This is a genomic window from Planctomycetaceae bacterium, assembly GCA_021371795.1.
In the GTDB taxonomy this organism is placed as follows: Bacteria; Planctomycetota; Phycisphaerae; order Sedimentisphaerales; family UBA12454; genus UBA12454.
In genome coordinates this window covers 1-41,653 of sequence record JAJFVK010000026.1, presented here as the reverse complement: position 1 = coordinate 41,653, position 41,653 = coordinate 1, and the positions used below count along the sequence as shown (strand labels likewise).

39 protein-coding genes, 2 tRNA genes and 1 pseudogene are annotated in these 41,653 nt (G+C 44.2%); 12 read left to right on the top strand and 30 right to left on the bottom strand.

Annotated elements, in window-relative coordinates:
- Nucleotides 1-311: 311 nt before the first annotated feature.
- The 4 genes from LLF92_12525 to LLF92_12510 all read right to left on the bottom strand — a co-directional run bounded on the left by LLF92_12525 (nucleotide 312) and on the right by LLF92_12510 (nucleotide 4,946).
- The gene (locus tag LLF92_12525; protein ID MCE5341929.1) at nucleotides 312-1,565 is read right to left on the bottom strand and encodes an aspartate kinase; all 1,254 of its coding nucleotides are present in this window, start codon (nucleotides 1,563-1,565) and stop codon (nucleotides 312-314) included.
- A gap of 25 nt (nucleotides 1,566-1,590) precedes the next feature.
- Nucleotides 1,591-2,775, bottom strand: a complete 1,185-nt coding sequence (locus LLF92_12520) for a cofactor-independent phosphoglycerate mutase (protein MCE5341928.1) — start codon at nucleotides 2,773-2,775, stop codon at nucleotides 1,591-1,593.
- The gene (locus LLF92_12515) at nucleotides 2,772-4,088 is read right to left on the bottom strand and encodes a homoserine dehydrogenase (protein ID MCE5341927.1); all 1,317 of its coding nucleotides are present in this window, start codon (nucleotides 4,086-4,088) and stop codon (nucleotides 2,772-2,774) included. Before LLF92_12515 ends, LLF92_12520 begins: the two co-directional genes overlap by 4 nt.
- Before the next feature lie 63 nt (nucleotides 4,089-4,151).
- Nucleotides 4,152-4,946: an RNA pseudouridine synthase gene (locus LLF92_12510; protein MCE5341926.1), complete on the bottom strand. Its 795-nt coding sequence runs from the start codon at nucleotides 4,944-4,946 to the stop codon at nucleotides 4,152-4,154.
- Nucleotides 4,947-5,130: 184 nt separating this feature from the next.
- Between LLF92_12510 and LLF92_12505 the strand changes: the two genes are divergently transcribed.
- Nucleotides 5,131-6,588 carry a DegQ family serine endoprotease gene (locus LLF92_12505; GenBank protein MCE5341925.1) on the top strand — a complete coding sequence of 486 codons (1,458 nt, stop codon included), beginning with the start codon at nucleotides 5,131-5,133 and terminating at the stop codon, nucleotides 6,586-6,588.
- A 232-nt stretch (nucleotides 6,589-6,820) separates the two neighbouring features.
- On the opposite strand, the gene LLF92_12500 is transcribed toward LLF92_12505, so the two are convergent.
- The 4 genes from LLF92_12500 to LLF92_12485 are packed head-to-tail and all read right to left on the bottom strand — an operon-like array spanning nucleotide 6,821 to nucleotide 10,642.
- Nucleotides 6,821-7,474, bottom strand: coding sequence for a hypothetical protein (locus tag LLF92_12500; protein ID MCE5341924.1), 654 nt, complete (start codon nucleotides 7,472-7,474; stop codon nucleotides 6,821-6,823).
- 33 nt (nucleotides 7,475-7,507) lie between these two features.
- Complete coding sequence (gene floA, locus LLF92_12495) at nucleotides 7,508-8,542, bottom strand: flotillin-like protein FloA (protein MCE5341923.1); 1,035 nt, start codon at nucleotides 8,540-8,542, stop codon at nucleotides 7,508-7,510.
- A gap of 52 nt (nucleotides 8,543-8,594) precedes the next feature.
- On the bottom strand, nucleotides 8,595-9,083 hold the full coding sequence (locus LLF92_12490) for a hypothetical protein (protein MCE5341922.1): 489 nt from the start codon (nucleotides 9,081-9,083) through the stop codon (nucleotides 8,595-8,597).
- A gap of 11 nt (nucleotides 9,084-9,094) precedes the next feature.
- Entirely contained in the window at nucleotides 9,095-10,642 is a 1,548-nt protein-coding gene (locus tag LLF92_12485; protein MCE5341921.1) for a hypothetical protein, read from the bottom strand.
- 156 nt (nucleotides 10,643-10,798) lie between these two features.
- Here LLF92_12485 and LLF92_12480 point away from each other — a divergent pair, with 156 nt between their 5' ends.
- A complete protein-coding gene (locus LLF92_12480; protein MCE5341920.1) occupies nucleotides 10,799-13,039 on the top strand; it encodes an alpha-N-acetylglucosaminidase in 2,241 nt (746 codons plus the stop codon).
- Between the two features lie 7 nt (nucleotides 13,040-13,046).
- On the opposite strand, the gene LLF92_12475 is transcribed toward LLF92_12480, so the two are convergent.
- The 6 genes from LLF92_12475 to LLF92_12450 all read right to left on the bottom strand — a co-directional run bounded on the left by LLF92_12475 (nucleotide 13,047) and on the right by LLF92_12450 (nucleotide 16,918).
- Complete coding sequence (locus LLF92_12475) at nucleotides 13,047-13,448, bottom strand: HEPN domain-containing protein (protein ID MCE5341919.1); 402 nt, start codon at nucleotides 13,446-13,448, stop codon at nucleotides 13,047-13,049.
- Nucleotides 13,445-13,765 carry a nucleotidyltransferase domain-containing protein gene (locus tag LLF92_12470; protein ID MCE5341918.1) on the bottom strand — a complete coding sequence of 107 codons (321 nt, stop codon included), beginning with the start codon at nucleotides 13,763-13,765 and terminating at the stop codon, nucleotides 13,445-13,447. Before LLF92_12470 ends, LLF92_12475 begins: the two co-directional genes overlap by 4 nt.
- A 46-nt stretch (nucleotides 13,766-13,811) precedes the next feature.
- Nucleotides 13,812-14,921 carry an aminotransferase class I/II-fold pyridoxal phosphate-dependent enzyme gene (locus LLF92_12465; protein MCE5341917.1) on the bottom strand — a complete coding sequence of 370 codons (1,110 nt, stop codon included), beginning with the start codon at nucleotides 14,919-14,921 and terminating at the stop codon, nucleotides 13,812-13,814.
- Nucleotides 14,922-15,001: 80 nt separating this feature from the next.
- The gene (locus tag LLF92_12460; protein ID MCE5341916.1) at nucleotides 15,002-15,322 is read right to left on the bottom strand and encodes a small basic protein; all 321 of its coding nucleotides are present in this window, start codon (nucleotides 15,320-15,322) and stop codon (nucleotides 15,002-15,004) included.
- A 45-nt stretch (nucleotides 15,323-15,367) separates the two neighbouring features.
- Nucleotides 15,368-16,270 (bottom strand): hypothetical protein, encoded by a 903-nt coding sequence (locus LLF92_12455; protein MCE5341915.1) that lies wholly within the window; start codon nucleotides 16,268-16,270, stop codon nucleotides 15,368-15,370.
- Between the two features lie 60 nt (nucleotides 16,271-16,330).
- Nucleotides 16,331-16,918 (bottom strand): MarC family protein, encoded by a 588-nt coding sequence (locus tag LLF92_12450; GenBank protein MCE5341914.1) that lies wholly within the window; start codon nucleotides 16,916-16,918, stop codon nucleotides 16,331-16,333.
- A 407-nt stretch (nucleotides 16,919-17,325) separates the two neighbouring features.
- Here LLF92_12450 and rpmF point away from each other — a divergent pair, with 407 nt between their 5' ends.
- From rpmF to fabF, 7 genes are all read left to right on the top strand, one after another.
- Nucleotides 17,326-17,517: a 50S ribosomal protein L32 gene (gene rpmF / locus LLF92_12445; GenBank protein ID MCE5341913.1), complete on the top strand. Its 192-nt coding sequence runs from the start codon at nucleotides 17,326-17,328 to the stop codon at nucleotides 17,515-17,517.
- 2 nt (nucleotides 17,518-17,519) lie between these two features.
- Nucleotides 17,520-18,554: a phosphate acyltransferase PlsX gene (gene plsX, locus LLF92_12440; GenBank protein ID MCE5341912.1), complete on the top strand. Its 1,035-nt coding sequence runs from the start codon at nucleotides 17,520-17,522 to the stop codon at nucleotides 18,552-18,554.
- A 4-nt stretch (nucleotides 18,555-18,558) separates the two neighbouring features.
- Nucleotides 18,559-19,545 carry a ketoacyl-ACP synthase III gene (locus LLF92_12435; GenBank protein MCE5341911.1) on the top strand — a complete coding sequence of 329 codons (987 nt, stop codon included), beginning with the start codon at nucleotides 18,559-18,561 and terminating at the stop codon, nucleotides 19,543-19,545.
- Between the two features lie 17 nt (nucleotides 19,546-19,562).
- On the top strand, nucleotides 19,563-20,498 hold the full coding sequence (gene fabD / locus LLF92_12430) for an ACP S-malonyltransferase (GenBank protein ID MCE5341910.1): 936 nt from the start codon (nucleotides 19,563-19,565) through the stop codon (nucleotides 20,496-20,498).
- 3 nt (nucleotides 20,499-20,501) lie between these two features.
- The gene (fabG, locus tag LLF92_12425) at nucleotides 20,502-21,242 is read left to right on the top strand and encodes a 3-oxoacyl-[acyl-carrier-protein] reductase (protein MCE5341909.1); all 741 of its coding nucleotides are present in this window, start codon (nucleotides 20,502-20,504) and stop codon (nucleotides 21,240-21,242) included.
- A 147-nt stretch (nucleotides 21,243-21,389) separates the two neighbouring features.
- Nucleotides 21,390-21,653 (top strand): acyl carrier protein, encoded by a 264-nt coding sequence (gene acpP, locus LLF92_12420; protein ID MCE5341908.1) that lies wholly within the window; start codon nucleotides 21,390-21,392, stop codon nucleotides 21,651-21,653.
- Between the two features lie 11 nt (nucleotides 21,654-21,664).
- On the top strand, nucleotides 21,665-22,912 hold the full coding sequence (gene fabF / locus LLF92_12415; GenBank protein ID MCE5341907.1) for a beta-ketoacyl-ACP synthase II: 1,248 nt from the start codon (nucleotides 21,665-21,667) through the stop codon (nucleotides 22,910-22,912).
- Between the two features lie 86 nt (nucleotides 22,913-22,998).
- On the opposite strand, the gene LLF92_12410 is transcribed toward fabF, so the two are convergent.
- The 5 genes from LLF92_12410 to LLF92_12390 form a co-directional block, all read right to left on the bottom strand.
- Nucleotides 22,999-23,481 (bottom strand): transcription elongation factor GreA, encoded by a 483-nt coding sequence (locus LLF92_12410; GenBank protein MCE5341906.1) that lies wholly within the window; start codon nucleotides 23,479-23,481, stop codon nucleotides 22,999-23,001.
- 380 nt (nucleotides 23,482-23,861) lie between these two features.
- Nucleotides 23,862-26,390 (bottom strand): hypothetical protein, encoded by a 2,529-nt coding sequence (locus LLF92_12405; GenBank protein MCE5341905.1) that lies wholly within the window; start codon nucleotides 26,388-26,390, stop codon nucleotides 23,862-23,864.
- Between the two features lie 324 nt (nucleotides 26,391-26,714).
- Nucleotides 26,715-27,389 (bottom strand): OmpA family protein, encoded by a 675-nt coding sequence (locus tag LLF92_12400; GenBank protein ID MCE5341904.1) that lies wholly within the window; start codon nucleotides 27,387-27,389, stop codon nucleotides 26,715-26,717.
- A gap of 40 nt (nucleotides 27,390-27,429) precedes the next feature.
- Nucleotides 27,430-28,587, bottom strand: a complete 1,158-nt coding sequence (locus LLF92_12395) for a prepilin peptidase (protein ID MCE5341903.1) — start codon at nucleotides 28,585-28,587, stop codon at nucleotides 27,430-27,432.
- A gap of 68 nt (nucleotides 28,588-28,655) precedes the next feature.
- A complete protein-coding gene (locus tag LLF92_12390) occupies nucleotides 28,656-29,873 on the bottom strand; it encodes an argininosuccinate synthase (protein ID MCE5341902.1) in 1,218 nt (405 codons plus the stop codon).
- A 277-nt stretch (nucleotides 29,874-30,150) separates the two neighbouring features.
- Between LLF92_12390 and LLF92_12385 the strand changes: the two genes are divergently transcribed.
- Genes LLF92_12385 through LLF92_12375 form a run of 3 tightly spaced genes read left to right on the top strand, consistent with a single transcriptional unit; the run spans nucleotide 30,151 to nucleotide 34,336 of the window.
- A complete protein-coding gene (locus LLF92_12385; GenBank protein ID MCE5341901.1) occupies nucleotides 30,151-33,552 on the top strand; it encodes a PAS domain S-box protein in 3,402 nt (1,133 codons plus the stop codon).
- Nucleotides 33,534-33,908: a response regulator gene (locus LLF92_12380; protein ID MCE5341900.1), complete on the top strand. Its 375-nt coding sequence runs from the start codon at nucleotides 33,534-33,536 to the stop codon at nucleotides 33,906-33,908. The genes LLF92_12385 and LLF92_12380 overlap by 19 nt, the downstream gene beginning before the upstream one ends.
- Nucleotides 33,909-33,928: 20 nt before the next feature.
- A complete protein-coding gene (locus LLF92_12375; protein ID MCE5341899.1) occupies nucleotides 33,929-34,336 on the top strand; it encodes a response regulator transcription factor in 408 nt (135 codons plus the stop codon).
- A gap of 9 nt (nucleotides 34,337-34,345) precedes the next feature.
- On the opposite strand, the gene LLF92_12370 is transcribed toward LLF92_12375, so the two are convergent.
- The 11 genes and pseudogenes from LLF92_12370 to LLF92_12320 form a co-directional block, all read right to left on the bottom strand.
- A complete protein-coding gene (locus LLF92_12370) occupies nucleotides 34,346-34,927 on the bottom strand; it encodes a nitroreductase family protein (GenBank protein MCE5341898.1) in 582 nt (193 codons plus the stop codon).
- Nucleotides 34,928-34,944: 17 nt separating this feature from the next.
- Nucleotides 34,945-35,307, bottom strand: a complete 363-nt coding sequence (locus LLF92_12365; GenBank protein MCE5341897.1) for a four helix bundle protein — start codon at nucleotides 35,305-35,307, stop codon at nucleotides 34,945-34,947.
- Nucleotides 35,308-35,459: 152 nt separating this feature from the next.
- Nucleotides 35,460-35,533, bottom strand: a tRNA-Val gene (locus LLF92_12360).
- A gap of 48 nt (nucleotides 35,534-35,581) precedes the next feature.
- Nucleotides 35,582-36,061 carry a GNAT family N-acetyltransferase gene (locus LLF92_12355; GenBank protein MCE5341896.1) on the bottom strand — a complete coding sequence of 160 codons (480 nt, stop codon included), beginning with the start codon at nucleotides 36,059-36,061 and terminating at the stop codon, nucleotides 35,582-35,584.
- 80 nt (nucleotides 36,062-36,141) lie between these two features.
- Nucleotides 36,142-37,146, bottom strand: coding sequence for an ATP-grasp domain-containing protein (locus LLF92_12350; GenBank protein ID MCE5341895.1), 1,005 nt, complete (start codon nucleotides 37,144-37,146; stop codon nucleotides 36,142-36,144).
- Complete coding sequence (locus LLF92_12345; GenBank protein MCE5341894.1) at nucleotides 37,139-38,137, bottom strand: ATP-grasp domain-containing protein; 999 nt, start codon at nucleotides 38,135-38,137, stop codon at nucleotides 37,139-37,141. Before LLF92_12345 ends, LLF92_12350 begins: the two co-directional genes overlap by 8 nt.
- Nucleotides 38,138-38,141: 4 nt before the next feature.
- On the bottom strand, nucleotides 38,142-39,482 hold the full coding sequence (locus LLF92_12340) for a KamA family radical SAM protein (protein MCE5341893.1): 1,341 nt from the start codon (nucleotides 39,480-39,482) through the stop codon (nucleotides 38,142-38,144).
- Nucleotides 39,483-39,658: 176 nt separating this feature from the next.
- Nucleotides 39,659-40,489 (bottom strand): alpha/beta hydrolase fold domain-containing protein, encoded by an 831-nt coding sequence (locus LLF92_12335; protein MCE5341892.1) that lies wholly within the window; start codon nucleotides 40,487-40,489, stop codon nucleotides 39,659-39,661.
- 79 nt (nucleotides 40,490-40,568) lie between these two features.
- Nucleotides 40,569-40,641: transfer RNA gene (locus LLF92_12330), tRNA-Phe, on the bottom strand.
- 557 nt (nucleotides 40,642-41,198) lie between these two features.
- Nucleotides 41,199-41,303: a hypothetical protein gene (locus LLF92_12325; GenBank protein MCE5341891.1), complete on the bottom strand. Its 105-nt coding sequence runs from the start codon at nucleotides 41,301-41,303 to the stop codon at nucleotides 41,199-41,201.
- Nucleotides 41,304-41,323: 20 nt separating this feature from the next.
- Nucleotides 41,324-41,500 (bottom strand): annotated as a pseudogene (locus LLF92_12320) (glycerol kinase).
- Nucleotides 41,501-41,653 lie beyond the last annotated feature (153 nt).

Genomic DNA, 41,653 nt, shown 5'->3' with positions numbered 1-41,653 from the left:
TTTGCCGAGCGGTGCAGAAGTAAAGTGCCATTATTTTGACAGAAAAAACCGTAATTTTGTGATAAAAGTTTCAAAAATTTACCTAAAAAAGTTTAACTGAAAATTATGCCTCTAAAATGCGATTTTTAGAGGTGGCCTTAAGATTTAAGATTGAAGAATGAAGATTTAAGGAACGCCTTCGGCGTGATATTTACAATAATCTTCCCCCTCTGATTTTTGCGTTCAAGGAGCAAAAATCCTAAAGACTCGGTGGTCTGCGACAATCTACAATATTCAATATTCATTTTATTAGTGTCTTTGTGCCTATTTTTTTATTTTACGTAACTGCGTTTATCGACGGGTTTATCGAGTTCGAACGCTTTGCAAACGGCAATCAGAGCATTGTCGCCCTGAACTTTGTCAACGAGGCAGCTTATTCTGATTTCGCTTGTGGTAATCGAATCGATATTAATTTTTTCTTTCGCAAGCGTGCTGAACATCATATTTGCAACGCCGTAATGTGTTCGCATACCGACGCCGATAATTGAAACTTCAGCGATATCATCGCGAAAGAAAACGCCTTCGCAGCCGACTTTCTCTTTGATTCCCTCAACGGCCTTTTTAGCGTCGCTGAAATCATTCTTGCTGACTGTGAATGAAATGTTCGCCTTCTGCTTGCTGACTTCGGTCTGAATAATATCGTTTACGCAGACTTTCGCTGACGCAAGATGCGCGAAAACCTTTGCCGCGTTGCCTGGTTTGTTGTTGACGCCGATTAAGCTGACTTTAGCGAGATTCTTTTCAATCGTCGCTCCGGATACAAGTATTCCTTCCATTTGCGGGACCTCATGAGTAATTAAAGTACCTTTTTTATCTGACATACTGCTTCTGACATGTATGATTACATTATATTTTTTGCCGAATTCAATCGACCTGCCGTGCATAACGCCTGCGCCGAGGCTTGCCATTTCGAGAACTTCATCGTAGCTGATCTGCTCGAGCTTTACCGCTTCTTTGAAGATTCGCGGGTCTGTGGTGTAAACGCCGTCAACGTCAGTATAAATATCGCATATATCAGCCTTCATCGCCGCTGCCAGCGCGACAGCGCTTGTGTCTGAACCGCCTCGGCCGAGTGTTGTGACGTCTTCGTTTTCGTCAATGCCCTGAAAGCCGGCAACTATAACAACATTGCCTTCATCGAGAGCTTTCTTCAGTCGTTTTGTATCGATACTTTTAATTCTGGCCTTTGTATGTACGCTGTCTGTGAGCATACGAATCTGCGCGCCGGTGAAACTAATAGCTTTTTGTCCCATCGCTTCGATAGCCATTGCAATCAGCGAAACTGTCTGCTGCTCGCCTGTGCTCAAAAGCTGATCCATCTCACGCTTTGGCGGATTTGGATTTACTTCCATCGCATCCCTAATCAGCTCGTCGGTCTGCTTGCCGCGGGCGGAAGCGACCATAATGACGTTTCTGCCCTGTTTGACTTCATTGATAGCCCTTTGCGCAGCTTTTTTTATGCGTTCTGCGTTGGCGACCGAAGTGCCGCCGAATTTCTGTACTACAAGTTCTTTTTTCTTAGCCATAAAATATTATGTTCCTAAAGTTGTATTAGCTCTTTAAAAAGTATTCCATCAATTCATAACCTTTTTCTATTTTCAAACCCGACTGGGCTGCAAAATTCTCTGTAAACGGTTTGCTGAGCAGGGGTCTTACGCCAGTTCCTGCCATCGCAAAAGGCACCGGCCCGCCAGTATGCGCCTGACCTTTGCAGGGCGTCGGATGGTCTGGCATAACCAGCATCCGCCAGCTATCGTATTTTTGCAGGGCATTATATACCGGAGCGACTACATACTTGTCAATACGCTCGACAGCTAATTTTTTCAGCTCCGCATTTCCCGCGTGGCCGGCTTCGTCCGGGCCTTCGATATGTATAAATACGAAATCATATTTTTCCAACGCGTCAATCGCCGCCTGTGCTTTGCCGTTGTAATTCGTATCCGCGAAACCTGTTGCGCCTTCAACCTTAACCAAATCAAAACCAATCAGCTTCGAAATGCCGCGGACGAGGTCAACGGCAGTAATCGTTGTGCCTCTTAAACCGAATCGGCTCTGGAAACTATCCATCGAAGCTTTTTTGCCCTGACCCCAGAGCCAAATAGAACTGACCTGATTTTCGCCGAGGTCTTTGCGAATTTTATTTATTTCATGTTCGGCCAAAATCTCTTTCGACTTCGCCATCAACTCGGTCAGTATCTCCGCGTTTTTGCCGCGAGGCAGATTTTTCTCCGCAGACTGGCCGATGATGTCGTGCGGCGGTTCTGTGTAAACGTCAAAATCCATTCCCTTGATTACGCAAAGATGACGGTAGCTTACGCCGGGGTAAAATTTTATTTTATCACTGCCGAGGGCTTTGTTCATGTCTTCGATAATTCTTGCGCCTTCGGGGCTCGAAATATGTCCTGCGCTGTGGTCAGCCATTTTGTTATCGGCGATTGTGACGAGATTGCACCTGAAGACCCAATCGGTCGGCTCAAGCTGAATGTTCATCGCGACGGCTTCGAGCGGCGCTCTGCCGGTGTAATATCTGTTCGGGTCGTAGCCGAGCAGGCTCATCATAGCGACGTCACTTCCGGGCGGCATTTTTTCGGGAACTGTCTGGACAAGTCCCAATTTGCCTGTCTTGCTGATGTTGTCGATGTTGGGAATGTCGGCCGCTTCGAAAACGGTTTTGCCGCCGAATTGTTCTATCGGTTCATCTGCTGCGCCATCTGGTATTATCAATACATACTTCATTCACTATCCTGTGGAATATCTACAATCCTTATGCAGACCGGTTCGCTTTTAACTATTTCAAGTTCTTTGAAATCAGCCAAAGCGGCGGTAACTTTTTTCTGCTGTGTCTGATGCGTAATTATAATCGCAGAAACAACGTTGTTCGAATGCTGCTCTTCGTGCTGGAGTACGCCCGAAAGGCTTATTTCGCGCTTTGCAAGAATAGACGTAATTTGCGCGAAAACGCCGGGCTTATCTGAAACGCGAAGCCTGATATAAAACCTGCTCATCAGTTCGTTGATGTTTGCGATTGTATTTTTATCTCTCGGCTCAAGCGTAAGATGCTCGAAAAGTTTTTTGGAGTTGCCCATCGCCACTTCGATAATGTCGGCGACAATCGCCGAGGCGGTCGGCATCATTCCGGCTCCGCGGCCATAGAACATCGTCTGGCCGACTGCGTGGCCGAAAATACTGACAGCGTTGAACGGGCCGTCAACACGTGCAAGCGCGCTTTCCGACGAAATGAACGACGGATGAACCCGCAGAGAAATTTTGCCTTCTGGTGTTCTTTGGCCGATAGCCAGCAGTTTGAGCGTATAGCCCATTTCCTTGCCATAGCGAATATCTGCGATATCGACGTTTTCAATGCCTTCGACGAAAATATCTTCCGGCAAAATCTCGCTGCCGAAACTGATTGACGAAAGAATCGCAAGTTTGTGCGCTGAATCTCCGCCGCTGATGTCGAGCGTCGGGTCTGCCTCGGCGTAACCTTTTTCCTGCGCCTGTTTGAGAGCGGCGCGGAAGGTTTCGTTCTTGTTCGTCATATTCGTGAGGATATAATTGCACGTTCCATTCACGATGCCATAAATAGCTTTGATTCTGTTTGCGGCAAGGCCGGTTCGTATCGCGGAGATAATCGGGATTCCGCCTGCGCAGCTCGCTTCGAATGCGATGCACTTGTCGGCTTTGTGAGCGGCTGTGTAAAGTTCGCTGCCGTGTTCTGCCAGCAGCGCTTTGTTTGCGGTAATGACATCTTTGCCGGCGGCGAGCATTTTTAACTGAATGTCTTTTGCGATTTTTGTTCCGCCTACAAGCTCAATAGCGATTTGAATCTCTTTATCGTTGAGTATGCTGTTTATGTCGCTTGTCAGAATTCCTGCAGGAAGTTTGACAGGGCGTTCTTTTGTGGTGTCCACGTCGACGATTTTGGCAAGCTCAAGTTTGATGCCGGTTCTTGCTTTGATGTAATCGGAATCTTCAAGCAGAATCTTTGCGACTCCGCTGCCGACGGTTCCAAATCCTATTAATCCAATTTTTATTGTTTTATCAGCCATAAAGTCTCTCAAGTTATGTTGGGATAAAAGGTTATCAAAAAAATGCCCGATAATCAAGCAAAATCAAATATCGAGTGTCAAGGGCTTTGAGGCCAGAATCTGCTCGAAATGCTCCTCGTTCAGGAATGAGGAATTTTTCTTTGAGCTATATTTTTTGAGCATTTTTATCGTTGCCTTGAGTTTTTTCTCTACCGGCGCGATAAAGTGATGGTTTTCTATCTCCAGCTCATACGCGCAAAGCGTTAATCTTTCGATTAGCGGTTTTTCCTCGGCGAATTTGCCGAGCTTGTATTTAGATTTGAAACTCGAAAGCATAATCGGCTCATTGCCGCTGTATAACGGGTCAATGGCTAATGGGAAACCTGCGTATTGAAAATGCACGCGAATCTGATGCGTTCTGCCTGTCAGCGGGCGGGCGGCGACGAGGGATACTCTGCCAAAATCAGCCAAAAGCTGCCAGCGGGTCTGCGATTCTTTGCCTTTTTTCATATCAACCGACATTTTTAGTACGTCTTTTTTGTCCTGCATAAGCGGGGCGTCAATTTCGCCGGTGGTTCCATCAGGTATGCCGGTTACCAGTGCCAGATAAATTTTTCTGACTTGGGATTCTTCGAAAAGCTGACAGTAACGCCGATGCGAATCAGCGTTTCTTGCCAGTACCATTATTCCGCTGGTGTCTTTGTCGAGCCGGTGGACGACAAGCGTGTCTTCAAAGCCGGGCTTTCGCTGAATCAATTCTATAATGCTGTCGTTTCCGCCGCGGTCGTGGGTAACGCTTACGCCGGCGGGCTTATCAATCGCCAATATGTCGTTGTCCTGATATATTATTTCCATCCCTAAATATATATCATATTTCATTTAAAATGCAAGTCGTTGGTAAGTAAATATTTATGCTAAATTCTCCTTTTAGGGTAAAAACAGGTATAGAACTATTGGGGAAAAATACGATTATAACTAATGACTGAACAATTGTTTTTGAATTACGTATCTGATTCTTGTTATATATTTTTAGAGTATGAGTATTTTTGAAAGGACTAACTGGATGAAACGTGAAAAGACTTTATTGGTGTTTCTATCAATTTTAACCATTTCTATTTTGTCGCCATTATGTCAGGCGGCTCCTGACAAAAAAGCGGATATTGAAACTTTGCGTAATACCGGCGAAGCATTTGCCGACATAGCGGAAAAGGTCAGTCCGGCCGTTGTGTTCATTAGTACAGAGCAGACATACACACAAAAGCTTCAATATTTTAATCCATTCGAAGATGATGAGTTTTTCCAGAGATTTTTCGGACCGCAGATGCGTCAGCGTCAGCAGCCGCAACAACAGCAGCCGAAAGAGCGCAAGCAGGTTCGCAGGGGACAGGGTTCTGGTTTTATCATCTCTGCCGACGGTTATATTCTTACCAATAATCACGTTGTAAAAGACGCCAATACAATTACAGTAAAACTTTCAGATGATAGAGAACTGAAAGCAAAAGTTGTAGGCACAGACCCTGAAACAGATATTGCGGTTATTAAAGTTGACGCTAAAGACCTGCCTTTTGCCGAACTTGGCGATTCAGATAAACTTCGTGTCGGCCAGTGGGTGCTGGCAATCGGCAATCCTTTTGGTTTGAGCCATACCGTAACGTCAGGCATTGTTTCAGCCAAGGGCAGGACGAATCTTGGTCTGCCAGATGTTCAGTTTCAGGATTTTATTCAGACTGACGCCGCCATTAACTTCGGCAATTCAGGCGGCCCGCTGATTAATATCGATGGAAAAGTTGTCGGCATAAACTCCGCGATATACAGCTCAAGCGGCGGATATATGGGAATCGGTTTTGCTGTGCCAATCAATATCGCCAAATATGTTTACGAGCAGATTGCCAAAGATGGAAAAGTTACACGAGGCTACATCGGAATTTTCGGCAAAGATGTAACGCCTGAAATGGCGGAGCTGCTTGGCGCAAAAGATGTAAAGAAAGGCGTTCTCGTTGATAGTCTGGTAAAAGACAGTCCTGCTGAAAAAGCCGAACTGCAAAAGGGCGATATCATTATCAAAAAAGACGGCAGGGAAATTGAAACCTGGGACGGTTTCAGAAATGAAGTGGCAAAACTTGCACCGGGAACAAAATTAAAATTAGCTGTGATCAGAGACGGCAAAGAAAAAGAATTTACGATTGAACTTGCGGCACGGCCGGGCAAAGAAATCGCAAAAGAAGAAGCACAGGAGGCCTCTGAAAAACTTGGCATAACGGTTCAGAATCTTACAGACGAGCTTGCTCAAAAATTTGACTATAAAGGCGAAACAGGCGTTATCGTTACCGAAGTTGGAGAAGGTTCGCCTGCTGAAGAATCGCAAATTGTGGCAGGCACGTTAATTATCGAAGTCAATCGCCAGAAAGTTAAAGACGTTGACGAGTTTTGGGCGGCTGTCAAGAAAGGCGGAAATTCACTCCTGTTCTATGTTCGTCAGGGTGATGTTTCCAGATATATCGTAGTGAAACTTGATGAGTAAATAAACTAAAGTATCTCGTATCTCGTGAAGTGTATCTCGAAAATCGCTTCACGAGATATTTTTTTTATAGGTTTGGGTAGGGGTATCGGTAAGGTTTTGTTGTCGTTATTTGGTGTTCGTGTTATGTCAACGAAACACCAAACCCACAACCGAGAACGCAACGTTACCGTTACCGCTGCCTACGACAACTTATTTTTGGTTGCAGCTATCCTGTGTCTGGGAAAATTCTTGATTAATTTTCTCTCAATGCCAGCGGCTTGCCGAGAATTTCCTGATACAAAATCGCGGTTCGCAAATCCTGCGGCGAAGATAAACTAATCAGCGTCTCTCTTTGTACTTCGGCGGCGTGTTCTGTATGCTTGTGTTTTTTTGCCTGCGGAACAGACTGCATTGCTGCCGACATGACATAAGCCGGCTGAACATATTCCGGCTGACGCGGCGGGGCAGCAACGTGCATTTTCTTTGGCTTTTGCGGAATGTATGCCGGCGGCTCTATGCGAACAGGCGGCGGCTCGAACATGTGCTCGCGAATCGGTTCTTCTTCCAGCGGCGGCGGTTCATCTGCCATAGGAATCTGCGGCTTGGGACGACCTGGTTCAGGAATGCCGTACCTTGCCCTGATTGCGGCCGCTCTCTCATCCCTTATCTGCTCAATGGTTTTGAACGCGTTTTTATCATAGGTATGAGTTGCATGATAAGCAGGTTTATGTTTCGGCAGTTCTTCATACGCCGTTGAATCGTCCGAAGAATCGCTATGTTGCTCTGAATAATCTTTTATCGCTGAAAAGACTTTCTTCAGGATGGCAAAGCCGAATATTACCGCCAGTATGATAAGCTGTTCCCAGCCTTCACTTTTTGCAAGAACATATTGTATTTCAATATTCATAAACTAACGACTACCAACTAACAACTATTTAAGTTATTCTTCTTTCTTCTGCGGCTTTGCAATGTTTTCTCTCATCGAGGTATCGGCCACGATATTTTTCATTTTGTAATAATCCATAATGCCGAGGTTGCCTTTTCTGAACGCTTCGGCCATTGCCAGCGGAACTTCAGCCTCTGCCAGAACAACCTTTGCACGGTTTTCCTGAACCAGCGCCCTCATTTCCTGTTCGCGTGCGACAGCCATAGCTCTGCGTTTTTCGGCTTCTGCGCGTGCTCTCGCAAGGTCTGCTTCCGCCTGTGCGGCCTGCAGTTTTGCACCGATGTTTTCGCCGACGTCGATGTCCGCGATATCAATCGAGAGAATTTCAAACGCTGTTCCGGCATCGAGACTTTTTGCCAGAACCTGCTTTGAAATATTGTCAGGATTTTCGAGTACGCTTTTGTGGGAGATTGCGCTGCCGATAGTTGTAACGATGCCTTCGCCGACACGAGCGATAATTGTCGGCTCGGTTGCACCGCCGATAAGCCGCTGAAGATTCGTACGAACCGTTACTCTCGCTTTCGCTTTTAACTGAATGCCATCCTGTGAAACCGCGTCAACTGTTTCGCGGCCTTTTGCAGGGTCTGGGCAATCGATAACTTTCGGATTAACCGAAGTCTGAACCGCGTCGAGAATATCTCGGCCGGCAAGGTCGATTGCTGTTGCGATCTTGAAAGTTAAATTTAAATTTGCCCTGTCAGCGGCGATTAAAGCCCGCACAACATTTGGCACTCTTCCGCCGGCAAGATAATGGCTTTCAAGGTCCCTCTGACTCAAATCAAGGCCTGCCTGAACCGCGGTGATTCTGCTTTGTACGATTGTTCGTGAATCGACTTTACGAAGCGTCATACCGACAAGCTCGCCGAACGAAACCGGTGCACCTGATAATTTGGCCTGCAGCCACAATTTGCCATAAGCCAGTATTATCAAAAGAAAGATAAAAGCAAATACAAGAAGAACAATAAAGCCCAGGCCTTTTAGGCTGATGGGCACTCCTCCTGCCAATAAAGCATAACTTAAAATATTCATTCTAAAATCCCTTCCTAAGAAAATTAAATATCAAATATCAAAATTAATTTTTTTATACTTCTCTTACTGTAAGTTGTGTTCCTTCAACTTTTATAACTTTTACGTTTTTGCCTTTCTCAACATATCCGCTTTCAGCGACACATTCAAACCTTTTCCCATCGAATTCACACATTCCTACCGGCCGCAGCGGACTTGCAGCCGTCGCGTTTTGGCCTAACAGGTGTTGCAACTGCTCGGAATCGGGAATACCTTCGCCGGTCTTTTTGCCTTTCGGCGCATCGAGCATCAACGATTTTCCTGCGCTTGTATGCGGCAGAATTTTATAAAAGATAAAAAACACCGCCGGTACGAGAATCGCCGATACAACCACGCCGAGCCAGCCTGCGTTTGTACTTATTTTAAAGAAGATTGAAATACCGCCGGCCAAAAAGCAGACCGCCAACATAAATATCAAGCCAAAACTCGGAATAAAAAACTCTACCGCGAACAGTATTCCGCAAATGATGATGAGTATTAAAGCTATTACTATCCACCAAATCATTTAAAATCCTTTTATATAATTTCCCGGACAACTATTTTGCTGCCCTGAATCTGAACAATCTTAACAGGTTTATCTTTTTGTATATAATCGCCTTCGGCGACAACATCGGCCATTGCATCGTCGAATTTTGCTTTGCCGGCAGGGCGGAGTATCGTAATCGCAACACCTGTCATTCCGATTTCGAGATTGGTTTCTTTTTCCGGCAGTGTCGTTACTTCCGCTTTCATTTTAACGCCGGGCTGCGCGGGAGCAAGTACCAGATTTTTCAAAAAAATGGTCTTTGGCAGAAATTTTGATAAAATGTATGCCACGACCGCGAAACCAAAAAAGCCGAGCATAAATCCGCCCGCGCCGCTTGAGAGCAAATTCCATTGCGAATTATTCAAATCAGGTTTCGGCCAGGGCAGTTCGTCCGGTCTGTTCGGCACGAGAATAGCGAAAATGCTGACGAGCATAAACAAAATGCCAAGTACGCCCGCGACGCCGAAGCCGGGCAGGATGAAAATTTCAATCGCCAGCAGAATAAGGCCGACCGCGAAAACAGCGACTTCCCACCACGTCGCCATACCGGTCAGAAATCTGCTGCCGAAAATAATCGCAAAGCAAACAATCGCAAGCAGTCCCGGCAGACCAACGCCCGGAGATTTCAACTCCATATAAACCGCCAGCATTCCGACCATAAGCAAAATCGCGCTGAAAGATGGATGATTTAACATTCTTACAAGCTGCTCCGACCAGTTCGGCTCAAGACGAATCATCGGCTCGGTAAATTTTACGCTGTCGCGTTCGGCCAGAAACGCCAAAGCCTCGTTGGCATCTTTTACAATCGCCCTCGCAACGCCGTATTCAAGAGCCTTTCGCGCGGTGAGCGTGAGAATCTCCTGCTCGCTGTCGATGAGTTCCTTTTTGTTTATATCATAAACATTGATGTTTTTCGGCAGATTTTCATCTTTGAAAAATTCATAATTGCCTGTTTCGAGATTTTTTACACGCCAGACTTTAATATGTCTGCTGACCATCGCTTCGAGCAGCGGTTCGGGATAATTATTCGCCTGCGCAGCCCGCTCGAAAACCGCGCGAACAAAACTCTCGGTCTTTTCGCGTTCGACATCGGGCATACCTTCGCCGCCCATTTGAATCGGTGCACAATCGCCGATAGTCGTGTTGCCACGCATAATTATGTCCTGGCAGGAAACGCTAATCATCGCGCCTGCGCTAATTGCCTCGGTATTGACATAAGCGACGGTTCGTGCTTTTTTGGATAGTTCGAGAATGAGGAATTTTGAAATATCGTCGGCGCTCTTGACTAGTCCGCCGTAGGTTTCGATTTCGAGGATAATATAGTTCGCGCCCATTTCGACAGCGGAGTTTGCCCTGCGTTTAATTGATGAATAAAGACCGTCATCGATAAGACCCGTGCAGGTGATAATTGCTGCTTTTACCTGATTTGAATCGGATGCAAGATTCGGGTCAAACAGCGAAACAGTATCCAAGTCCGCCTTGATAATAGAGGTGATAAAAACCACACACAACAAAATGAAAAGTAATTTTGTTCGCATTGGAGCAATTTTAACTTGTATTAGCTGACGGTACAAGAAAAATCCACATTGTTTTTTTAATGAATTGACAGCAGATTTAATTTAATTAAACTAACAGTCTCACGGTGCTGTTAAATGGATATATGATTTGTAACCTCTGGAAAAAGGTGGACTTAAATGAACAGGAAGCTGGCAATCTTTTTATTTGCTTTATCTTTTGTTTTCATAGGCAATTCTTTGGCATCTTCACAATCAGACAGCAATTCAGCCGTTTATGATTTGGTGCAACGTTTAGTACCCCAATGGAAAAACGCGATAAAGTTCGAGACGATTGCTGCTGACAGCGGCAAAGACGTGTTTGAACTGCAAAGCGTGGACGATAAATTGATTATCCGCGGCAACAACGTCTTGTCGCAGGCTGTCGGTTTAAACTGGTTCCTCAAATATTACTGCAACACATCAGTTTCATGGTACGCCCCAAGTCCTGTGCAGGTGCCGGACAGTATGCCGAAAGTGCCGGAAAAAGTTCGCCAGAACTGTAATTGCGAGTACAGGTTTTTCCTCAATTATTGCACTTTTGGCTACACGATGCCGTGGTGGGGCTGGGAGAAATGGGAACGGCTGATTGACTGGATGGCACTGAATGGCGTTAATATGCCGCTGGCTGTTACGGGTCAGGAAGCTATTTGGCAGAGAGTCTGGAAACAATTCGGGCTGACTGACGAGCAGATCAGAAGTTATTTCACAGGGCCTGCGCATTTACCGTGGCATCAAATGGCCAATATCGATAAATGGGGCGGGCCGCTGCCGCAAAGTTATATCGACAGGCAGTTTGAACTTCAGAAAAAGATATTGAAACGTCAACGCCAGCTTGGGATGAAACCTTTGTTAACCGCGTTTGCAGGCCATGTACCGGCTGCGCTGAAAGAATTAAATCCACAGGTGAAAATCACAAAGTTAGCTCCGTGGTGCGAATTTAGTGAAGAATATAATACTTATTTCCTTGACCAGACGGAACCGCTTTTTACGAAGATACAAAAAGTTTATCTCGAAGAGCAGACCAAAGCGTTCGGCACCGACCATTTTTACGGTGCAGACCCGTTTAATGAAATGGTTCCGCCAAGCTGGGAGCCGGAGTATCTGGCTTCTGTCGCGAAAACTATTTACAGTTCAATGACACAGGTTGACAAAGATGCGACGTGGGTGCAAATGGCCTGGCTGTTCTATTACCAGCGTAAAGACTGGACGCCGCCGCGCATCGAAGCGATGGTTAAAGCCGTGCCGCAGGATAAAATGATTCTGCTGGATTATTACTGCGAAAATCAGGAACTCTGGAAAACGACAAATGCTTTCTATGGTCAGCCCTATATCTGGTGCTATCTCGGCAATTTCGGCGGTTCAACTTCGATTGTCGGCAATGTCGACGAGGTCAGCCGATGGATGGCAAATGTTTTTACTGATGCAAACGCTGCAAATATCAAAGGTGTTGGCTCGACGCTCGAGGCGCTTAATCCAAATGTGGTGATGTGGGATTTTGTTTTGGAAAGACCCTGGCACGCGACGCCGCCGGATACGAATACATGGATAACTAAATTTGCCGACAGACGTTGCGGAGAAACTGACGCAAAATTGCAGCAGGCATGGCAAATCTTCAAGGACAAGGTTTATGTCTCTTATAGTACTTCACACGCCAGTACCATACTGCCCGCGCGTCCGGTTTTGAAAGGGTACGGAGGTCCGTTTACAAACGCGAAAATATATTATGACAATAAGGATTTGCTGAAAGTCTGGCAGTTAATGCTGGAAACGTCTGAAACCGGCCGAGACAGTTACAGGCACGACCTTGTCAGTGTTGTCTGTCAGGCTATGGGCAATTATGCGTTTTGTGTCAGGGACGCAATGACCGCCGCGTATGAAGCGGGCGAAAAAGAACTGTTTGAGCAAAAGGCCAACGAATTTTTGGGTATTATAAGGGATGTCGATTCGATAGCCGCGACCAGACCTGAAATGCTTCTGGGGGCATGGATTGCAGATGCCAAAAGTTTTGGCAAAAATAAATCAGAGCAGAAATATTATGAGCAAAACGCAAGAAATATTTTAACGACATGGGGTCAAAAAGGGCGTCTGCTGAACGATTATGCAAATCGTCATTGGGCCGGTTTGTTAGGCGATTATTATTACGGTCGATGGAACCTGCTCATAACCGAAGTCAGAACCGCAATGCAGGCAGGCAAAAAATTAGATGAGAAGAAATTCGCCGAAAGGATAGCAGATTTCGAATGGAACTGGACACAGGCGAACAATCATTTTGCCGACAAACCTTCAGGCGATAGTTTTGTGATTGCCAAAAAGATGTACGACAAATATGCCGACAGAATTAACAATTGTCCGGATGCGAATAATACGCAAAAACAATAATGAGGATTTAAATGCTGGAATTTCCAGAGAGGTATTTTTGTATTTGGCTGACAAATTGTCTTGTTTTGTCAAGCCAGTCTTTGACTTCTTCCGGGTTGAAAACGGCATTGTCAACATAATCGCCAGTTTGCCGGCTTTGAAACAAAAGGTCAAAGTGTTTGCCTGCCTCTTTCGATAACAGTCCTGTTTTAATGTAATCTTTGTGCAGAATGGCTCTCAAATGGCTGTGTTTGCTCGTGGATTTTTCATGACAAATCAGTACTGCGGAAACAGCATAAAAACAAGCATAATATAATCTATTGACATAGGTGTTTGTGTAACCTGAATTGAACAGCAATTCGGCTTCCTCAAGAGTCTGGAACGCTCTTTCGAGTCTGTATTTTGCCAGTTCTTTCAGTTCTTTTGTCAAACGGCAATTCCTTCTCTGTCTATGTTTTTATGGAATGGTGTTGCTCGCGACAGGGGACTATTCCATATATCTCTGCTTTGAACAACGAAACTTATCATTGCATCGGTGTCGAGTTCGATTGGGTAAATTTCGTCGAGAATTCTTTCGTTCAGGGATACGTCTGATTTTTGGTTCACAAGAATCAAAAGGTCATAATCGGATAATTCTTCAGCCTGACCTCTTGCACGAGAACCAAATAATATAATATCAGCGTCCGGTACTATTTTTTGTACCGCTGTTTTGCATTTATTCAGAACTGATTTATCGAAACTGACCATAATAATGATTATATCTCAAAATTTATCATAATCAACGATAATAGCATTAAACCAGTTTGCTTAAAATTTCCGTGCCTCTTATTAATTTGTCGTTGGTGGTCGTGAAGCACAGCCTGAAATGTGTGTCTTTTTGGCTGAATACGTTGCCGGGAATAATCAGAACGTTGTTCTTGATTGCCTTTTCGACAAATGCCGTGCTGTTTCCGCCGGGCGCTTTTACGAAAGAGTAAAATGCGCCTGCCGGTTTGACCAGCTCGAATTTGTCTTTCATACCTTTATAATAGATATCGCGTTTGGTTTTGTAGCCGCCGATTAAATCGCTGATATCATAGTCCAGAGCGGCAATTGCTGCCTGCTGGAATGGCGATGGTGCGCAGACGAAAGTGTATTGCTGAATCTTTGTCATCTCCTCGATTATCGGTTTCAAATGCGAAGGAGTCGCGACATACGCAAGCCGCCAGCCGGTCATCGCATAGCTCTTGCTGAAGCCTTTCATAAGAATGGTGTTCGGATAAATCGAAGCCATACTGGTGTATTTGCCGTCGTAGCAGAATCTGTCGTAAATTTCGTCCGACAGAACAAGCGTATCTCTTTTTGCAGCTATTTCCGCAAATGCTTTGAGTTCTTCGGCACTGTAAACTGCGCCTGTCGGATTGTTTGGCGAGTTGATAATAATAAGTTTGGTTTTGTCGGAGATTTTGTCCGCGATTTTTTCCGGATGCAGTTTGAAATCCGGATATGTGTCAATGAATACGCATTTTCCGCCGAGCAGGTGAACCAGATGTTTGTACATCACGAAATATGGGTCGGGGATAATGACCTCATCGCCGGGATTGATAAGAGCCATAATCGCCAGAAGCAATCCTCCGCTGACGCCGCTTGCGAAAAGAATAGCGGGGTCTTTCCAGCCGGTGTCTTTTGTTACCGATGTCGCGACTTTATCGCACAGGGCAGGGTCGCCGGCCGTTTGTGTGTATTTGTTTTTGCCGTGTCGGATGGCGTCGATAGCAACTTCCTTGAGCGCTTCGGGCACATCGAAGTCCGGCTGGCCAATCGAAAAATTGATAGGGTCTTTCATTGTCGCGGCAAGATTGAAAACTTTTCTTATACCGCTGGCGTCAATAAGTCTGGTTCTGTCTGCGAGATAATTTTTCATAAAAATGTCCGTACAAAAAATAACCAATAATCATTTTGGTTATTGGTTATAGTTAAAAATCTCAAATCTGAAATTTTAGATTATTTTTTGCCTGCCGGTTTGGCTGCCGGAGCCGCTTTACCTGCCGGAGCTGCGCCTTTAGCTGCTGGTGCGCCTGCTTTACCTGCTGCTGCCGGTGCTGCGCCTGCCGCTGGTGCTGCTTCAGCGGCTGCTGCTGCGCCCTTGGGCTCTTTCTTCTTCACAGCCATTTTTCTATTCGCTACTTTCGTGAGGCCAAACACGCTTTTGCCTTCTTCCCATCTTTCTTCTTCTTTCAGACGTTTAAGTCTTTCTGCACGTGTAAGAACATTGCGATGCCTTACTAAAGCACCCTTAAGTTTCAGTGAACGATCAATTGACATTTTCTTTCCTTTAAAATATTAAATATCAAATTTTAAATATTAAATCTATTTAACTTTCATTCCGTATACGTCCTGGAACGGCTTGGGGCCAAAAGACTCAAGTCCCGAACCTGGCGGCGATTTATAATTCGCACCAACGGACATAATTTTCTTTTTCATTTCATAGCCATCAGTGCCGGCTTTGTTGATACTGTCATAGCGATTCTGCGTTACCAAAAGATAACTGCGGTTCTGGTCCGATTTAATAATTTCGGTCGCTATTCCATATTGAGCAAAATACGCTTTAACCGGCTCCAGATGCGACTGCACATTATAGCTTGCAATCACAATCGCGTTATCGCCCATCGGCTCGACTAATTTTGGCGTTTTCGCTTCAGCAACGGCAGGGGCGGTATTAACCACCACCGGAACCGTCGGCTTAATATCGTCAAGCCTGATTGCCGCCGGCGGCTGCTTTTCTTCAGGTTTGGCAGATGTACTCATCCGGCCCAATCTGAAAAAGACCAAAAAAATCGCCGCTAAAGCCAATACACTCAATCCCGCTATCTGCCACGAAAGACATAACTCAATCCTGTCGGGATATATCCGCACAGGCTTCTGTCTGCCGGTCCAAACGGCTTCTTGTCTGGCGGGTTTTGTTATAGTTTCCGCTTTAACAGGTTCTTTAGCAACTTCTTTAACGGCTTCAGTTACTACAGGCTCAAGCTGAACAGGCTTGATTTCAACAGGTTCAATTTTCACAGGTTCTTCCGCAACCTTTTGTTGTTCAACGACTTGCGCGGGCGGCTGAACGGTCGGTTTTACTCCGATTCGATCCAGTGCCTTTTGCTGTGCATCCTTAAACCTGTTCCTGTTTATAACTTCGTAAAGCGCAGCTTGTCTGGGATTTCTTGCCATAAACAGCGAAAGATAACCTATTTTTGTCCATCTTTCAATAGGAAAATTCAATAATCCAATACCTTATTTTGAGATATAAGGATAAGATTGGTTGTGTTTGCGTGTTGAAGTTTAACGGCCGAAGGTATTTATCCCTGTGAATACGATTTGTGCCGCCAGTGCTGAAAGTACCAGACCTGTCAGTTTCGTAAGAACTGAAATTCCTTTTGAGCCGAGAATTTTTTCCAGTTGTGATGCCCCCAAAAGGATAAAACCTACGAGCATAATGGCACAGAATAAAGCTGAACTGGCGACAATTTTTGCAGTACCGCTGATTTCCGTACCCATAACAAGCAATGTTCCAATTGTTCCCGGCCCGATTGTAAGCGGTATGGCCAGAGGCACAACGGATATGTCTTCCGCTTCAGATGCGGCCGGCGGTTGATGGGTTTGAACAAGCGATACCGCAGACAGAAACAGCAGGGCGCCTGCTCCAATTTGAAATGACTGGAGAGTGATACCGAGGAGCTTGAATATGATATTCCCGAAATAAAACAGTATGAAAGCTATAACCAATATTGCCAGAATTGTGCGTATGACTATAGTTCTGCGGGCATGTGCCGATAGTGTCCGTGTCATCGATAACACCATCGACATTACGAAAAATGGTGTTAGCAGAAAGAACATTTTAATTAGGGTATTTATAAATAAATTCACCATTTTAATTCCTGAATTGTAAAATAATACATAATCTCAAATAAGTAACGAAAAGCATAATGGCACCATAATAAGGGAACTTGCAGAATAAAAAAGTAAAAAAGTGGTATTGGTGATATGTGTTTTTTTAAAAAAATAAAGCAAAAAAATATCTTTATTGGCTGTATATCTGTAAAAAATTGTCCTTGACAATGGAGGCAAACTAAACTTTAATATGCGAAAATTCTGAGCAATGTGGCACTAACAGGCCTGTAAATGGCGAGAACACGCCCGAATCCCGTTTGAGCGGGATTGTTTTTTTTAATAACCTTTATGGTAGTAAAATAAAAGCTTAGGATATAAAGCTAAAAACTGTGGAATTGCCTGCGGGCAAAACTGTATAAATAAACCTTTAACCGGAGAATTTATAGATGTTACCGGCAAAAAAAACCAGTAAAACACGGACACATTCAAGAAGAAGTCATCAGGCTTTAAAAGCTGTGAACTTATCAGTATGCAAAAAGTGCAGCAGTCCCAAACTGCCGCACGCAGCCTGCTCGAATTGCGGTTATGTGAACTCAAAAATCACACTTAAACTTGCAAAATCCGAGGAGAATGCCTAACAATGCGAATCGCAATTGACGCCATGGGCGGCGATTTTGCACCGGATGAAATTCTGGCCGGTGTTATAGAATCGATACAGTATATCGAGAAAGGTGATAGTCTAATCCTGCTCGGACCTGCTGAAGTTATCGAATCAAAAATTGGCCCCAAAGACCTCAAGAAATACGCGGATGTAATCCGAATCGTCAACGCACCTGAAATTATCGGGATGGACGAATCTCCAGTTGAAGCTCTGCGAAAGAAACGCAACAGTTCTATCGCTATTATGAACAAAATGGCGGCAGAGGGTGAAGTGGACGCGGTTATTTCAGCCGGCAATACCGGCGCGTGCGTTGCGGCAAGTCAGTTACGAATGCGAAACATTGAAGGCGTGAACAGGCCGGGCATTGCGGTTGTTTTTCCGACTTTCGAAGGGCCGGTAACGATGTGCGATGTTGGCGCGAATATTTCCTGCAAGCCGATGAATTTTTATCAGTACGCGATTATGGCTTCGATGTACTCCAGGCACGTTCTCGGAATCGAGAATCCTCGCGTGGGCATTATGAGTATAGGTGAAGAAGAGGCTAAAGGCAGCGAAGTAGTCAAAAAGGCAAGAGAGTTAATCAGAAGCGATTCAAAAATCAATTTTATCGGCAACATCGAAGGTCGTGATATTTTCAAAGGCAAATGCGATGTTGCGATATGCGATGGTTTTGTCGGTAATGTCGTTTTGAAGCTTACCGAAGGTTTGGTTGACGGCCTCTTTAAGGTTATCAAGCACGAGTTGATGAATCAATCTATGATTCTTGCTCTGAAGTTCAGGCCTGTGATGATGAAGATGTATCAGAAGTACGATTATCACGAATACGGCGGCGCACCGCTGCTGGGCGTGAATGGTACAGTGATGATTTGTCACGGTTCGAGCAAGGCAAGAACTATAAAGAATGCGATTAACGCGGTACGTAAATTCCACAAAATGCAAATCAATGACAAAATAAAAGAATACCTGGCAACAACAAATGTTAAGGGCGTCGATGAACATTATCAAAACATCTGATTCCATGTTTAGGGCTGTGATTGCCGGCACTGGTTCGTTCATACCTGAAAAACAGCTCACGAATGATGATCTGACAAAAATGGTCGAAACCAACGATGAGTGGATTACAACCAGAACAGGAATCAAAGTCCGTCATATAGCAAATGAAAATCAATCGACAGCACTGCTGGCAACGGAAGCTGCGAAAAGAGCCATCGAAAGCGCGAAGATAGCACCTGAAGATATCGAGATGATTGTTAACGCGACGATTACACCTGAAATGGTGTTTCCGTCGACGGCCTGTTTTGTGCAGGATATGCTCGGAGCGAAAAACGCCTGGGCGTTCGATATTTCGGCTGCGTGCAGCGGTTTCGTTTATGGCTTGAGCATCGCGCAGCAGTTTGTTACTTCGGGCAAATACGATAACGTACTTGTTATCGGTGCCGAGACACTTAGTAAAATTACAGATTACAAAGACAGAAAAAGCTGTATTCTCTTCGGCGATGGGGCAGGCGCTGCGATTATTAAAAAAGGTGATGCGGCCGGTTCAAAAGGCATATTTTACAGTACTTGCGGTGCCGATGGTTCGGGCTGGAAGTCATTATACTGCTCGGCGTACGGAAGCAGAAACCCCGTAAGCAAGCCTTTGGAAGACCCAAATTCTGTCTATATGAAAATAAACGGCAGAGAAGTTTATCAAATGGCAGTTCGCAAAATTATCGAAACTGTTGAAACCTGTCTGAAAGACTGCAATCTGTCGGTCAGCGATATAGATATGTTTATACCACACCAGATGAACGCAAGAATTATCGAGTCTGTCGCAAAGAGACTTGAACTTGCGGATGAAAAAGTTTTTATAAATATAGATAAGTACGGAAACACCTCGGCAGCATCGATCCCTATCGCTCTTGATGAAAGCGTTCGGCAGGGCAGAATCAAAAAAGGCGATATTGTTCTGCTTGTCGCGTTCGGCGGTGGATTGACTTGGGGCGCTAACGTTATTGAATTTTGATTTTGTCAGGGAAGAAGATGTCAGAAAAAATTGCATACATATTTCCGGGTCAGGGCGCACAGTTGGTAGGCATGGGCAAGGACTTTTATGCTGCCGAACCGATAGCTAAGGAATTTTTCGACAAAGCGGACGCAATCACAGGCTCTGCTCTTTCGCAAATTTGTTTTGAAGGGCCGGAAGACAAACTTAACTCAACGACGATTTCCCAGCCGGCGATTTTCGCAATGTCTGTCGCAGTTCTGGAAGTTCTTAAATCGAAAGGTCTGCTCAAACCGGCGAACGTAACCGCGGGGCTAAGTCTCGGCGAGTACACAGCGTTGTATGCAGCAGGCTTAATCAGTTTTGAAGACGGCCTGAAACTTGTGCAGAAACGCGGACAGGCAATGCAGGCCGCGGCTGACGCAACAAAGGGTTCGATGGTAAGCATCATCGGCCTTGAAGCTGACGTTGTCGGAAAGCTTTGTGCGGAAGCATCGCAGGGCGAGCTTTTGAGCTGTGCGAATTTTAACTGCTCGGGACAGATTGTTATTACCGGAGCGGTTGACGCGTGCAAACGTGCGCTTGGACTCGCTGAAAAATACGGAGCAATGAAGGCGATTGAGCTGAAAGTTGCCGGTGCGTTTCATTCTGAAATGATGAAGCCTGCCGCTGAAGAACTCAAACAGGCGATTGCTCAATGCAAAATCAACGACCCGAAAGATATATCTGTAATCGCGAATGTGAACGCGGAATATTATTGGAATAAAGATGAGATTGCACAGGGACTTGTAAAGCAGTTGACAGGCGCGGTGCTTTGGCAGAAGTGTATGGAAAAACTTCTGGCCGATGGCGTAACGAAATTTTACGAAATCGGACCGAACAAAGTGCTTACAGGATTGATGAGAAGAATCAGCAGGAGAACGGATATTGTAAATGTAAATGATGTTGAAAGTATGAAGAAATTAACGGAGTAAATAATGGCTGAAGAAAAAAGATTAGCGGTTGTAACAGGTGCCGCACGTGGAATAGGCAGGGCGATTGTGATGGAACTGCTCAAGCAGGGCAGAATTGTTGCCGGTCTGGATTTAAACGCAGAACAGCTTAAAGAACTTGAAAAAGTTTGCAGCGAAGCCGGTTACAGCGTAATTACCAAATGCGTTGATATTACGAAAACAGACAAGCTCAACGAAGTTATGGAAGAGCTTTCAAAAGAGTACAATGGTATCGGTATCCTTGTAAATAACGCAGGTATTACAAGAGATAGATTAATGATGCAGATGAGCGATGACGAATATGATATTCTGATGAACGTAAACCTGCGTGCTGCGTTTATGGCGACAAGGGCGGCATTAAGGCCGATGATTCGCAATAAATTCGGCAGAATTATCAGCATCAGTTCGATCGCGGGCATTATGGGCCAGGCCGGCAGCGCGAATTATGCTGCAAGCAAGGCAGGCCTTATCGGTATGACAAAATCGGTCGTCCGTGAAGTCGCAAAGAAGGGCATTACCGCCAATTGCGTAGCTCCGGGCTTCATTTTGACTGATATGACTGCTATTTTGCCGGATATGGTTAAGGAAGCGGCTATGGCCATCATCCCGGCTAAAAAATTGGGTACGCCGGAAGATGTTGCCAAAGCGGTAGCTTTTCTTGCAAGTGACGACAGCGGCTATGTTAATGGACAGGTTTTGCAGGTCGATGGCGGAATGGCGATGTAATGGGATTAAAATACCTGCTGGTATTAAATAAAAAAATGATTGCAAGAAACAGCGTTGGCAGTTATATTACCGCCCTAATAATCAGACGGTATAAAAGATATAGGAATTGTTAATTTAGGATATTTTTTTTAATCAAGGAGTTGAAAAGTGAGTATTGACGTCCAAAGTATAGAAAAAAAGGTTATCAAGATAGTAGCAGAACAGATGGGTGCGGAAGAGTCCACGATTACACGTGAGACTTCGTTCATCAACGACCTTAACGCCGACTCACTGGATACTGTTGAGCTTGTTATGGAGTTTGAAGATGAGTTCGATACGAGCATTCCAGACGAAGAAGCTGAGAAGATTCAGACTGTAGGCGCTGCTATCGATTACATCGTCAGCGTATTAAAACAAAAAGAACAAGCATAGTTCAGGCAGACATGATGAACAAACGGCGAGTAGTAATTACGGGCCTGGGCTGTGTTACACCTATTGGTGTCTCTGTCGAAACTTTTTTCGATGCGGCAGTCAAGGGTAAAAACGGAGTAGCGGCAATCACCAGCTTTGATGTTTCACAGTTTTCAACGCGATTTGGCGGCGAAGCGAAAGATTTCGACATCACCCAGTTTGTCGAACATCGTGAAGGCAAGCGGATGGACAGGTTCTGTCAGCTTGCGGTGGCATCTGCTATCCAGGCTGTTAAAGATTGTGGAATTGATTTTTCCAAAGCAGACCTCGATCGTTGCGGCTGTATTTACGGCAGCGGCATCGGCGGAATTCAGGAAATTGAAACACAGCACATTAGATTGCTGAACAAAGGTCCGAGAATGGTTTCACCGTTTACGGTTCCCAAACTTATGGGCAACGCCGCGTGCGGTACTATTTCAATGATGTACGGTCTTAAGGCTGCGAATTTTTGTGTTGTTACTGCGTGCGCTTCGGCATCACATTCAATCGGCGAAGCGTTTTATAACATTCTCGATGGCAGAAGTGACCTTGTTATTACAGGCGGCTCTGAAGCTGCGGTGTCTCCTGTCGGTCTTAGTTCGTTCTGTGCGTTGAAATCATTAAGTACACGCAATGATTCACCGGAAACTGCGTCAAGGCCGTTTGATGTCGGTCGTGATGGTTTTGTCATAGCTGAAGGAGCGGGGGCGGTTGTTCTCGAAGAATATGAACACGCCAAAAAACGCGGAGCAAAAATTTACGCCGAGCTGCTCGGCTACGGCGCCACAGCCGACGCTCATCATATTACAGCACCATCGCCGGAAGGTGAAGGCGCGGTAAGGGCTATTGAGCTGGCGATAAAGCAGGCCGGTATTCCAAAGGAAAAATTTGATTACATCAACGCGCACGGCACAAGCACTGAACTTAACGATATTGCCGAGACAACGGCGATAAAGAAAGTTTTTGGCGACCACGCTTATAAGCTTTCCATTAGCTCTACAAAGAGTCTTATGGGTCATTCGCTGGGTGCAAGCGGCGCTATTGAGCTTGTAGCAACCTGCAAGATGATAGAAAAGTCGATTATTCATCCGACGATTAATCTTGATAATGTTGACCCCAAGTGCGATCCGAAACTTGATTTCGTACCAAAGGTTGCCAAGGAAAGAAAAATTAATTATGCCGCCAGCAATTCATTTGGCTTCGGCGGTCACAATGCCTGCCTCGTTGTCGGTAGGATATAAAAGTTGAAAGATTATATATTAAAAACCCTGTCAGATGTGGCAGGGTTTTTTTATGCGTTCAAAATATTAAATTTTAAATTGGAATATTACTCAATCTGTGATTTAGTGATTTCGACAACTTCAAAATGAAATTCGCCCTTCGGCTTTTTTACCATTCCTTTATCGCCCACAGCAAGGCCGTGGACAGCATCGCCTACGGGTGAGTAGATGGAGATGCTTCCTGCGTCGAGGTCGGCATCGTTTGGCCCCAGCAATTGATAAGTAACTTTCTCTTTGGTATTCTGGTCAACCAGAGTTACTACTGTGCCGAAGACGGCTTTGTCGCATTGAACTTTTGTACAATCGATTTTTTCCGACCGGTTTATATTGGTCCTCAATTCGCCGAGTCGGCCTTCGATAAAGCCCAATTCCTGCCGGCCGTAAATATATTCGCCGTTTTCCTTTAAATCGCCCATTTCACGGGCTTCACTGACTCTCTTCCGCAGTTCAGCCGCTTCTTTTTCGAGTTGAGCCATTTCTTCCATAAGTTTACTAAAACCTGTCAATGATATTGGTACAAGCTCTATCATTTCCGAAATACACCTCCACATATAAAATTAAACACTATTTTCATATCTGAACAAAATAACAAATTTGCCTAAAATGGTCAAGTTATGAATTTGGGTTATAATTTTAAATTTTTTCGGCCTCCATATCACGATGCAACGACCTCAATATAATCTCGTATTGTTGAAAATCGTAAGTTTGCGTATTCTTTATCCTGCTATGAGTGCCATAATATCCTGGGACTGCTCTGAAACCAGTGCCAATCTATTTTAGCTTGTTTTGACCTGCTTAATACATCTAAACTGTGTTTTATGAGGTTTTACAGTGATGACATGCAAGAGGTCATCCCGCTTGCGGAATAGGCTCCCTTGATTTTCAGATCATAATTTTACCTACTATGCTATTATTTATTCTTTATGTAGTCCGGATCCATTTGTGGTGTTCGCTGGCCAATCATTTCCAGTGCCTGCAGCGCAAATACGTTCCAGCAAAATACGCGATGATAACATTTATTTGCGTTGGCTTTAGTAGTGGCCAGATATTCCTGACTTGTGGGAAAATTTTCACATAGATTTATTTCAGCCCAGAGACGATTTGCGATTCTTGCATCGGCTTTTTTCCAGCCGTGCATCTTGCCGGCAGCATAAGCCAATATCTCCGGACGCAGCCAACTGCCTCCGTTGTAGTACATTCCATCGCAGGCATGGTCGGCATACGTTTTTCCGAATTCTTCATTCATCACAGGATAGTATTTATCAGTAAAATAACTCCAGCCGTTCGGAGCGTCTTTTTTCAACCAGATTGTAATGGGAGCGATAACGCCTTTTTTGCCTTCTGCCGGGAAAGGCGCATCTTCTCGCGGCCAAAAGAGCGGAACCTGCTCTAATGTGTTCACAACCATTTCATCCGTAAGAATTTTTCGGCCGAACAGCCATAACGACATATATTCAGGATGCAAACTGTCAAGGCATATCACGTCATCAATTGAATGACTCGGGCAAAATAATTTTTTGTCTGGGTTATAGTAGCTTCGGTAAGCATCTTCGGCTTTTTCGATGTATTCTTCGGATATAGTTTTGCTGATTTCCGGAATATTCAATTCTTTTATAACACGAAGCGTTACCGCCCAAACGCCCTGATTGATAGCAAGGTTTTCAGTCCATTCAGGATAATCAACAATATCGTTCATCCCCATCACAAATTTCGCTCGGCAAATGCCGTCTCTGTCGGGGTCGAAAGTGTCCATACAATATCGTGCGGCTTTAATTATACGCTCCATCGGCAGCACTGTGTTATAACGCCGTCGGTTAATCATTGCCCACATCAGCCATTCAGGTGTGGCTTCATTGGATTTTTTTTCGATGGCGCCCATCTGTGGAGTAATAATGGTACTTATTGCCCCGTCAGGTCCCTGCGAAGCTCCCCATCGAAGAAAAATCTTTTCATTCAATTCGCGATTGTAACATGCCCATAAGGAATAAGCGCTGTCGCGATTGTACATATCTGGAGCGTAATAAATGCTGGGTACAGAGTGAGGCTGAAAATCAAAAGGCTCCGTAATCCACATCAGGGACATCAGTGTCGCGTAAAAAACTTTTTCAGTTTGGCCGCCTTTGAAACCGAGTCCTTCAGCGAGATAAATTTGTGAAGCCAGTCGCAAATCGTGCATTGTATTTTTGAGTTTATCATCAACGAAAATGAAAACTGTTTTTTCAAGTTTCTGGCCGATTGTCAGCCGGTCAAATGGTTTTGAGGCTGTTTTATTACGGCGAATTTCGAGATTTTTAAACGCGAAATCGTATTTACCGGTTTTGTTGTTCCAGTCACGGGATACAAACAATTCAACCGGACAGTCCAGAGCATTTACCAAACAAAAATCTTTTTCAAAAACCGCCCAGTCGTTTGATTCTGGAATCGCGTCAAAGGTTAGAGCCAGTTCTTTTACAACATCTCTATTCTTATCCATCATCCACAACCGTGTGGCTAATTTGTCGGTGGAACGATATTTAAACCGAATTGTGTAGAATCCTTCTTCGTCTATGATTACAGGCAGTGATATTCCGCCGTGGCCTTTTTGTTCAGCGACACCGTTTACACAAAATTCTCCATTTTTTACAATCGCCTGGCATTGGCCGAAGACTTTAAAGTTTTCTTTGATTTCGCTTGGTTGTTCCTGTGTTGATGTTTCATCCTTGTAAAGGATTTCGCCAAAGGTCTGACTTATATAGTTATTGCCTACTGCTCGTTCTTTCGGCCGGCATATCTCAAATAGTCTGGCATCCGGCAGTTCTTTGAGGTCTGTCAGTCCGCCTTGCGTGTTTGCTTCCGGCCGTCTGCGGAATATACGCGTATAATGATTTTTAAAGCCCGCATCAGCCAAAAGGCCGATGGTCAGGCCGTCGGTGGTTCTATAGCCGATAGCGGGAAAGAGGTCTCGTAAATTGCCGCCGTTGCAATCTGGCTGGTCGAAACTCCAATAATTTATCGGTGCAGTTGCCGGTTCGATACGGTTTGTTATCTTCAGGAAAATAACCGGCATATCGGCCTGGTAAAAATCTATTCGTTTGCGAACAACGTGTTCGTTTATGATGTCGTAAATAACGGTTATGTACAGGTCAACAACGAATTTCAGCTCAACTTTGCCGGTCAGTTCGACGTGTGAAGAATTGCCTTTCCATTCAGTTGCTTTCCAGTTTTCTACTGCATCCTTTACGCTCGCTTCGGCATTTTGAAACCACGCTGAAAACTCGCCGCATTGGGATTGACTATTGACAGCCGTTTTCTCCGCGAGAATGGTTACATAAAAGCCGGAAGTTTTATTGCCGTCAACTCGAAGCGAAACATTATTTGTGTCCGATGATTCAGCGGCATTGGCAGAATTGAAGGCAAACAAAAATAAGATTAACAGTAATAAATTATTTATTTTTTTCACAGGTAATGTTCTCCTTAATTTTGCCATTGGCAGGGCATATAACTTTATTCTCAAATCTTTTTGCAATATCAGCCACTATTTTGCTCCTGAATCCCTCTGCGGCAAATTACCTTGTTGCGTGGTTTCGAAATTATGTATTCTTAAACCACCCCATTCTTCAAGTTTTCATACCTCTTTTAACCATCTGGATAACCGCATTTTGCACATTTGTATGACATTTTTATTTTTCAGAGTAGTTCTCGAATTAATTGATGTCATAAAAAAACAGTCCCGACTTTCGCCGGGACTGTAGAACCGTTTATTAAATCCGTTCTTTAAACGGTATTATTTCATATGTACAACGATTTCAACTCTTCTGTTCTTTGATTTTCCGCTGCCTGAATTCGGAGCAACAGGTCTGCTTGAACCGCAGCCAATAGCTCTGATGCTGTCATCCGGAATGCCGGTTGAATTTAATTGTCTAAGTACTGACAGAGCTCTTTGTGCTGACAGTTCCCAGTTGTCTTTCCAACTTGATTTCTTAATTGGGTCTGAATCTGTATTGCCGACAACATCAATCAGTCTGCCGCTGTATTTATCCTTTAGAACGCCCACGATTCCGTCAAGATTGCCCTTTGCGGAAGCCTTTAATGTCGCTTTACCTGAATCGAACAGAATCGTTTCGGGCAGTGTAACGGTAATTGTGCCTTCTTTAGCGTTGACGTCAACGTCATATTGATCGCCGAAACCTGTAGCATCGCCGGCTGATTTCCCGCCTGCCATTTCACTTTTCATTCTTTCAAGTTCAGCCTGACTTTCTGCTAATCTGCCTGCAAGTGCTTCCTTTTCTGATGCGCTTCCTTCAAGTGTCGATTTGCAGTTATCATACAATCCCTTAAGATTCTGGTGCTCAACATTCAGGGAGTTATATTTTTTCTTATAATCCGTACAGCCGCCCAACAGAGCAACCGAAGTAAGCACAACCGTCAACAGTACAACATTTTTTCTCAAAGCCAACATTTCAATCTCCTTATACAAAGAAAAAAATTCCATTTCAGATTTAACGGTAAAATACGAACTGAAGCCAGTTCATAACCGTGTCGTGTAGAATCATAACCACAAACACGCCAATTGACAAGAAGGGACCATAAGGAATTTGACGTATTTTTTTAAAAAACATACAAATGAACGCCCAAACCAGTCCGAAGAACGGCGCGATGAAGAAAGCAGTTACCACCGGCCATGGCCCAATGACAGCGCCCGCCGCTCCCATAAGGTGCACATCGCCCAGCCCCATAGCCTCTCTGCCAAAAGCCAAAGTGCCTAAAATACGCGTTGCCCAGACTACTGCACAGCCAATGAAATAGCCCCATAAACTGCCGAAAAGTCCAGCAATGACAGGTACTTGCGAAAAATCTATCCACCAATTCTGAAAGCCCGGAAACCATTCGTAAACTTTATACGCGATGAAAGCTCCAAGCACTATCGGGAGTAAAAATATTGTCTCTTTCAACATTTCCAGACGGTGCTTGTATGTTATTGGCGGCTGATTTTCAGTTTCAGGGGTTGGAATGTCAGAACACTGTTGCGTATAGCTTGTTTTGATAATTCCTGTAAAAAGTAACAGCAAAGATGTTAGTAACCCCAATAATGCGCCTGCCGAGAGTGCAGCAACCTTTGCTGAAGCAGACGGAAACAGGTCGTAACTTCTGATAATTACAGGGTCATACACAAAAACAGCCAATGCCGAACCGATAATTCCAACTGCCGTAACGAGCCAGCAAATCGAAAGCGGAATAACCTGTAATTCCAAGTCAATCGCTGACGCGGCGATAAATGCGGCCAACATAATTATCTGGATAATGTACAGGAAGTAACCTGTGTCTAAAAATCCGCCGAGGCCTGTTCTGATATTCACGCGGAAATAGAGCAAATAAAATCCAACGAAAACAACCGCCGTGAACAGCTCTACTATAAAATATCTCGGCGAAATCGGCGTCTTGCATTTTCTGCATTTGCCCAACAGCAGCAACCATGACAGCAGGGGGATGTTATCGTAAAAGGCAATCGGATTTTTACAGCCCGGACATGCCGAGCCCGGATGCACAATCGACAAATCCCTGGGCATGCGATATATCACGACATTTAGAAAACTGCCGACGCACGCACCAATAGCGAAAATAAACGTAATCGTAATCCATTCCGGTATCATAGTCATATTTTTATATCACAGATTACGCTGATTACACTGAAATAATCATTTAATCTGTGTAATCAGTGATTAATTTATAATTGTTTATCTACTGTGCCGGCGACTTTCATCTGTAAACCGAACAGACGAATGAAACCTGTCGCGTCAGTTGGGTTATATTCATCGCCCATCGTAAAGCTGGCCATCTTTGTATTGTACAGACTCTTTGGACTCTTTATTCCCGCGGGTGTGCAGCGGCCTTTATAAAGTTTCACTCTTACCGAGCCTGTTACGTTCTGCTGTGTTACATCGACGAACGCATCGAGAGCGTGGCGCAGTTTGCAGAACCACTGGCCATTGTAAACAAGGTCAGCGTATTTCAGGGCAATCTGCTGCTTATAATGCAGTGTTTCGCGGTCGAGCGTTAATGTTTCCAGTGCTTTGTGCGCTTCGACGAGAATTGTGCCGCCCGGCGTTTCGTACACGCCGCGGGATTTAATTCCGACAAGACGATTTTCCACAATATCGGCCTGACCTACGCCGTGTTTGCCGCCGATTTTATTCAGTTCGACGATAAGTTTTACCGGGTCTGTTTTTTTGCCGTTGAGACTTACCGGAATACCTTTTTCAAAACCAATTGTTACATACTCCGGTTTGTTCGGCGCTTTTGTAACAGGATTCGACAAGACAAACAGGCGATCCAATGGTTCGTTTGCCGGGTCTTCGAGTTCTGCGCCTTCGTGGCTGATGTGCCAGAGGTTGCGGTCGCGTGAATAGATTTTCTTTGTGCTTTGGTCGATTGGAATATGATGTTCTTTTGCGTATTCAATTGCCGCTTCTCGGCTTGTGAGTTCAAATTTCGTGTCTTTCCACGGAGCGATGATTTTCAGTGTCGGGTCGAGCGCCATATATGTAAGCTCAAAACGCACCTGGTCGTTGCCTTTGCCTGTTGCGCCGTGAGCTACGCCGATAGCACCTTCGGCCTGTGCGACGAGAACCTGATACTTGGCGATAAGCGGACGGGCAATGCTTGTGCCGAGCAGGTAGCCGTTTTCATAAATCGCGCCGCTTTTGAGCATCGGCCAGAGATAATCCGTAACGAATTCCTTGCGAAGGTCTTTTACAATGCACTTAATTGCGCCAGACTGCATCGCTTTTTTCTTTATGCCGGAAAGTTCCTCTTCCTGACCGAGGTCGGCTGCGAACGCGATAACGTCATAGCCATAGTTTTCTTTGAGCCAGGGCAGAATTACACTTGTATCCAGGCCGCCGCTGTAAGCGAGAACGACTTTATTATTTGATGATTTAGCCATATTAAAATCCTTAAAAATTAGTACACAACACTCATAATAAGTGGATGATTATACAGTTTAGATATGATTTGGCAACGAGCAAGTTACCGTTTATTTTGCTTAAGGGCCGATAATAAACATGCTGGTAAGTATAGCTTGGTACTTTAATAAAAGTTAATATTTTCAGATATTCAAAGCAATAGTACCGCCGTTTAGGCCGATAAACTAATTGCAAGCAGAGGTTTTTTATCTTTCGAGGGACACAGTAACAGTGGATTTCTAGGACGGGTATTTAAATATGGCTAAAAATCATGAAACCAGCGGTCGGTACAAAAAAAAATTAGTGAGGATATTATTCTATACTCTTCCATTTATTGTGGTTTTCTTTGCGATATTTGCCATAGTAAATGCGCAAAAGAGGATATGGAAAAATAATCTGCATAAGGAACTACAGATACATATATATAGAGAGACTATCGGCGTTGAGAGTTATTTGAGGGAAGTTGTACAGGATATTTCCTTTCTTGCCGATTCTGCTGAAGAAACTGAAATTTTTGATAATTCCGGCAGGAAAGTACGCTCTGATTTAACCGACTTGTTTGTAAATTTCGGCTATGCACGTGGAATTTATTCGCAGTTTCGCGTACTTGACATCGGCGGCATGGAAATCGTTAGGGTAGATTTCAAAAATGACAAAGCGGTAATCTGTCCCGAAGACAAATTGCAGGACAAAAGCAGCAGATATTATTTTACCGACTCTATTGTTCTGGATAAGGGTCTGATATATATATCAAAACTCGATTTGAATGTTGAAAATGAACAAATCGAAATGCCGTATAATCCGATGCTTCGCTTTGCGACTCCGATTTTTGATAAATCAGGAACAAAAAAAGGATTGCTGGTTCTTAACTATATGGCATCTTCGCTTCTGAATGTTGTGGGAGACCATTCCCAAAAAAGTTTTGATTCGAATATAAAAAGTCAGTTTTTGAATAAAGACGGATACTGGTTATATAACTCCGAGCAGGAAAAATGCTGGGGCTTTATGTTCAATGATCGGCAAAACCGCTCAATGATTGTAGAAAATCCCGAACTGTGGGAAAAGATAAAAAATTCAACAGACGGTATTTTCGAAAATAAAGAAGGTATTTTTGTTTATAACACAGTATATCCACTCAAAACTGCATTCGGACGTTTGGGAATTGAAAACATCTCTGATATTAAAACCAGAACTGGTGAACGGTACTGGAAAATTGTATCGTATATACCAAGCGATTATATTGCAGCTTATCAGAGTAAGGCCAATATGATTTTATTTTTGCTTTTTGGTGTCATCAGCGTCGTTATTATAATAATAGAAAACAAACTTATATCAAATCAGAAACAGCTTCTGCAAAAGCAGGAAAATCTTGAAACAGTCTTTCAAGTTGTACCTGTAGGAATGCTTCTGCTAAATGAAAAAATGGAAGTTGTAAAAATCAATGGTTTTATCAAAAATTTAATAAGCCAATATAGTCTCGGCGACCAGCTCGGAAACTTACTGGGTTGTATCCATTCCTTTGAAACCCCCGAAGGTTGCGGACATAGCACTTCATGTCCTAAGTGTCCGATTCGCAATGCTGCCAAAGCAGCAATGGAAAAAGACAAGTCCGCCTGCTGTGTAGAAGTCGTGTCAACGCTTTTAATAGACGGTAAAAAAACAGATTTATGGCTGGAAATAAATATCGAACCGATAGTTTTGAATGGCAGCAAACATGTGATTATGGCGATGAACAATATTACCGAGCGCAAGCAGGCTGGAGAGGCTCTCAAGCAAAGCGAAACTATGCTCCGCACCATCTTCGCTGCAGCACCGGTTGGTATAGCACTTTCAAAAGGGCGCGTCATACAGAATCTCAATAACCAAATGAGTGAAATATCTGGTTATACATCTGAAGAATTGATTGGGCATTCAACGCAGGTGCTTTATCCGGACATGGCGGAGTTTGAACGGGTGAGCCGGGACCTCTACACCAACCTCAGACAAAATGGGTTCAACAGTATCGAAGCGATGTTGCGGCGAAAAGACGGGAAAATAGTTAATGTATTGTTAAGATCGTCGATGCTGGACATAAATGATTTGAACGCCGGTGAGATTGTTACCGTTCTTGACATCACCGAACGCAAGCGGGTAGAAACGGCTCTCCGACAAAGCGAAGCTGTGTTAAGCAGCACATTTGCGGCAGCACCGGTAGGCATTCTGCTGATTAAGGAACGTATCTTCCGGAAAATTAACAACCAGATGAGTGAAATATCTGGTTATACATCTGAAGAATTAATTGGGCAATCCTCGCAGATACTTTATCCGGACATGGCGGAATTTGAACGGGTGGGTCGAGAGCTCTACATCAACCTCGGGCAAAACAGTTTAGACTGTATCGAGGCGATATGGCAGCGAAAAGGCGGGAAAGTAGTTAATGTATTGTTAAGCTCATCAATGCTGGACATAAATGATCCGAATGCCGGCGAGATTGTTGTTGTTCTTGACATCACCGAACGCAAGCAGGCGGAGAAGTTGTTGCAAACCGAGAAGGACAACCTTAAGGCTATATTTAATGCGGCTCCAGTCGGAATGCTTCTACTCAACGAAAAGGCGGAAGTTACACAAATCAACGGCGTTGTCGAAAAATTGATAGGCCAATATCATCTCGGTGATCAGCCCGGAGATTTACTGGGTTGTATCCATTCCTTTGAAACCCCCGAAGGTTGTGGACATAGCAGATCCTGCCCAAAATGCTCAATTCGCAATTCCATCGTAAAAGCATTAAACCTTGATCGACCCTCACATTGCGAGGAGGTCCCGACAACACTTTTGGTGGAAGGGGAAAAGATAACTCTCTGGCTGGAAATAATTATCGAACCCGTTGTTTTGGACGGCAGTAAATATGTGATTGTAGCCATGAGCGATATTACCAATCGCAAAAAAGCTGAGAAAGAAATGGAAGAGGCTGTTGAAATGAAATCAAAATTTATTTCTACCGCTTCCCATGAATTGAGAACGCCTTTGACCTCTATAAAAGAAGGTGTAAACCTTGTATATAGCGAAATGACCGGTCCGCTCAACGACGACCAGAAAGAATTTCTGGGTATCGCAAAGAGAAACGTTGACCGGCTCGCCAGATTGATAAACGATGTTCTGGATTACCAAAAAATGACTGCCGGCAGAATGGATTTTAATCTGAAGCCCGCAAATATAAATGAAACTGTTAAGCTCGTCGAAGAAACAATGAGGCCGCTGATAAAAGAAAAAGGCCTGGATCTTATAATCGAGCTTGATGATGGAGTTCCAATGGTAAATTTTGATAAGGATAAAATCATTCAGGTGTTGACCAACCTTGTAAACAACGCCCTTAAGTTTACCGAAAAAGGCAGCGTAAAAGTTACTACTTCCCGCAGCGATGATAATATTATCACTGCTGTCAAAGACACAGGAGACGGAATCAAGCAGGAAGATATGTCAAAGCTGTTTAAGGAATTTGAACAATTACCCACTAAAGACAACTTCAGAAAAACAGGCGGAACAGGCCTGGGCCTTGTGATTTCCAAAAAAATTATAGAAAGCCACGGCGGTAAAATATGGGCAGAATCTGAATATGAAAAAGGAACTACATTTTATTTCACTTTACCTATGGAGGCGATACCATGCCAGATAAAATCTTAGTTGTTGATGATGAACCGGATATTTTGAGAGTCGTTACATTTAGTCTGAAAAAATGGGGCTATGAAGTCATAACAGCAGTGAACGGTCAGGAAGGACTGGACAAAATAGAAGCCGAGAAACCAGACCTCGTCCTGCTTGATGCCGGTATGCCCGTAATGAATGGGTTTGAGATGCTTGAAGAATTACGTGGTAATTCGGAATGTAAAAATATTCCTGTAATAATGCTGACCGCGCATTCAGACCCCAGAGATATAGATATTGCCCATAAATACGGCATCCTCGAATATGTTACCAAGCCGTTTGACCCGATAGAATTACGGGGAAAAATCGCAAATGCAATGAGTCATTCGAAATAAAAAATGCAGAGGGAAATGATATGGAACAGAAAAAAATACTTATAGTTGATGATGAAAATGACTGCCGGTTGACATTGGTCGCGGAATTGCGTTCAGCGGGCTATAAAGTAGTATCTGCCAGCGATGCTGTGGCGGCTGTTATGATGGCCATACAGGAAAGACCCGATTTGATTCTTCTCGATATCGGTTTGCCTGCGAGAAGCGGAATTGTTGTTATGGAACGTATTGCCGCTCTGAGTACCATTGCCATGACGCCGATTATTATCGTAACAGCATCGGATTCTGAAGAAACAAAAATGCATGCATTAAAAAATGGTGCCGTAGGGTATTTTCAAAAACCATTTGAAATTGACGAACTTTTAGAAGCCATTCAAAAAGCGTTGGGAGTTTCAGTATCCGGCGATGCGGACACGGAGCATCAATATTAAAGAAGCCGGTTATTTACCGTCGAATCTGTTGATATGCATGATTTTCTTCAGCGGCCTTTTGGGGACGTGCAGCACATCTTTATCGTCGAGATAATATTTTGTGCTTTCGCCGGCGTCTTCCATAACGGGTGTTTCAGCGGGTTTGCCAAGAGCAATAACCGAATTGATTTGATATTTCTCATCGATATTTAAAATTTCCTGAATTTTCAGCCTGTCAATTGAGCCAAGCCAGCAGGAGCCTACGCCTTTTCCCCATGCGGCCAGTAAAATATTTTCTATGGCAGCGGCGGCATCTACATGAGCTTCCTTTTTTATTTCAGTGTCAACAAGGACAATTATATAAGCGACCGGCCTTTGCAGAGGTGCCGGGTTTCGTTTCGGTTTGACATGTCCGGCCCAGGCAAGAGTGGTAAATAACTTGCTGCACATATCTGGTTCATCGACGATGATGTATTCGAGTGATTGAATATTCGCCGCAGCAGGGGCGCACCTTGCTGCTTCGACTAATTCAATTAGAAAATTTCTGTCTAATTTTTCCTGATTGAAAAGCCTGATACTGCGACGAGATTTGATGGTTTCAAAAATATCCATAGCGATTCCGATAAAATTTATTTTTCTCTTTTTTCCAGTCCGTTTATAAGGCCTGATAACATTTTAGCAATTTCTTCAAGGCGATTTCTTAATTGTACGTTTATGTCATCTGTGATTAATTTTCTTCGTTTGGCCAACTCAAGCAAAGGAACACATTCCTGTACAGAACCTCTGGCGATGCCAAAAAAATGTTTTCTGTCAGGTTTGGTGAAACGACCGTTCCCTTCGGCAATGTTTGTGGATATTGATAATGAGGCTCTGTTCAACTGATCAGCAAGAAAATAAAACCCTCTTGGGAATTGCTCTGTTAGCCCACAGATGTTATCCGCGAAATCGACAGACTTTTGATAAACAATGAGATTTTCAAAGGCGAAGCTCATAATCGTTTTTGAAAGTAGTAAGTAGAGAGTAGATCACAGTAGAAAAGCCTTCAACCATAAATCACTGCCTTGGCCTATCCGACAGTTGTTATGGTTACTCTACTCTCAACTTTCACTTTTCTACTGTTCTATTTTTCTGCAAAGCAGAAAAATGGGCAGTACAGGACTTGAACCTGTGACATCCTGCTTGTAAGGCAGGCGCTCTAGCCAACTGAGCTAACCGCCCGAAAACATTAAATTTTAATTAAACTATAAAATTTGTCAAGATTAAAAATTAGCTGATTATTTTGGTGAAAATCAGTTTCGAGTCGTTTGGTGCGTAAAAATCAGCTATATCGGCCATTTTGTTGTAACCATTTTTTATGTAAAACTGCTGGGTTGACACATATTTTTCCGAGCCGGAAGTCTCAATTACCGATAATCGCCCCTTTTGAGCGGCTATCTCTTTTTCCGCAAAGGCAAGCAGTTGTGAGCCAATGTGCTGCTTTTGAAAATCAGGGTCGACCGCAATCCAATAAATATCAAACGTTCCCAGTGTGCAGGGCGTTGCTCCGAAACAAACCCAGCCGACAACTTTATTTCCCATAACCGCGACATAAGACTGATACGTGCAGCCGGGCTTTTGCAAAACAGCATCCTCAAAAACTTCGCGGGCAATGTCAACTTCGACAGGGCGGAAAAAATCTGTTCGGACGATAAAATCCAAAACAGTTTTTTGGTCGTCGGCTATTGCTTTTCTGATTTTTATCTTCATAAATATTTCCAATAGCATTTATTAAATGTAGGGGCAGACCTATGTGTCTGCCCAAAAAGGGCGAACACATAGGTTCGCCCCTACAAACGTTTGTTTGCGTTTTCAATTACCGCGAAAACAAAAAGTTCATACGGAATGCCGGCTGCCTCCAGAGCGGCGGCAAAACCTGCGTCGGCGGAAATATCAGGATTGGGATTAATCTCAATAATATACGGCTTGTCTTCTTCATCGAGTCTGAAATCGACACGCACATAATCCCGGCAGCCCAACGTGTTCCACGCACCGACTGCAAGTTTTTCAATTTCATTACTCAACTTTTTATCCAAATCGGCCGGAATTTTTCGTGGCGTATTGTTATATGCGAAAGAATCCTTTTGCCATTTCGCATCGTAATCTACAATTTTCGGCAAATCTTTCGGAAACGCGGAAAAATCAATCTCCGCAATCGGCAGCACTTCAATTTTGCCGTCTTTTTCGAGAACCGAAACATTTAGTTCCCTTGCGCAGATGAATTGCTCCATAATCACCGGCTGGTTGAATTTTTTTTGTATCTGCTTAACAATCTTTTTCGCTTTTTCTCTGTCTGCGGGCATCTGCACAACGCAATCCGTTGTAATGCCTTCGCTTGCATCCGAAAGAGCGGGCTTGATTATGTATTTTCCTTTTTTAAACAGATTCGGATTGAATTTATCATTTGGCCCAAAGGTAACGCCGACAGGGCACGGCAGACCTTTTTGAGTCAGCAGATTTTTTGTTTGCGATTTATCCTGTGCGGTTATAAGAACGGCGGTCTTGCTGCCTGTGCAGCTTTTATTAAATGACTGGCAGATTAACGGCACGAAACAGGCCTGTTTAATATCGCCGATGAATTCCTCGACCAGATTGAAAATTATCTTTTCTTTTCGGCCTGCAAGGATACTCATCAGATGTGTTATGTTTTCTACCTCAAGAATGGCACATTTAATTCCTATTTTTTTGCACGATTGGGCAACCATATCGACCTGCTCCATTACGGCCGCTCTGCTTTGATACAGCGGGTCGTCAGCGGGACCGAAGGTGTTGTGTAAGATTAGTATGTCATCCATTCTTTGCTCTTTTAAACGCGTTATCGAGAATTGTGCCAATCAGCTTATCATAGCTCATTCCTTCCTGCGTCGCAATCATCGGCAGGTCCGAATGGCTCGGATGCATTCCAGGCAGAGGATTAACCTCCAGAAAACAGGGTTTGCCTTCGCTGTTGCAGCGAATATCGACACGAGCTGCGTCACGGCACTGCAAAACTTTATAACACTCAAGAGCTAAAGTTTCAACTTCCTTCTTTAAGGCGGGGGAGTCTGTAACAGGGTGATAAAAAATCCGCGATTCACATTCTTCCTTGTTTACATAAGAATAAATCGCAGGCTCATCTTTGCTGCGTATCTCAATTTCCATTGTCCCGAGAACATAAGCATCTGCGTCGCTGCCGAGAATGGCTGTTGTAAATTCTCTGCCCGGCAGGTATTCCTCGACAATCACCGGCTGGCGATAGTCTTTCAATAATTGTACGCAAATCTTTTTCAACTGTTTTGCGTCTTCGATGTGCGAATTGCCGTCGATGCCTTTGCCTGTTCCCTCGGCAAGAGGCTTGGCGAACAGCGGGTAAGTCAATTTGATATTTTTTAAATCTTTTTCATTTTCGACAACCGCGTATTTTGCCGTTGCAAGGTTTGCCTGTGCGACAAGCTGCTTGGCGATTGCTTTATCGAGTGTCGTTGCGCAGACCAGCGGGTCTGAAAATGTGTAAGGTATCTGGTAAAGTTCGAGAATTGCCGGCACGTAAGATTCACGGCATCTGCCGCCGAGGCTTTCTGCAATATTGAAAACCATGTCCCAGCGTTTGCCGGCGGTGAGCATTTTGCACAGAGATTTAGCGTTGCCGACTCGTTCGACATTATAGCCCAGCGATTCAATGGTTTTCTGAATCGCGTCGATTGTGCTCTCGGAATCGAACTCGGCGACATCCTGTTCGGAGTATCCCTCGGCGAGGTAGTCCTTGCGCAAATCATAAACGAAACCTATCAGTTTTTTTGCCGGCATAAGATTAAGGCTCAAACAGATAGGCAGTTTTTTTGTCGACAGATTTTTCGTGCCGTTTGATTCGGTGATTTCTTGCAGGGGCGACAAAATTTGTTCTGCCGCTTGCAAGCTCCCATACGCCTGTTTGCTCCGCAGGAGTTGTATTTGCAGGCAGAGATTGTATGCATGGTTCAGGGTAATTGACCAGCAATCCCTGATAATTTCGTAAAACCGTATGCGAAGGACTCATCGAAACTATGTAGTTTGGCAGTATCGGAATTTTACCGCCGCCGTGAGGGGCATCGACGACGAAAGTCGGTATCGCGATACCGCCGATTCGGCCGCGGAGGTACTCCATAATCTCCATACCCTTGCGAACGGATGTGCGGAAATGCTCAACGCCGCGGACAAGGTCGCACTGGTAAAGATAATACGGCCGGACACGCATTTGAACCAGTCCCCGGCAGAGCTGTTCGATAACCTTTACGTCATCGTTTACGCCGGCCAGTAGTACCGTCTGGTTGCCAAGCGGAATGCCGGCGTCGGCAAGTTTGGCACAGGCCTGTTTGGCCTGCGGAGTGATTTCGTTCGGATGGTTAAAATGCGTGTTAATCCACAGAGGATGGTATTTTTTCAGCATATTAACCAAATTATCGGTAATTCTCATCGGCATAACGACCGGTACGCGCGTTCCGATACGGATGACCTGAACAGTCGGCACAGAACGCAGCGATGAAAGCACCATTTCGATAGAGCCGTCGCTCATTGTCAGCGGGTCGCCGCCTGAGACGATTACGTCGCTTACTTCTGGATGTGCGAGGAGATATTCGGTAACCTGTCGGATTCTCTGTGCGGTGATGGAGCTTTCGCGTGCGCCGGCGATTCTCTTGCGGGTGCAGTGACGGCAGTACATCGAGCACATCGTGGTTGTGATAAGCAGGACTCTGTCGCGATAGCGGTGCACCATACCCGGCACAGGCATATCTTCGTCCTCTGACAGAGGGTCGTCGCAGAGAAACAGCGGGTCAACAAGCTCACGCGGCTGCGGGACAGCCATCGCAAACACAGGGTCGGAAATGTCCGCCCGGCGAATCAGCGAGGCATAATACGGCGTAATAGCCATAGGGAACTTTTGAATAACGCTGTCAATATGTGGACGCTTCAAGCCCGGCAGATAAGTTGCCAATTGCTCGGCAGACCGTATGCGGTTTTTAACCTGCCATTTCCAGTCATTGGGGTCGCTATCCGCGGCAGAATTATTCAAATCATTTAAATTTTGTGGGGAGCAGGCAGGCGAAGGCCTACCCGGAGGTTCTGAATCCTGACTCTCGACAGAAGCCGCTGACGAATCAGCATCATTTAACATATACTGTTTTTCCTAAAACAAAGACACCCGCCTTGGCGGGTTAACCAGCAGCGGCAACATTCACCGCTCATCGTATGATCTAATATTTCAATACACTTAATTTTTGGATTGTCAATAGGTATTTGAATTTTTTTTATAAAAACAAGGCAGATTGGTACCATCGATACACAGTTTATTCAAATCCCGCGACTTTTGAGATAATTCAATAGAATGGTAAATGCCGGCTTAATCATTTCGCCGTGGTTGTGTCCCTGTATCTCATACAACTCTGTTTTTTGATGGCCTGCAACCTTCATCATACGCATCATATAAGCGTTTTCCTCGTATCTGCCGAGTAACTCCAGATTCCTGTCGCCGGTGATTAAAATCAAAGCCGGGGCGTCCGCACGCATATGATACAGTGGTGCGAACTGGTCAATAATAGGCTGTGTGTCAGGAATTTTTCTTTCTTCCCGGACAACCATGTGAGTTATCATCTGACCGCTGCACGGAATAATGCCGGCGATTTTATTTGCGTCAATGTTATATTTCGCCAGCCATGTTTTGTCCATGCCGACCATACTTACCAGATAGCCGCCTGCGGAATGGCCGGATATGAATATTTTGTTTGGGTCGCCGCCGTGTTTTGCAATATTCTCAAACACCCAGGCAACGGCTGCTGCGGCATCTTCAATATACACAGGGCATTTAACTTTTGGGTATAAACGGTAATTGACCGCGACTACGGCGATTCCCTGTTCTTTTAATTCGTCTGGAATGCTTTTGTTTCCGCCCTTAATGCCGCCGCCGTGAAACCATACCACTGTCGCGAAATGCTCCTTATTGGCCGGATAGTATATGTCGAGCCGACAACGCTCCTTAATGTAAGTGTCTGATTTTGCTTCGTTTGCGTCACGATACAAAATGTCATTTTGAGTCATATATACAAGAGCCGGTTCAGCATAAACGCTAATGGATAAAAACAGGGAGGCAAGTATGATCATTAGCAACGATGAATTATTTTTCATGTCATTCTCCTAATGTTTTGAGTCAAAACACAAAAAGCCAAAAACTTTTAAGTCTTTGGCTTTTTATAACTTATCAAAATGGGCAGGACTGGAGTTGAACCAGCGACACATGGATTTTCAGTCCATTGCTCTACCAACTGAGCTACCTGCCCGTTCGGCTTTCTTGCGAAACTGCGAAAACTAAAAATCTACAAGAAAACTCGTGCTATTGCAAGAAAAAATAAACGAAAATAAAGAACTTATGGCAATTTTTTTACAAAATACAAAGACGCACGTTTTATTAAAAATCTGACACAACTTCATATCACAAAAGCAATTATCAAATTTTTCATTTTTCATGTTTTTGGCAAAAAACAGTGTTAAATCCACGCAAGTTTTAGGCATTTTTCATTTTTTCAGTCAAAATTCTTGTCAAAAACATATAAAAATCCAAATTACGCAAATTATGCGCAGGCTTTAGCGTGCGCAAAATTTCAAACATACTATATATAGTTGTCAGTTGTTAGTAGATAGTCGATAGTGCGCGTTTTTGACAACGAAATCGCGCAAGACGCAAGTTTCATAAACAAAAAAAATTACAAAACGACAGCAGAACGCACTGGAATAAGGTAAATTAATATAAAATGTCAATGAAATCGTAAGAAATAACAAAAATGAAAAATCGGTGTTTTGAAAACTTGCAGATTTGTGAACCGCGGATTAAAAGGATCTACGCTACGGCTCCGCCATCGATTTTTAAATCTCTGATTTTTAAACCGGAGTCCTTCTGCATCGCTTCGAGAACGTCTTTTGTATGGTAGCATATCGCTTCAATCGCGGCGAGGATTGAGCAGGTACTTTCTCGAGTACTTTCCGGATGGAATTATTTACGCTTTGCCATATTTCTTCCGGGTCGTGCTCGACCCAGCCGGGTTTGGGAAAATATTGAGGAAATTCCTGATATGCGGTTGCTACGCTGCATCCATTTTTGTCGTACACGATGGCACGGCTTCCGGTTGTGCCCTGATCAATTGACAGAATGTATTGGCTCTTCCGGTAAATGGGTTGGTAGGTTGCAAAAAAAAGACATAGCTTTATTATAGATGGGAAAAAAATAAACCACCTATTGGAGATAAAGCCATGTCAACAAGTCTGTTGTATCATACCTTTGGTATTCGTTCTGTG

Bases quoted from the DNA above. Each gene is read 5' to 3' on its own strand.
- LLF92_12525 (MCE5341929.1), bottom strand. From the start codon at position 1,565: ATGGCTAAGAAAAAAGAACTTGTAGTACAGAAATTCGGCGGCACTTCG.
- LLF92_12520 (MCE5341928.1), bottom strand. From the start codon at position 2,775: ATGAAGTATGTATTGATAATACCAGATGGCGCAGCAGATGAACCGATA.
- LLF92_12515 (MCE5341927.1), bottom strand. From the start codon at position 4,088: ATGGCTGATAAAACAATAAAAATTGGATTAATAGGATTTGGAACCGTC.
- LLF92_12510 (MCE5341926.1), bottom strand. From the start codon at position 4,946: ATGAAATATGATATATATTTAGGGATGGAAATAATATATCAGGACAAC.
- LLF92_12505 (MCE5341925.1), top strand. From the start codon at position 5,131: ATGAAACGTGAAAAGACTTTATTGGTGTTTCTATCAATTTTAACCATT.
- LLF92_12500 (MCE5341924.1), bottom strand. From the start codon at position 7,474: ATGAATATTGAAATACAATATGTTCTTGCAAAAAGTGAAGGCTGGGAA.
- floA (MCE5341923.1), bottom strand. From the start codon at position 8,542: ATGAATATTTTAAGTTATGCTTTATTGGCAGGAGGAGTGCCCATCAGC.
- LLF92_12490 (MCE5341922.1), bottom strand. From the start codon at position 9,083: ATGATTTGGTGGATAGTAATAGCTTTAATACTCATCATCATTTGCGGA.
- LLF92_12485 (MCE5341921.1), bottom strand. From the start codon at position 10,642: ATGCGAACAAAATTACTTTTCATTTTGTTGTGTGTGGTTTTTATCACC.
- LLF92_12480 (MCE5341920.1), top strand. From the start codon at position 10,799: ATGAACAGGAAGCTGGCAATCTTTTTATTTGCTTTATCTTTTGTTTTC.
- LLF92_12470 (MCE5341918.1), bottom strand. From the start codon at position 13,765: ATGGTCAGTTTCGATAAATCAGTTCTGAATAAATGCAAAACAGCGGTA.
- LLF92_12465 (MCE5341917.1), bottom strand. From the start codon at position 14,921: ATGAAAAATTATCTCGCAGACAGAACCAGACTTATTGACGCCAGCGGT.
- LLF92_12460 (MCE5341916.1), bottom strand. From the start codon at position 15,322: ATGTCAATTGATCGTTCACTGAAACTTAAGGGTGCTTTAGTAAGGCAT.
- LLF92_12450 (MCE5341914.1), bottom strand. From the start codon at position 16,918: ATGGTGAATTTATTTATAAATACCCTAATTAAAATGTTCTTTCTGCTA.
- rpmF (MCE5341913.1), top strand. From the start codon at position 17,326: ATGTTACCGGCAAAAAAAACCAGTAAAACACGGACACATTCAAGAAGA.
- plsX (MCE5341912.1), top strand. From the start codon at position 17,520: ATGCGAATCGCAATTGACGCCATGGGCGGCGATTTTGCACCGGATGAA.
- LLF92_12435 (MCE5341911.1), top strand. From the start codon at position 18,559: ATGTTTAGGGCTGTGATTGCCGGCACTGGTTCGTTCATACCTGAAAAA.
- fabD (MCE5341910.1), top strand. From the start codon at position 19,563: ATGTCAGAAAAAATTGCATACATATTTCCGGGTCAGGGCGCACAGTTG.
- fabG (MCE5341909.1), top strand. From the start codon at position 20,502: ATGGCTGAAGAAAAAAGATTAGCGGTTGTAACAGGTGCCGCACGTGGA.
- fabF (MCE5341907.1), top strand. From the start codon at position 21,665: ATGATGAACAAACGGCGAGTAGTAATTACGGGCCTGGGCTGTGTTACA.
- LLF92_12410 (MCE5341906.1), bottom strand. From the start codon at position 23,481: ATGATAGAGCTTGTACCAATATCATTGACAGGTTTTAGTAAACTTATG.
- LLF92_12400 (MCE5341904.1), bottom strand. From the start codon at position 27,389: ATGTTGGCTTTGAGAAAAAATGTTGTACTGTTGACGGTTGTGCTTACT.
- LLF92_12395 (MCE5341903.1), bottom strand. From the start codon at position 28,587: ATGACTATGATACCGGAATGGATTACGATTACGTTTATTTTCGCTATT.
- LLF92_12390 (MCE5341902.1), bottom strand. From the start codon at position 29,873: ATGGCTAAATCATCAAATAATAAAGTCGTTCTCGCTTACAGCGGCGGC.
- LLF92_12385 (MCE5341901.1), top strand. From the start codon at position 30,151: ATGGCTAAAAATCATGAAACCAGCGGTCGGTACAAAAAAAAATTAGTG.
- LLF92_12380 (MCE5341900.1), top strand. From the start codon at position 33,534: ATGCCAGATAAAATCTTAGTTGTTGATGATGAACCGGATATTTTGAGA.
- LLF92_12375 (MCE5341899.1), top strand. From the start codon at position 33,929: ATGGAACAGAAAAAAATACTTATAGTTGATGATGAAAATGACTGCCGG.
- LLF92_12370 (MCE5341898.1), bottom strand. From the start codon at position 34,927: ATGGATATTTTTGAAACCATCAAATCTCGTCGCAGTATCAGGCTTTTC.
- LLF92_12365 (MCE5341897.1), bottom strand. From the start codon at position 35,307: ATGAGCTTCGCCTTTGAAAATCTCATTGTTTATCAAAAGTCTGTCGAT.
- LLF92_12355 (MCE5341896.1), bottom strand. From the start codon at position 36,061: ATGAAGATAAAAATCAGAAAAGCAATAGCCGACGACCAAAAAACTGTT.
- LLF92_12350 (MCE5341895.1), bottom strand. From the start codon at position 37,146: ATGGATGACATACTAATCTTACACAACACCTTCGGTCCCGCTGACGAC.
- LLF92_12345 (MCE5341894.1), bottom strand. From the start codon at position 38,137: ATGCCGGCAAAAAAACTGATAGGTTTCGTTTATGATTTGCGCAAGGAC.
- LLF92_12340 (MCE5341893.1), bottom strand. From the start codon at position 39,482: ATGTTAAATGATGCTGATTCGTCAGCGGCTTCTGTCGAGAGTCAGGAT.
- LLF92_12335 (MCE5341892.1), bottom strand. From the start codon at position 40,489: ATGAAAAATAATTCATCGTTGCTAATGATCATACTTGCCTCCCTGTTT.